The sequence below is a fragment of the Flavobacterium ponti genome, from assembly GCF_042652765.1.
GTDB lineage: Bacteria > Bacteroidota > Bacteroidia > Flavobacteriales > Flavobacteriaceae > Flavobacterium > Flavobacterium ponti.
Genome location: NZ_JBHSGW010000001.1, coordinates 57672 through 115342, shown reverse-complemented (window position 1 = coordinate 115342; position 57671 = coordinate 57672). Strand labels below are relative to the sequence as shown.

Here is a 57671-nt window from a genome sequence, read left to right as displayed (position 1 = left end):
TTCTAATGGCATTTCATATAAAGTTCCTTCGATTGGTCCTTTACCATCGATTGGGTTACCTAATGTATCAACTACACGTCCAACAATACCTTCACCAACTTTTAATGAAGCAATACGTTGTGTTCTTTTTACATTTGAACCTTCACGAATTCCTGTTGATGGTCCTAAAAGTACCACACCAACATTATCTTCTTCTAAGTTAAGAACGATAGCCTCTAAACCGTTATCAAATTGAACTAACTCACCATATTGTGCATTAGACAATCCGTAAACACGTGCGATACCATCTCCTACTTGTAGAACTGTTCCTACTTCTTCTAACGTTGCACCAGATTCAAAACCTGATAATTGTTGCTTTAATATTGCTGAAATTTCAGCTGGATTTATTTCTGCCATTTTATTTATAATTTGTACACTCTTGAAGTGCAATAAATATTAATAACTAAATTCTCTTTTTAAATTTTGCAATCTGCTTGACACAGAAGCGTTGTATTGTTGATCACCCATTGTTAAAATAAATCCACCAATAATAGATTCGTCTACAATGTTTTCTAAAGTGATTGTTTTATTTGAAAACTCTTTGATTTTTGCTAAAACTTTAGTTTCTAAATCTGGAGTGATAGGAAAAGCTGTTGTTACTTTAGCAATTTCAACACCGTTTAATTCATTTACTAATGCTTTAAAATCTGAAGCTATTGTTGGCAATAACTCAAATCTTTTGTTTGTCAAAAGTAATTCAAATAAGCTTTTTGTTTCTTTTTGTGCTTCGGCAAAAATAGCTACTAAAGAAGAATGTTTTACTTCTCCTTTAATAATTGGACTTTGCAAAAAGTTTTTCAACTCTTTACTATCCTTAACAGCATTCACTATCGATGTCATATCGTTAGCAACGTTTGCTGTGTTATTGTTTGCTTGTGCAATATCAAGTATAGCTTTTGCGTATCGAATAGCTGCTCTTGTACCTGCCATAATAATTAGTTTAATTTGGCATCACCTAACATCGTCTCAACTAATTTAGTTTGAGCTTCTTTGTTAGCTAATTCTCCTTTTAATACTTTTTCAGCAATTTCTAAAGAAAGTGTACCTACTTGATTTTTTAAATCAGCAATGGCAGCATTTTTCTCACTTGCAATTGTTGCTTTTGCTTGTTCAATCATTTTTTCTCCTTGAACTTGAGCTTCAGATTTTGCATCGCTAATCATTTTTTCTTTGATTTCACGAGCTTCTTTAATCATGATGTCTCTTTCTGCTCTAGCTTCAGCTAATAATTTTTCATTATCAGCTTTTAAGTTTTGCATGTCTTTCTTAGCATTTTCAGCTGCTAATAAAGCATTAGAAATACCTTCTTCTCTGGAATTTATAGCTTCCATGATAGGCTTCCAAGCAAATTTAACCATTAATAAAATCAAAACAACTAAAATAATTAATTGCCAGAAAAATAGACCAAATGAAAAATCGTTAATTAATTTATCCATCTTAAATATATAATATTAAATTTTGTTTAAACATTAAAACATTACCTGCAACCAACCGTTGCAGGTAATTGTTTTTTTTCTCTTTATTATTTTCCTAAGATTAAAGCAGCGAATGCTAAACCTTCTAATAAAGCAGCGATAATAATCATCGCAGTTTGAATTTTCCCAGCAGCTTCTGGCTGACGAGCGATAGCATCCATTGCAGATCCACCGATTTTACCTAAACCTAAACCTGCTCCGATTACTACTAATCCAGCTCCAATTAAATTGTACATAAAAATTGATTTATATAATTAAACAAAAAATTCTAAAATTAAACTATTGCATTGTCATGCTCACCTAATAAATCTTCAGAGTGGTGCTCATCATGATGATGATCTTGAACTGCCATTCCAATAAATAAAGAAGATAACATTGTGAAAATAAACGCTTGTAAGAACGCAACTAAAACTTCAATAACAGAGATAAACAACGTTAACCCTAGTGATATTGGTAAATCAGCCGCTAAATTTTTTCCAACGAAAATCATTGCAATCAAACTCATGATTACTACGTGACCTGCTGTAATATTTGCGAACAAACGAATTAATAATGCAAATGGTTTTGTTAATGTACCTAATAATTCAATAGGCATTAATATTATTTTCATAGGAACAGGAACTCCTGGCATCCAAAAGATGTGTTTCCAATAATCTTTGTTAGCACTAAATTGTGTAATAATGAAAGTGAAAATTGCTAAACAAACAGTTACTGCAATATTTCCTGTAACATTAATTCCAAGTGGAGTCATTCCTAATAAGTTCAAGATCCAAATAAAGAAAAACACCGTTAATAAGTAACCCATGTATTTTCTATATTTTTTTTCTCCAATATTTGGAATAGCTATTTCGTCTCTAATAAATATGATAAGCGGTTCTAAAACTCTTCCAAAACCTGTAGGAATTGCTCCTTTTTTATACGATTTTGCTAAACCTAAAAACATGAAGAACATTAATGCTGCTGTAAACAACATTGAAACTACATTTTTAGTGATTGAAAAATCTAATGGTCTAACATTCGTTGGGTGATGATGCTCATCATAATTTAATGTTCCTTTAGCATCAGTTTTATAAATTTTACTGTGGTGTAAAACGTAATGATTCCCATTATGTTCAGCTACAGCTTCACCATGGTGTAATTTTGAAGAAGAAAAAACTTGTAAACCATTATCCCATAAAATTACTGGTAAAGAAAAACCATAATGTAATCCTTTTTCTTCATCAGAAAAGAAATTAAAATCGTGACCATCTTGTAAGTGGTGTTGAATGTAAGCATCAACCTTGTCTTTTTTACTTAAAGATTCTTCAGCACCATGTTCATTTGTATGAGCAACATCTTCATTATGAGCAAATACTGTTGAATCTGAAGGATTATTTGCTGTTCCAACTAAAGGTAACATTGCAAATGCAATTGCTACTAGCACATTAAGTGTTTTTCTTGAAATCACCATATTGTTTTAAACTTAAATTCTTAGGTTTCTAAATTTTGTGCAAAAGTACAACTTTTATTAATATGGCAAATGAATTAAAAAAAAAAACATCATAATTATTAAAGAAATTCTGTTTTTAATGCTTTTTATTTAAAATTCTGATGGTTATGAAGGCTTCTATTGCTAAAAAAAGAAACATTATTACAAAAAAATTCCATTTTTCAACAGAATTGTCTCCTGGAGATTCTAAAATTGGTTTAATAATTAGATAGGATAATCCTATTTGTACTGATGTTAAAAATAAAAAAGTGAATCCTACATTCTCAAAACTCTTTTGGGCAATGACATCTAAAATAAACAAAGTCACTTTTGAAAAAATAAAATAAAGCAAATATAAAATAGGTATACTATAATAAAAGGTGCTTTGCTTTTCATTCAAAAAAGGAATTTGAAAAATTAAAAAATGAATTACAAAAGCTGGTACAGCAATAAGCAGTAATGTTTTTAAAAACTTGAAATTTTTAATCATTCTTGTTAAGTTGGTTAACTTGTCTTATTACATTATATAGAGCAAGACCTACTCCTAATAAAACAGAAATTTTTATATATATATTGGAAGTGTTGGGAAATCTTTCATCCAACCATTTACCAAAAAAAGAAAAAAGAAAAATAATTATTCCCATTTGAATAGGAATATTTATTAGCGCTAACCATTTATTAGGCTGTTTTTTCTTGTTGTTTGGATTCATTTTTTTCGTTGATGTTTTTAATTGAACCTTTCATGCTACATGTTGCTGTGAAACTTGCTCCTGGTTCAACTCCTAATTTTCCAACAATAACTTCTCCTTTGATGTTAGATTTAGATTTGATGTTTAATAACTCAATGGCTTCTAGTTTTCCAAGAAATTTACCTTCAACATCTATGTTTTGGCATTTTACATTTCCTTCAACATAACCGTTTGGACCAATAACTAATTTTCCTTTAAGGGTTATGTTTCCAATTAATGTTCCATCAATTCTAACATCAGAATCTGAAACTAAATCTCCATTTAATTGTGTTCCTTCAGCTATTCTATTCATTTTTCCAAATAGACCTTCTGCTGGTTTTGTTTTTTTGTCAAACATGATTTATTTGATTAATGCTATGAATTTATCCCAATTTTTCTTGATTTGGACAATCATATAATTATCTGATGAAATTATATAGGCTTCATCATTTACTTTGTAATCTTTATAGTCTTTTAGTAAAAACAATGTGGATTGTGCTGATTCTTTAGATTGTAAACCATGCACAACAATAAAATTTGTTTTTTCATTGTACACATCATTTGATCTTTTTACCAAAACATCACTTCTGTCTTTTATAAATTTATCTAGTTTTACATATAAAGCTTCAATTTCTGCTGTTGACATATAGTCTTTTGGGAAAACTATTTTCCAAGAACCTGAAGTTTCTTCTTTAAACTCTAGTTTTTCTAAATTAGGAATGTTTTTAGATAAAATACTCTCTGCTTCTTTTCCTTCTTTTGCATTCGGATAATTTAATGCCACGAAGTTTAGCGTTTTTTTGTATTCTTCTAATCCTTTTAAACGAGCTGTAATTTGTGCTTTAAGCAATTCAAATTTTGGAGCAATTTCGTCTCCAGTATATAAGTCAATAAACTCATTCACTTTTACATAAGATTCTCTAATTTCTCCATCTTCAAATTCTTTATATAATTTGGCATAAACAGCTTCTGGAGATTGATTGTCCTCGTTTTCTTGATTTGGATTTTGAATTATTTGAGCGTATCTACTATCTGGATATTCTGCAATAATTTGTTGTTTTATATCATTAGCTTTTGTACTACCAATGATTTCATATATTTTGAACAAATTATATTTTGATGGTAAAATCAAACGCTCTTCTGGTTGATTACCTAAAAGCTTTTCAAATTTTGCTGCTGCTAATTGATATTCTTTAAACTTCTCTTTATAAATGGAACCTAATTGGTAATCTGCAAAATCTCTGTCAATTTTTAAGCTGTCTAATACTTTTTGGTCAGATGGCAATTGGCTAGTATAAAACTCTACTTTATAAGCTGGATTATCTGCAACTTTTTCCTCTTCTTTTTCTGCAATAGCATTTTCCTCTTCCTCTGAATTTGAATTGTTGTTAGATAATTTGCTAAAACGCCAATTGTCTTTCAACTCTCTTTTTCCCCATTTTTTTCTGAATTCTGATTTTCCGAAAGCTAAATTGGTTTGGCTATAAAAATAGAAATTACTTGTTTGATTATCATTTCCTCCAATTGAAGGTGGTGCAAATTTAGATCTGCTTGCCGTGTTGATGTCTTCTCCTGAAATTGAAAGATTATTACCTTTTCCTCCTGAAATTCCACCAGCGTTATTAGCTTTGTTTTCTTCAATTAAAGCCAATCGTTCCATTTCTTTTTGTTTGATTAAATCTTGCTCTTTTAGTTTTTCAATATAATCTGCATAGTATGCATTTCTTTCATCTTCAGAAAGTGAAACAACATATAAAATACTATCATTAGCAGTTACAATTGCTTCATATTTAATTACATCATCAAGATTTAGTCTCTTTTTGGCAATCGCTCTATATTCTCTCGTTCTATCGTTTAACTTTGTTAATGTACTGTCGTAATATTTTCCAGCTTTTAAATATTCTGCATTATAGAAATTGATTTCTGCAATGTTCCTATAATTTGAAGCAGTTAAGTATTTATCTGCCGTTTGTTTTCTTAATGATTTGTTGTAATATTTTATTGCTTGGTTATCGTTTTTTTGTTTGTCATAAAACAAAGCAATTTGATGGTTTATAACATCTAAAAAAGGTCTGTTTTCTCTATCTTCTAAAAGTTTATTGAATTTTTCAAGAAAAACCAAAGTGTCTCCTTTTTCATAATCAAACTGTTGAGCTAATTTTGCATGAGCTTGAATTGTATATTTTCTTGGAGATTTTCGTTTCATTTCAATAACTTCATTGTAAGCCATTGCTGCACTATCAGGATATTTTAAATCTTCATATAATTGTCCTGTGATGAAAGTATATCTTGCTTTTTGATCGTTAATTTTTGTTTTTTCTTTAGCAATTTTTAAAACCGCTAAAGCAGTATCTTTTACTCCCAAATTCATGTAAGCTTGAGCCAACATTGCAGAAGCATTTGCTAAATCTTGCCCTTCTATTTTTTGATCTTTTAAAAGACGTTTTAAATTGTCAGCAGCAACTTGGTCGTTATCTAATCTAATGTTGATTTTTTCTCTCCAAACTTTAGCTTCGTAGATTTTATCGCTATTTGGATATTTATACAAAACATAATTAAAAGCTTCTAAAGCAGGAATAAAACGGTTGTCATAATAACGTGCTTTTCCAAGTAAAATATAAGCTTCGTCCATTTGAGAGTTCTTTTCAGAACCACCAATATTCATGGAGTGTTTTTGTATGGCTTTGATAGCTTTATCTTCAGCACGTTCAAAATTAGGGTTTTTTTCTTCTCCAGGAAGCATATCTTCTTCACTATCTTGAAGATATTCTACTGGCAAAACATCCCAAAAATCATCTTGATAAGTTGTTCCCAAGTCTTTCAGGCCTGTTTCCAAAGCAACGTCACCATTATATAGAATATTATATTTGGCAGTTTTGGCATGAAAGGTTCTGTTTACAAATCTATCTTTCTTGGTTGAACAAGAGATAATTAGAAGTAAAAATGAAATAACACCAATATATTTGTATGTATTAATTTTCAAAGTAAAAATAGTTTATAATTCATAACTGTAAAAATACGTTTTTAGTATATGAACTCGTAAAAATACGTTTTTTTTAGAATTATGAAAATATTTCTTTTTATTTGGGTTAAACCCAATGAAAATTTATGTTTTAGCTTAAGCAGAAAAGAATGCTTCTAGCTCTTTTAAGGTTTCAGTTGTTGGCACTAAATCTTTCACAACATTTCCTTTTTCTAAAACAACAATTCTGTCTGAAACTTCAACCGTGTGTTGCAAATCGTGACTAGAAACCAAAACCGTTGTTTGTTTGTCTTCTGCTAAAGCTTTGATGATTTTCTTTAATCTAATTTGGGTTGTTGGATCAAGGTTAGCAAAAGGTTCATCTAAAATTACAACTTCTGGATTTCCAATTAATGCTCCAACAATTCCTGCTTTTTTTGCATTTCCTTTTGATAAATCTCTTAAGTATTTCTTATTGTTTAGAATTTCTCCATTGAAAAAATCTTCATAATTTTTTAAAAATGCATCAACATCTGCTTTGTTCCAACCTCGAAGTTCTCCTATGAAATAGAAATATTCTTCTGGTGTAAGATATCCGATTAAAAAACTTTCGTCAATAAAAGATGATGTAAAAGTTTTCCATGCTTCACTTACATTGATTTGAATATTATTTGAAGTGATTTTTCCTGTTGTAGGTCTAATTAAATCTAACAATAAACTGAAAAAAGTGGTTTTTCCAGCACCGTTATTTCCCACTAAACCAAAACTTTGTCCTTGTGGAATGTCTAATTGATCTATATGTAAAACGGTAGTTCCGTTGTATGTTTTTTTAAGGTCTGAAACGTGTATCATTTTTTTTATTTTTGGTGAAAGGTAATTGGCGATTGGTTTTGGGTTTATCCTTTTTGTTTGTATGCATGAAGTGTTGCATATTTCTCTTTTTTATAGATGCTTTCTATCATTTGAAATACTTTGTTTTTAAAGGCAAAACCGATAATTCCGGCTAAAACGATAAAAACATATCCATAAATTGGACTTAATAAAAAGTGTCCTAAACTATATAATGCAATGGGTAAAAGCATTTTTGGTAAAGAAATTAAAAAGGTTTTTGCGTTGAATGCTTTTTTATCTCCAAAAGCTCCTTTTGCTGAAGTCAAATCTATTGGTGTTTTTATAAATGCTCCACCTAATAAAATTAAATGTGAATTGATGCCCATATTGAAAATTGCACAAGCTATAATTGCTAAATAAGCTTCCCATCCAAAATATAAATAGAAAGAAGATAATAATGTTGAAACAATTGTTGCAATAATAATCAACCACCATTTTGAATTTAAATAATCTTTATAAGTGATGTTTTGTGTCATCATTAAAGGGTAATATGAACTATCCCAACTTGGTACAAATTGTCCAAATGTGAATAAAAACCCACCCGAAATAAATATTCCAGCAAATACTTTCATGAATGGATTATCGTAAGCTTCAATTCCTCCTGTGAAAAACAAAAGACCATAAAAAAGAAAGATAAAACTCATTAAAACCGAAGTTTTAGCTCTTTTATTTCTTCTAATTAATCGAATATCATTTTTTATAAAAGTTGAAACACTTCCTAACTTATCTAACCAAGTATAATTTTCTGTAGTTGCATCCGTTTGTTTGATTGCCAAACCAGCGTCTAAATATAAGTTAGATTTAAAGAATTGGAATGTAAAATAATACAACGCAATCAAAACTGAAAGAGGAATCAGAATGAAATAATTTAAATTATAGAATCCTTCAAAAAATGAATTGGTGTAATTTGTTATATCAAATACATTGTAATATTGTAACAATCCTAGAGCAGCAAAAATTCCGATTACTGTATAAAATATACTGTCTTTTTTATCAATTAAAATGGCTATGAAATTATTTGCATATACAAACAACAACATACTTAATCCCCAAAAAATAGAACTTAATGGATTAAATCCTTCTTTAATTAATACCAAAGTAAAAGGAATAAAGAAAAACCAATGAATAAAGTTAAAAAAAGAAAGTATGGTTTTACTGAGTGTAAAGTGAACAATATTATTTTTTTTAATGTTTTGATTTAGAAAAGGTCTGATTGCTAATGTTGGCATTTTTTGAAGAAAAAAACGAAATAATAAATCAAACACTAGATAGTAAATTATGAATTTGTTTACTGTTGGAAAGGGCTTTAATCCTGCTTCTTCAAGAATAAAATAAGAACCAATTCCTAATCCAATAAACATAACCATAAAATACAAAGCTCCAAAAGCCATTAAAATTTTTAAAGCCAAGTTGGTTGAAAATGAAGCTGATCTAATAAAAGCTCTCCATTCCAAAAGTAGAAATTGTTTTATCATGGTTTTTAGTTAAATGGTTTGTGGTTGTTGGTTATATGTTGTTAAGAAAGCAAATTTGTTACAAAGTATTTGCAAATTCATATTCCGGATAAGTTTCTTTTAAGTATTCCTCTGCTTTTGATGGAATAATAAATAAGACTATATAGTTAAACAGAAAAACTGATATAACTGTTATACTTATTATCACTGAAGAAATCAAATTTAAAAAATTTATTTTATCATATAATTGAAGAGCTATTTGAATTGGCAAATAACTTAATCCTCCAAAAGTTCCTAAACCATAAATTATATCTTTATACAGCCATCTTTTTCCTGAAATTTTATTTTGCTTTTTGTTTCTTATTGATAATTTTATAATTCCTACAAAGAAAAATATTGTCGAAATCACAAATAAAGAAATGACAACAATGTGTGCAAATTCAAATTTCAGCATTATTAGAACTAAAATTATAAAAACTGATGCTGTACCAATAATTTTTGGAATTGAAAAAAACTCTTTAAAATGACTCCAAACAATTTTATTATACTTTTTGTTTAAAGCTGCTTGTCGTTTTTCCACTACATCCATAAAACCAAAAACACCAAATTTTTTAAACTCAATTTGTAAAGCTTCTTCAAAAGATAATTTTGGGTTTTGTTGCCATTGTTCTTCTATTGCATTAGCCAAATGATCTACTAATTCTGTTTGCAAATCGTACCATTCTACATAGTGTTGTCTTGTGAATTGGTATAAACGTTCTATTTGTTCTTCGTTTAGTTTCATTTTGCTAATAGCATTTTATTAGATTTATTAAACTTAATTATTGTGTTTATGTAATAAATGAAAAAAGAAATACTTAGAAATATTACTAAACCAACGGTATAAATTTTACCATGAAATTCTCCAAAAAAGGAATTTCCAAAGCCATTTAATATCAGATTAATAAAATAAATGAAATTTAATATAAAGCCTGATTTTTCAAGAACAAAATATCTTTTTCTTGAATTAATAAAATAAATTAAAGTTCTAATAATTAAATATAAAAGCATTAAAATCCAAAAAACAGAATTGAGTGCAATTATATTTTCCTTGAAAATAGTACAAAGTAAAATAGTAAAAATAGCAACAAAAAGATTGTAAGAATTTGTCAAAGATTTCAAAAAAGGGCTAGTTCCATCTATTAAAGATTGCTTATTAGCTTTTAATATTTCCGCTTTGTGAACTGGCATATAAATTTTAAAAGCATCATAAAATCCAATGTTTTTTTCTTTCATTTCATTTTCAATTCCATTTAAAATATGATCAAGCATTTCCATGCGAATGTCATAATAAATAACATTATTCCTTTTGAGATAATTATCTATAAATTGTATGTTTTGTTTAGTGATTTTCATCTTAATAACTCAATTTAGGATTCACAATAGTTTGCATGTTTTTTATAAATTCTTCTAATTCAGACAAACGATTAACGGTTTCTTTTGTACCTTTTTCAGTTAATTTATAATATTTTCTTAATCGATTATCTACTTTTTCAACTTCAACATCTAATAAATTTTCAGCTTCTAATTTATGTAAAGCTGGATACAAAGCTCCTTCGGTGATGTTTAATTCTCCTTTAGTAATTTCCTTGACTTTTTGAGTGATTTCATAACCATACATTCTGCCATTTTCTTCTAATAGCTTCATGATTATGGTGTTTAAACTTCCTTTGTACAATTGCGAATTCTTCATGATATTGAAATTTGATACTACAAACATACATAAAATTCTTATACATTAGAATCTTATGTATTAATTTTTCAAATTCTTTTTTCTTTTATCTTTTCTCTATTTTCTTTAGAAGTAGTATTTTTGTAAAAAAGAAACCAACATGTCAGCATTCTATAAATTAGCTATAAAAGAAATCAAACGAGAAACTCCAAATGCAGTTTCAATTTTATTTAATGTTCCCGAAGAATTAAAGTCAAATTACCAATTCATTGCTGGTCAATATGTTACTTTAAAACTAACTTTGGATGGACAAGAAATTCGTAGAGCTTATTCGATTTGCAGTAGTCCAAAAAGTGGTGAACTACGAATTGCTGTAAAAGCTGTTAAAGATGGTTTCTTTTCGAAATTTGCTAATGAAAGTTTGAAAGAAGGTGGTTTACTAGAAGTAGGAACTCCTGAAGGAAAATTTACTTTTGAACCAAAATTTGAGAAACAAAAAAATTATGCTGCATTTGTAGCTGGAAGTGGAATTACTCCAGTTATGTCCATCCTAAAATCGGTTTTAGAAGAAGAGCCAAATAGTACTTTTGTGTTGGTTTATGGCAATAAAAACAATGAAGAAACTATCTTTCACCAACAATTACATGATTTACATTTAAAATATGTAGGTAGATTATTTGTTCATTATGTGTTCAGTAAAATTAATGTTGAAGGAGAACTTTTTGGTAGAATTGACAAAGCTGCTGTTAACTTTATCACTAAAAATAAACATTCTCAAAAAGTGTTTTCAAAATATTATTTGTGTGGTCCAGAAGACATGATCAACTTGGTTTCTGACACTTTAAAAGAAAATAATATTTCCGAAAAAGATATCAAATTTGAATTATTTTCAACTCCAACTACTGAAAATGATGCTGTAATTTCTCATGAAGGTCATACTAAAATTACGGTTTTAGTGGATGATGAAGAAGCTACTTTTGAAATGAGTCAGAAACAAACGTTGTTAGAAGCTGCTTTGAAACAAGGTTTAGATGCTCCATATTCTTGTCAAGGTGGAATTTGTAGCAGTTGTATTGCAAGAGTTTCAAAAGGAACTGCTGAAATGAAGAAAAACACTATTTTAACTGATGGTGAAATTGCTGAAGGATTAATATTAACTTGCCAAGCACATCCAACATCTACTGAGATTTTTGTAGATTATGATGATGTTTAATTAGTGATTAGTGATTAGTGATTAGTGATTAGTGATTAGTGAAAATACTTAACGCTACGTTTTTTTAGTTTTCTTTATCCAAAACATTATAAAAAATATTCCAACAATTGAAGGTAAAATCCAATAGATTAATCCTTCAAAACGTAATCCTGCAACTAAAAAAGCGGTGATAGAAGCTATATAAGCTCCTGCCATTTTTCCAATATGAAAAGGTAGAATTTTTGTTTTATCAATATTCTTGTAAAATTTGAAATCTCTTATTGAAATCAAAAAAGCGCTTAATCCAAAAAACAAATATAAAATTCCACCTGAATTATTTTTTAGAATAAAGTAAGTCCCAAAGAATAACATTAATAAGGAAGCTAAAAACATGATGATTGAAATCAATTTATCAGTAATATTAGCTTCTTTTTTCTTTTTAAAAAGTAAAACTCTGTTTCCTGAAATTACTAAGTAGATTGTAAAAATTCCGATTAAGAATAGAAAGCTATTTTCGTGGTTGGGTAACCAACAAATTGGTAAAGAAATTAAGGAACTAATTACCATTCCATAAGAAAATATTTTTCCTGATTTTTTATGATTTGGACTTCCTTTTACAAATAAAATACTCGCTAAACCAGATAAAAGTGCAATTCCTCCAAAAAAAGCATGAATATAAATGAAGATTTTAATGACTTGTTCCATGATGTTTTAATTTTATAGAACAAACATAAAACTATTAGAATCTATGCAATAATTAATTAGGACGAACTGTAGAATTTAGATTCTGAATTGTCTAATTTACTAATTTAGATTGGACTTTATAAACTATTTCTTCAACCAAAATACTTCGCATCACATCTTCATAACCAGGAACAATTTTATTTCCATAAACAGAAGTTGGTAACAAAGGATATTTGGCTCTATCTGAAACCAAACAATTTTCCATAGGTTGATTAAAAGGTTTAAAACCAGCGTAAGGATGAGTTGCTCCCCAAAGTGTAATGACATTTACTCCAAGCATAGCAGCAATATGTGCATTTCCTGAATCCATGGAAAGCATTACATCTAAGTTTGAAATTAATTGTAATTCTTCTTCAAAAGTTAGCTTTCCTGCAACTACAATTACATTTTGGTGATTGTTTTGTAATTGATTTAGTTTCTGAATTTCTTCTTTTCCACCACCAAAAAGTAAGATTTTTTGAGTTGGATTTTTCGCTAATTCGTCAATCACATTTTGCATTAAATCTAAAGGATAGACTTTACTTTCATATTGTGCGAAAGGTGCAATTCCAATTAATTTCATCCCAGAAATATCTCCTATTTTACTCAAAATAAAATTAGACAAAACTGCTTTTTCAGGAAATTTTGGATTAGATAAATCAACCTGAAATCCTAATTTATTAAAGGTTTGCACATGTCTTTCAAACATAGATTTTGTAGGTTCGAAAATCTTATTTTCAGTTCGAGTTAAGGCTTTTTTATCAGCACGACCTTTGTCAGTTGCAGCCACTTTTTTTCCGCTTAATGCGAATAAATTTCGAACTACTTTTGAACGCAACACATTATGTAAATCAGCAATATGTGTGATTTCTAACTTTTTTAAATCTGAAAATAAACGAAGTAATCCTAAAAATCCTTTGTGTTTTTTCTTTAAATCCACTCCAAAAAAAGAAACATTCGGAATCGTATCAAAAAATGGTTTAAAAAATGGACGAGAAACCACTGTAATTTTTACTTCAGGATTTTGAATAGAAAAAGCTCTCAACACTGGAACTGTCATTGCGACATCACCCATAGCTGAGAGCCTTATTACTAATATGTGTTTGGTTTTAGGCATTTAAAAAAATGCTTATTTCTTATTTTGATATAAAACAGGATTCAATTCATCATCGTTGTACATTTTCATTTGTTTGTACACTTTCATGAATTTGTCTCCGTTTTCAATGTCAACAATTAATTGGTCAATTGAAGAAAACATATCGCTTTTTTGTTCTAAAAGAACGTTTAATTTCTCTTGACATTTTGCTCTGTGTTCAGCTGAAGCTTCAGTTCTTGTAGCTTCTTCATTCATATGATAAATTTTCAACGCTAAAATTGACAAACGATCAATTGCCCAAGCTGGACTTTCTGTATTGATTTTTGCGTCATCTTTTACTTTAACATCACTATATTTTTGAAGAAAATAACTGTCAATATATTCAACCATATCCGTACGAACTTGATTAGAAGCATCAATCTTTCTTTTTAAAGTCAAGGCTGCAACTGGATCAATTTGTGGATCACGGATGATGTCTTCATAATGCCATTGCACTGTATCTACCCAGTTTTTTGCATATAATAAATGCTCAATTTGGTCTTTTGGATAAGGATTGTTAATGGGTTGATCTACACTATCATGCACATGATAATCATTGATACTTTTTTCAAAAATGGTAAATGCAAATTTCGCAAACATAATTATATGGTGTTAATTTGTACAAAAATAGAGATTTTTTATACTTTTAACCTGAAAATCTAAATAATATTCCAATGCACATTCATTATATTTCTGAAGAAAACAGCATTTTAAATCATTTTTTAACGCAATTAAGAGATGTCAATATCCAAAAAGACAGCATGCGTTTTAGAAAAAACATTGAAAGAATTGGTGAAATTATGGCTTATGAATTAAGCAAAACTTTAGAGTATAAAGACATCAATGTGCAAACTCCATTAGGAATTAAAGAAACGACAACTATTGCAGATAATGTTGTTTTATGTTCTATTTTACGTGCTGGTTTGGCTTTGCATCAAGGGTTTATGAATTTTTTTGATGATGCAGAAAATGGTTTTGTTTCTGCTTACAGACATCATTATAACAACGATGATGCTTTTGAAATTTTAGTGGAATATCAAGCTGCTCCTTCATTTCAAGATAAAAATTTGATTTTGATTGACCCAATGTTAGCAACCGGACAATCAATAGTAGCTGTTTTAAATAAATTGCATTTGGAACAAAAACCTAAAGAAATTCACATTGCTGTAGTTATCGCTGCTCCAGAAGGAATTGCTTATTTAGAAGAAAACCTTCCAGAAAATTGTCATTTATGGGTTGCTGCTTGTGATGAAAAGCTTAATGACAAAAATTATATTGTTCCTGGTTTAGGAGATGCAGGTGATTTGGCTTATGGAAACAAATTATAATTGCAAAAGAAACAATGTGATAGAAACAAAAACTAACAAATATATAGTCGTTTCTTTCATCCAATTAGTTTTAATTTTCTCAATAAAATTAGCTCCCAAAATAGAAATTGGTGCTAAACTAAATATCAAATAACTGTTGTTTTTGTGGTTGGATAAAATGTAAATCATTACTCCTAAGATAAACGCAAATAATATCTTTTTGTAAGTAGCTTGTTGATTTAAGGGTTTATTCTGAACTTCCGTAATTTGTGTTGAAAAGAATAATAAAGCAACTGAACTAAAAACAGCTAAAGCAATATTTTGATAGATATTTTCAAAATAACTGAAATTGAAACTCGTTTTTATTTCTCTGTAAATATCTGCTAATAAATTATTGTCTAAAATTAAATCTAATAAAACACTCAACATTGCTACAGCAAAAAATGCTAAAAAAGGAATAATCCAGTTTTTATAATTTCCTGAAACGTGAAAAATTATAGAAATAAAAACTAAAATGATAAAGGAGATACACCAAAAGTGAAATAATGCAGCAACGAAAATCCAAAAAGAAGCATCAAATATTTTCTCCTTTATATTCTTTAAGTTTTGAAGAGCAATTAACCTTCTTAATGCCAATAACAATAAAAAATTAGCAATTATAACATTCGGAGTTTTGAAAATTAAGGGAAAAAAAATCAAAAAAATGGAAAATAAAAGAATGGCATAATTATTTGATTTCGTTAAGTTATTTTTCAACGTCAAAAAATTAAGTAAAAAATAAGAAGCAACCAATAGGAAAAACAAGCCTATTTTTTGAGCAATTAACCAACCATCGTTTGTCCAACTTGTCTCTTTAAATTGGTACAAAACGTATAGAAATAATGAAATTATTCCTAATAAAAGATAATTAATTGGTCTTGTTTTATTAAAAACACTTGCTATCATAAAGATATTTTATACTTTTGTGATGTAAATATAACACTATTAAAAAAATGAAAGCATTTTTTGAAGGAATTCAGAGTCTATTTGTTGATTTTTTGTTTCTACCAATGGACTGGTTAAGAGAATTAGAATTAACAAATTGGTGGTTAGCAAACATATTAAACTGGGTATTCATTATTGTTTGTATAGTTGCAACAGTTTATTGGACTAAGCAATTAAACATCTTCAAAAACAATGGTGAAGACAACGATGATACAACAGCTCACTCGTTTTTAGGTTAAATCGAATCCTATATCTTTTCGATAATTCATCTTATCAAAATGTAATTTATTTATGTTTTGATAAGATTTTTTTATGGCTTCATCGAACGAATTTCCGTAGGATGTTATGGCTAAAACCCTTCCTCCGTTTGAAACTACTTTCCCGTTTTCTAGTTTTGTTCCCGCATGAAATACTAAAGAATCTTCAATAGTTTCTAAACCTGAAATTTCTTTCCCTTTTTCATAATCTTCAGGATAACCACCAGAAACAACCATGATTGTTGTAGCACTTCTTTCGTCAATTTCTAAAGTAATTTTATCCAATTCTTGTTTTGCTATCGCGTCAAAAATTTCAACTAAATCACTTTTTAATCTTGGCATTACAACCTCTGTTTCTGGATCACCCATTCTTACGTTATATTCAATAACCATTGGTTCTCCTTTAACATTTATAAGTCCAATGAATACAAAACCTTTGTAATCAATATTTTCATTTTGCAAACCTTGAATCGTTGGTTTTACAATTCTAGTTTCAATTTTTTCTAACAAAACAGCATCTGCAAATGGTACTGGAGAAACTGCTCCCATTCCACCTGTGTTTAAACCTATATCTCCTTCACCAATTCTTTTATAATCTTTAGCTGTAGGAAGTACTTTGTAGTTTTTTCCATCAGTTAGAACAAAACAACTTAATTCAATTCCGTCTAAAAACTCTTCAATCACAACTTTAGAACTTGCATTTCCGAATTTTGCATCAACTAACATGCTTCTTAATTCAGCTTTAGCTTCTTCTAAATCATTTAAGATTAAAACACCTTTTCCTGCTGCTAAACCATCTGCTTTTAAAACGTAAGGAGATTCAAGCGTTTCTAAAAATTTACAACCGTTTTCAACTGTTTCTGCTGTGAAACTTTCATATCTAGCTGTTGGAATATTATTTTTTACTAAAAATTCTTTGGCAAATTCTTTACTTCCTTCCAATTGAGCACCAACTTTTGAAGGACCAATTACTGGAATTTGATTTAGTTCTTCATCATTTTGAAAAAAATCATAAATTCCGTTTACTAAAGGATCTTCTGGACCAACCACAACCATATTGATTTCTTTTTCAATAACTGCTTTTTTTATAGCTTCAAAATCATTTGGATTTAATTCAATATTTGTTGCTATTTGGCTTGTTCCAGCATTTCCTGGAGCTATATATAAATTTTGACATTTGTTGCTTTGTAACATTTTCCAAGCTAATGCATGCTCTCTTCCACCTGATCCTAAAAGTAAAATATTCATTTTTGTTGTGTTGTAGTTTGTTTTGGCAAAAATACTTTGTTTTGTTTTTAAAATATAATTTTCGTTTAAAAAGTTTTAGAATTATTACTTTTGGTAAAATTTACAAATCGTGTTTAAATTATTTGATTTTTCATTGCGAATAAATGGTTTTCCTATAAAGAAAGCTCAAGCTGAATTTGAAAAAATTATAGCCATTTCTGATGATAAATTTGAAAATTATGTCATGGAAAAACGCAATGAAATTGTAAATTTTCATCTTCAACATAATTTATTTTATAAAAATCTTGTTGGAAAATCTGAAATTGAAATCTGGAATGATTTACCCGTTTTAACCAAAAAAGATTTGCAACAACCTTTGGAAGATAGACTTTCAAATGGGTATTCTACAAAAACAGTTTTTGTCAATAAAACGTCTGGTTCAAGTGGTGATCCTTTTATTTTCGCAAAAGACAAAGCTTGTCATGCCTTAACTTGGGCTTCTATCATTTATCGTTTTGGTTGGTATGGCATTGATATTAATTCCAGTTATCAAGCTCGTTTTTATGGCATTCCTTTGGATTTTATTGGCCATAAAAAAGAACGTTTAAAGGATTTTTTAAGCAACAGATATCGTTTCTCAATTTTTGATTTATCTGATGATGTTTTAGAAAAAGTATTGAGGAAGTTTCAGAAATCAAATTTTGATTACATTAATGGTTATACGAGTTCGATTGTTTTATTTGCGAAATTTCTTCAGTCAAAAAACATTGTTTTAAAAACAATTTGTCCAACATTAAAAGTATGTTTGGTTACTTCTGAAATGCTTTTTGAAGAAGACAAAACATTAATGGAAAAACAATTTGGTATTCCAATTGTGAATGAATATGGTGCTTCTGAATTAGATTTAATTGCTTTTGAAAACACAAAAGGTGAATGGCAAGTTAACAGTGAAACATTATTCGTTGAAATTTTGGACGAAAATAATCAACCTGTTCCAAACGGAAAAGAAGGTAAAATTGTGATTACATCTTTATACAACAAAGCTCATCCTTTTATAAGATATGAGATTGGAGATATTGGAATTTTAGATGAAAAAAGTACGTTTAGAAAACCTATTCTTAAAAAATTAATTGGAAGAACTAATGATGTTGCGATTTTGCCAAGCGGAAAAAAATCTCCAGGTTTAACTTTCTATTATGTTACTAAAAGTATCATTGAAGACGATGGAAATGTAAAAGAGTTTATAATAAAACAGACTAAAATAGATACTTTTTACGTTGAATATGTAAGTGAATTTGATTTAACTTCAACTCAAATTAGGAAAATAGAAGAAGCAATAGAATTATATTTAGAACCTAATTTGAACTTTACTTTTACACGAAAAACATTTTTGGAAAGAAGTAAACGTGGAAAATTGAAGCAATTTCAATCCATGCTTTAATTTCTATACTTCATAAAACCACGATACATCCAATGTAGCATATAATATACAGATTGAAAAAAGTTTAATTTTTCCACTTCTCTATAAAATTGCCATTGGTATTTAATCAAATCTGATTTTTTTCTGGAAAGTGAATTTTCTCTGATGCGATAAATAGCTTTAGGTTCTTGAATGCCATAAGCATAAGGAATTTCTTTTAAATACTGCAACCACAAACCCATATCTTGACGTTTTCTTATCAAAGGCATTGACTTTTTGCCCAAAGTTTCAATATCCAAAAAAGCAGTCAAACAACTAATTGAATTTGATTTTAGAATATCTGTATAAGTTACTTTTTGAGGAACAATAAAATCAGAATAAATGAAATTTAAATTTTCATCAGAACGTTTGTAAGATGAAAACACAAAATGAATTCTTGTTTCTTGAATGGTTTTGATGCTGTTTTCTATAAAATCTTCGAACCAAATATCATCTGCATCTAAAAACGTCATGTATTTTCCGGATACATTTTCAATTCCTTTATTACGAGCTACTGCTGGTCCAGAATTTGAAGTCAATTGATGCAATTGTATTCGGTTGTCTTTTGCAATAAAATCTTTGATTAAATTAACAGTATTGTCTGATGAACAATCGTCAACCAAAATCATTTCCCAATTTTTATAAGTTTGTTTTTGAACCGATTGAATAGTTTCAGCAATGTATTTCGCTGAGTTAAACGTTGGAGTTACTATGGATACTAAGTTATTCATTAGTATGCTTTTTCTTCTCCTTTAAAAATATTTACAACAGTTTGAATAATTATCTTAATATCCATGATGAATGACCAATTTTCGATATAAAAAACATCAAATTTAATTCTATTTATCATATCTTCATCTGTTTCAATTTCTCCTCTGAAACCTTTTACCTGAGCAAGACCAGTGATTCCTGGTTTTACATAATGACGAACCATGTATTTTTTAATCTTATTCCCATAAGCAACATTTTGTGACCATAAGTGAGGTCTAGGGCCAACAACAGACATTTCTCCCTTTAGAACATTCAAAAATTGTGGAATTTCGTCAATACTTGTTTTTCTTATAAATCTACCTATTTTAGTAACTCGAGGATCATTCTTTGATGCTTCTGTTTCAGTTAATCCATTTATTTTCATTGATCTAAACTTGTAACAACTAAATTCTTCTTCATTGATTCCTGGTCTACTTTGTTTGAAAAAAACTGGTCCTTGAGATTCTAGTTTTATTAAAATCGCTAAAATTGGTGCTAACCAAGATAAAACTCCAACAACTATGACAAGTGAAAATAAAATGTCAAATATCCTTTTAATTAATTGAATTGTTGGATGGTGTAAAGGTGTTTTTTGTAATGTTAATACTGGAAATAAATCGTAATAATTTGTTCTGAATTTTTTAGAGAAAATTGCTGTTGTATCAGGAATAAATTTAATTTCGATTCTATTTTCATCTGAAAATTCTATCAATTCTTTCATTTTTTCATTTGAAATTTCGTTTAAAGAACAATAGATTTCGTCAATTTTATTTTCTATACAAAAAAGAGGTATTAGCTCCGTTTTACCTATAATATTTTCATTCTTTTTTTTATCTGAGAAAAAACCTTTAAACCTATAACCATAATCAACTCTTTCTTCAAAGATGTTTTTTAAATTGATAGCTTCTTTTGTAAAACCAACAATAATAGCATTTCTATAGTTATTACCCGTTGATAAACGATATTTTTTTAAATAATAAAAAAGCAATGTTTTTAATAAAATAATTATTAAAAATAACGTGAGAATATATAAAGAAATTGCCTTAACACTGAAGATAGCTTTCCTGTAAAAAGGAAAAAAAGCAATTACTAATAATGTAAAAAAAACAGCTTGCCTTACAATTTTACTTAATATTTCAACAGGAGTTGTAAATCGAAAAACTTCGTAAAACCTTATAAAAAAAGCGACAAGCGACCATGATATAAATAGAAAAAAACCAAAAACAAGATAGTCAATATTTAATCCCTTAAAAAAGTAAGGGAATAATACCAACAAAGCCACTATATCCAATAAGATACTTAGAGGTCTTATATATTTTGAATATCTTCCTTTATTCATGGAATTAGTGAATGTATTTTGTAAAATCTTTATGTTCTTCTTTCGTCAATTCTCCTCTAGACAAAGATTTAAAATATTCATAAGTTATTCTCATACCTTCTTCTCTTGAAACTTTTGCTTCCCAACCTAATATTTCTTTTGCTTTTGTTGTGTCTGGTTGTCTCTGCAAAGGGTCGTTCATTGGTAAAGGATGATACACCACTTTCTGATTAGTTCCAGTTAACTTAATTATTTCATCTGCAAAATCTTTTATAGTAATTTCATCTGGATTTCCTATATTAACTGGTAAATGATAATCTGAAAGTAATAATCTATAAATTCCTTCAACTTGATCGTCTACATAACAAAAAGACCTTGTTTGACTTCCATCACCAAAAATAGTTAAATCTTCTCCACGTAAAGCTTGCCCAATAAAAGCTGGAATTACACGACCGTCATTTAATCTCATTCTCGGCCCATAAGTGTTAAAAATTCTTACAATACGTGTTTCAACTCCATGAAAAGTATGATATGCCATCGTTATTGACTCTTGAAAACGTTTTGCTTCATCATAAACTCCTCTTGGTCCAATGGTATTTACGTTACCATAATACTCTTCCGTTTGTGGATGTACTAAAGGATCTCCATAAATTTCAGAAGTAGATGCTACAAGAATTCTTGCTTTTTTAACTCGAGCTAAACCTAAAAGATTGTGTGTTCCTAAAGAACCTACCTTTAAAGTTTGAATTGGAATTTTTAAATAATCAATTGGACTTGCAGGTGAAGCAAAGTGTAAAATATAATCAAGTTCCCCAGGTATATGAACAAACTTTGTAATATCGTGATGGTAAAATTCGAAATTTTTATCTTTAAATAAGTGCTCTAAATTTTTTAAATCTCCAGTAATTAGATTATCCATTCCGATAACAAAATAACCTTCTTTTATAAATCTGTCACACAAATGAGAGCCCAAAAACCCCGCTGCACCAGTAATTAATATTCTTTTCATCTATTTAATTTTACTCTTTTTGTGTTATTAAATAAACAATAAAATGCAGTGAAAAAGACCACACCTCTTTGTCTCCATAAAAAAGATTCCGTCAAAAATAAACTAATCATTAGAATTGCAAAAGCAATATGTATAAAATCTTTTTGTTTAAGTGCATTTTTAAGATTTATAAATAAAATTATTATTAAAATCACAAATCCAATTACACCTAATTCTGCGAAAACCTGAATATATTGATTGTGAAAATTCTTTTTTTGATAGCCTTCAATTTCATCATTTCCTTGAAAAACATTATAATATATACCTTTTTTTTCAATTTTGTCATAAGATGCATTAAGTCCAAATCCTGTCCAAAATATTTTTTCTTCTTTCAAAAAATCTAAAAACAATCTTGTTTGATATACTCTAAATGAAGATCCTGAGAAATAATCAGTTTGATTAAATTTTTTATTACACCAGGCTTCTTTCATGCTTATAACATTTGAGCCAACATCTTTTTTATTAATTACAGTGTGACCAATATTACTTTCTCCTTTTATTTTAAATTCAAACATTAAACGCTCTTTAATTAATCTGAAAGAAAAAAAGGATAAGAATATAATTCCTGAAATTATTATATTTCTCAATCGCATTTTATTTGCTGATTTTGAATAATAGAAAAAATAAATTCCTGAAAGAAAGATAGTTGAAAATATTATGTTTTTAGAAGAAAGTAAAAAAAGAAATAATAATAAGAAAAGGATAAAAAAATAGTGTTTTATTTTTTTAAATTCTTTAGTCAAAAAATAAAATAAAGCTAAACTAACAAAAACAGAAAAATGAACAGCATTAAGTTCTTTAGTAACTAAATCATGAAAGAAAAAAACATTTATATCATTATTTAATTTAAAATTATAAAAAGCTTTTAAAATAAAATAAAAACTAAATAAAACTATTGAATAACTGTAATATTTGAGTATTTTACTTTTATTAAGTCTAAAAATATCTTTATTTAAAATAAAACAAATTGGAATAATTAATAATGGAATTTCTTTCACTAATGATTTTAATGTTAGACTTTTATCAATAGTCCAAAACCAAGAAAACAGCATCATTAAGTAAAAGATAATTACTAAAATAAGAGTTGCATTTATTTCTTTTATAAAATTAAATCTAAATAGACTAATTAGAAAAAAAAGAGCAATTACTGAACTATTTAAAAAATTAGAAAAAGGAATGCTAATTAAGAGAAAAATGAAAATAACATTTAAAAAATAATTTTTTTTGTCTTGATTGAAATCGTTAATTACTTTTTGAAAAATAGCTTTAAAATGTTTCATTACTTACTAATTTAACTTCTTTTTATGTTAGCAATATAATTAATATTAGCCAATAAAAAAGCGAGTTTAAATTAAACTCGCTTTTTTAATTATTAAATTTGATTTTCAATCCATTTATACGTAGTTCTCATTCCATCTTTTAAAGATTGAGAAGGCTGCCAGTTTAATTTTTCAAATAAAAGTTTATTATCAGAATTTCTTCCCCTAACTCCAGTTGGACCTTCTATATTTTTAATTGACAATTCTTTCCCAGATATTTCAATAGCCATTTTTGCAAAGTCGTTAATTGAAATCATTTCCTCTGAGCCAATATTTACTGGTCCAGAAAAATCAGAATTCATTAATCTCAATACTGCTTCAATGCACTCATCTATATAAAGAAATGATCTTGTCTGTTTACCATCACCCCAAACTTCAATTTGACCCCCTTCCATTGCTTCAGCTGCTTTTCTACACATTGCAGCTGGAGCCTTTTCTTTTCCTCCGTTCCAAGTTCCTTGTGGTCCAAAAATGTTATGAAATCGTGCTATTCTAACTTCTATTCCGTAATTTCTTTGATAAGATAAATATAATCTTTCACTAAAAAGTTTTTCCCAACCATATTCACTGTCTGGAGCTGCAGGATATGCAGAATCTTCAGAACATTTTGGATTATTTGGATCCATTTGATTATATTCTGGATACATACATGCAGAAGAAGAATAAAAAATTTTTTTTACTCCTTCTTTTTGTGATGCTCCAAGTACATTTAAGTTGCATAATGCAGAATTGTTCATTACATCAGCATCATGCTCTCCTGTAAAAATATATCCAGCACCACCCATGTCTGCAGCTAACTGATATACTTCATCAATACCTTTAACGACTTTTTTTGCAATTTCAGGATCTCTTAAGTCTCCAATTATAAATTCGTCTGAATTATTATTACCATATTCATTTTCTTTTAAATCAACCCCTCTCACCCAAAAACCTTCTTTTTTCAAACGGTTAACAAGATGGCCCCCAATAAATCCACCTGCACCACAAACTAATATTTTTTTCATTATAATTTTAATGTAATTTTTTCATCAATCGCCACAAATATAATTTTTTTAATTTATTTTTTAGCAACGATTAAGAGATTTTCATTGGACAGTGTTTGATTTATGGCTTAAAACCATTTTTATCAACTTAAAACCTTTAAGATATCTGGGAATAAATGTTTTAGGGTTTGACATGCATCTGTGTAACCATCCTAAATAAATTTGATCCATCCAATTAGGCATTTTACCTTGTCTACCTGTTTTAAAAGCTAATGCAGCACCAGTACATAAAATAGCAGGCTTGTATGATAGATTATCTTTTAGGTATAAACCTAATTTTTCCTGCGTCCCTCCACCAATGTTAATAAGTATCCATTTTGGCTTATTTTGTTCTATTTTACTTAATAATAATGTATCATTAATATTATCTTTATAAAATGGAGCTGTGTAGTTATCTTTTTCATTAATGTTAAATTTACAATTGTTCAAATATTGTGTGTTAATTTCACTATCAATGTCTGAAGGATTTACCAGAAATAAGTTTCCATTATTTACTTTGGTGCTTTGTGAAAGAAAAAAATTTATAAATTCTAAACCTGATATTTTTTTTAATTTTTTTTTGAAAAAAATATTCCAAATCAAAACCATATAACCACTATCAGGAATTACAATGTCAGACTGCAATAACGATTTATAATACTCTTTGTCTTTATTAATAGTTACTAATGCTGGGGCTGCAGGAACCGTTAACAGCCCTCCTTTATCATTAAGGTAATTAAAAACACCTTTAACGCCTCCGTTATAGAATTTGATTCCTAGTATTTGAACTGATTTATAACTCATTTAATAAGTTTTTTGCAATAATACTTAATTTTTAAAGTACTTTAAATCTTATTTACATTAAATGTTGAATTTAATTGTATTTTTGACTTCTGTAAAAATTTTATCATATATAAATTGAATGAAAAAAATTTTAGAAAACCATTTAATTATGAGTGGGTTATATAAAGCAGCCTCTGGTTTGTCTTTGTTTTTATCTATTCGTGTTTTAGTAGATTTTTTAGGTTTTGAAGAATATGGATTATGGGTACTTATTTTTACCATTTTTCAATGGGTTTTATTAATGGATTTTGGTATTCAAAGTTCTCTTAAAACCAAAATTCCTATATTACTTTATGAAAATAAAATTGAACTTCTAAAAAGTTATGTAAAAACTACTTATAAAATCTCTTTTTATATATCACTTGTTATTTTTTTAGGTTTCTATATATTGACTTTCTTTATTGATTTTAAGGTTCTTTTAAATATAGATTTTCATACCAAACAATTTATAGACAAACTTTTTTTATTAAATGTTCTGTTTTTTTGTTTAAATTTTGTAGTCAATATACAAAAATCATTGTATGTTGCCTTTTTAAAAGGGAAATATGCTGAACAATCAATAGCTTTCAACCAATTGGGCTTTTATATATTGTTGTTAATTATTGTAACTTATTTTAAACAAATTTCTAATGAAGAAAAACTTATCTTAATTACACTAACAAATGGTTTATTTTCATTGTTTACAAATTTTTTATATACTTTTATTTTTTTTAAAAGAGAAAAGTTAAACCTTAAAACAAACGAAAAAACACCAAGTTCATTTGTATATGATTTATTAAAACTAGGTTCAAAATTTATGATTATTCAACTTGGTATAATGTTTATATTTTCCTCTGATAACTATATTATTTCAAATGTGTTTAGTCCAAAAGAAGTTACATTATATGAAGTTGTAAATAAATTATTCCAGTTCCCTTTTTTAATATTGTTTGCAACTCTTTCTCCTTTGTGGTCAATGTTCGCAAAAAATTATATTGAGAAAAATAAAAAATCATTATTAGAATCTTTTAAAAAATTTAATCTTTTTTTTATTATAATTGTTACTGGTGTTATTGGTTTGGCTATGTTAATCCCTTTTTTGTTATCAATTTGGTTAAAAGAAAAAATTGAATATCCAAATCATTTTGTGTTACTACTCACTTTGGTTACGTTAATCAGAATTTATGTGACTTTTTATACTTTTTTTTTAAATGGAATTGGTAAATTGAATCTTTATATTTTATTTATAGTATTAAGTGTATTAATAAAAATTCCATTGTCATATTTTTTTGTAGATTTGGGCTTCGGAATAAACAGTGTCGTTTTGTCCTCATTAGTTATTATGGCGCTTTGGGTCATTTTTATCCCATATAAGTGCTACAAAATTGTAAATTCTATTGCGATAAATGAATAAATTTATATATAAAAACAAAGCTGTACTTTTAAAATTTAAGCGTTTTTTTAATTCTCTAACTGGGATTGAAATTATCAAGTATCCAACACCAGAATTAGACAGAAGGATTAAACTTCTGAAAGACTATAATATTGATGTAGTTATAGATGTAGGGGCTAATATAGGTCAATATGGTTCTGAATTGAGAAATATAGGCTATATTGGACAAATCATTTCTTTTGAACCAACTTCAGAAGCGTTTTCTAAATTAAAGAAAGCTTCTTTAAAAGATAATTTATGGGAAGTTCATAATCTTTCTTTAGGAGAACGAGATGGTCTATCGACTATAAATATTTCTAAAAACTCTGTAAGTAGTTCTATATTAAAAGATTTACCTCAATTAACCAATAGTGCACCCGAAGCAACTTTTGTTACAACCGAGACAATTACTATTAATAAATTAGATACATTATTTTCAAAACTTAACTTAAAAGATAAAAACATATATCTTAAAATTGACACACAAGGTTATGAGAAAATGGTATTAGATGGTGCAAAAGATTCTCTTAATAAAATCGCTGGAATTCAATTAGAAATGGCTCTTATTCCTTCTTATGAAGGAACTTTAACTTTTGAAGAGATGAGTGATTTTCTTAAATCTTTGGGTTTTAAATTAACCACAATTGAAAGTGGACATTACGACAAAAATACAGGAAAACTATTAGAAGTTGATGGTATTTTTTTTAAATAAACTATGCTAATGATAAAAACATTTCAAAAACTATCTATTATAATTCCTGCTTATAATGAGGGTCCAACTATACATTTAATTTTAGACAAACTACAACAAGTAAACTTGTTAAACAATATTGAGAAAGAAATAATAATAGTTAATGATTTTTCAAAGGACAATACAGAAGAGGCTATTAAAAAATACATGAATAGCAACCCTACTCTAAATATTCAATATTTTAAACATGAAGTTAATAAGGGGAAAGGAGCTGCTTTACATACTGGAATTCAAAAAGCAACAGGAGATTATTTAATTATTCAGGATGCTGATTTAGAATATGATCCTCAAGAATATAATTTGCTTTTAAAACCTGTTTTAGATGGTTTTGCTGATGTAGTTTATGGTAGCCGATTTATGGGTGGAAATCCTCATAGAATATTATTTTTTTGGCATACCATTGGAAATCGTTTTTTAACTTTTATTTCAAATATGTTTACCAATTTGAATTTATCAGATATGGAAACTTGTTATAAATTGTTTAATACAAAAGTTATTCAGTCTCTTAAATTAAGAGAAAATCGTTTTGGCTTTGAGCCAGAAATCACTGCTAAAATATCTAGAGTACCTAAAATAAGAATCTATGAAGTTGGTATTTCTTATTACGGTAGAACGTATGAAGAAGGTAAAAAAATAGGCTGGAGAGATGGATTTAGAGCAATTTATTGTATTTTAAAATATGGATTATTAAGAATAAAATAAACATATTAAATAAAATTGCATCTCTCTGATTTATATTAATTTTATAAACATTTATCATGAAAAAATATATTCTTTTTGCATTCTTATTTTTTAGTAAGCCTATTTACTCCCAAGAAAATTTAAATTTTAAATTAAACTCTGGCTCCGTTTCAAACAATAGTATGAATTATCTGATAGGAACAACAGAAGTATTCTTAAAATATGATTCAAAAGAAGAAAAAATTGAGGATTTAAACTTTCAAAATTATTTTTCTTTTTATCCTAATCCTGTTTATAATGAATTATATTTAATATCTAATATTGAAGAGCCCTTTGAAATAGAAATTTATGATCAGTTAGGGAGGAAAATTATTGAAAAATTGATAATCAATTATAAAATTGATTTAACAAATTTAAATGTTGGCGTTTATATTGTTATTCCAAAAATTGAAAATATTAAACCTTTTAAAATATTAAAATTATGAAAAAATTTATTATTCTATTTTTCATTTCTTATTTTTCATTTTCACAATCCCCTCAAGGTATTAATTATCAATCTATAGCATATTCATCTAATGGGAATATAATAATAAATAGTAATGTAGGTGTTAAAGCAAGTATTCTAGACATTAGTCAAACTGGTAGTGTTATATACAGTGAAGAACATACTATATTAACTAACTCTAATGGTGTTTATTCTTTAGTTATAGGTCAAGGTTCAGTATTAACAGGAGTTTTTTCTGATATTCAATGGGGTATTGGATCAAAGTATTTAAAAGTTGAATTAGACCCTACAGGAGGAACAAATTATATTGCTTCTGGTATAAGTCAATTTATGAGCGTACCATATGCATTATATAGCGATAATGTAAACCCTTCTAAATCAATAATTAATATTGCAAATTTTCAAAGCTTACGTGAAACAATTGGAGATTCTAATGGTAATGTTGTTTATGTAAGAGGTTATTCTTCAGATGCTGATGGTGGAGGTGGTCATTTTACATGGAATTCTAACTCATCTGATGTTGATAATGATGGTACAACAATAAAACCAAGTAACTATAATTCAAATGGAAGGTGGATTAGAAATGTTGATTCATCAGAAATTAATGTAAAATGGTTCGGTGCACTTGGTTCAGGTAATGATTATACTGACAATATAAATAAAATAATTGACACATATAAAAACGATTTTTTAAAAGTAAAGGTAATTTTTCCAAAAGGCATTTATAAATTAAAAGAAATAGATATTCCTACAGGATTTACTTTTAGCGCAGAACAAAGAGTGAGTCATAGTTTTACAAATGAAGTAGGTGTTATAATTAAACCTGTAACTGGTTCAAATTATATCTTTAAAATCGGCAACCCTAATTTACCAGCAAATAATACTAATTCTAAAAATTCTTGTATTGAATATTTTACAATTGATGGAGATTATCAAAATGTTCCCACTTTAGAAGCTGCAATAAAAGTTTATGGAGAGGCTCATAGAATTTATAATAACAGTATAAATTTTTGTTATAAACATGCATTAATGGGAAAAATAAGTGTCTCTAGAATTGAAAATAATTTTATTCAAGGTCTTTATGGCTTAAATAATATAAATTTTAATGATTATTATGGTGCCTTTCATTTAACTGATAGTTCAGATAATTGGATACTAAATAATGAAATAGGTGTAAGTAATAATTATATAATTAAAAAAGAAAAAGCAGTTAGTTTTTACGCAAATGAATTTCATAATAACTTTATTTCAAATAATATAATTGAAAATGGTGGTACAGGTGCAATAATTAGTTTTGCAACTCATAATAAGTTTTCTAATAATAGATATGAGTTTTCTGGCACAAATGGTTTGGTTTTAATAAATAACGCTTTAAGCAATTTTGTTTCTGAGTCATTTCTAGGTAATGGCTGGTTTGAAAATGAGATGTACTCAGATTTAGTAATTGGAAAATATGGAAATGTGCCTGAAAATCAAACTAGTACATTAGTTTTTATAAGTCCTGTCTTTTTAACAGCTAATAATGGTGCTAATCCTGTAAATATCTTACCCAAATATCATATTACAAATTATTGTACTAATGTTGGTGATTGGAAAACAAAAATTATATCACCAATGTTTTTACCTGGAGCCGCTCAATATAAATTTGCATTACCTTCCAATGGAGATAATTTAGCAATCAGTCCTTATATATTAGATTAAATAAATTTCAATATTAAAAAGAGTAATGTAAAGAAAGGGAAAGTTTTCATGGTCAAGAAAAGTGTATATAATAATTTTCCATGTAAATGTATATTTGAGAATTCATTTCAAATAAGAAATAATAATTTAAAGATGGTTTTTATATAAAAAATAAATATTCCTCATTTTAAAAAATTAATATGTTATTATATATTTGTTATCTATTATTATTTTTAATTGTCCATAAATCAGATTTGAAAAGTTCTTTAGCTGATTTTATGATTAAATCAACTTTGTTGTTTTCAACAGTTATTGTTTTAAATGTAGAGTTGTTAAGTATTTTTAATTCTTTAAACTTTATAAGTATATTATCTTTTTGGTTAGTCTTTGCTGTAATTTTAACCTATTTTATAATTAAAAACAAGAGCTTCCTAATAATAAAAACAAAATTATTTAGTTTAAACAATAATATTTCTGTTGTAGATAAAATATTATTATTTTTAATAATTATATTTCTTTTTGCAATACTTTTTCAAGGAATTGCTTATCCTCCTAACAACTGGGATTCTTTAACTTATCACATGTCTAGAATAATGTATTGGTTGTCTAATGAATCCGTAGATCATTTTCAAACACATATATTAAGACATTTATATCAACCTCCTTTTGCAGAATACTTCATACTTAATATTAATGTACTAAATGGAAATGATTATCTATCTAATAGTGTTGAATTATTCTTTTTAGTAAACATATTAATAGTTATATATGAAATATTAACTAAGCTTAAAATTAACCTCACAAATAAGTTAATCTCAATTTTATTTGTTTTAACAATACCGTCTGTTTTATTACAAGCAAGTACAACAAAAAATGATATTGTTGTTGCTTTTTTTATATTAACTAGTTTATTATACTGCTATAATTGTTATAAAAATGTAACATTAAAAAATTTTCTGATTTTAGGCATAGCTATTGGACTAGCTATTTTCACTAAAGGAACTTCTTACGTTTTTTTATTACCTATATTAATAATTTTTAGTGTTTTTATGCTAAAAAAATTAATTAAAACAAAAAACTTAAAAATAATAAATTTTGGTTTTTTACTCATTTCAGTAATTCTTTTAATAAATATTTCTCATTATTATAGAAATTATAAAATAAATCATTCTATTTTAAATATTGATGATTTTGAAGCTTCATCATATATGAATGAAGAAATGAATTTAAAAAACTTTATTTCAAATTCGATTAAAAACATAGGATTACATTTAGGTTATCCAATAAATGAAAAGTCTGATTACATAATTAGAGATTTACACAAAAAAATAAATGTTGATATAGATGATAAAAAATTAAACTATTTAGGTGCAAAATATTCTGCTCCTTTAGAATTAACTACTCATGAAGATTATGTTCCTAATACATTAGCTCTTGTAATGATTATTTTATCAATAGCAATTATTATATTTCAATATATTTTTAAAAATAAAAGTTATAATAAATTATACATTATTTTGACTTGTATTTTGATTTTTCAAGCTTTTTTATTTATTAGTATTTTTAAATGGCAGCCTTGGCATACTAGGTTACATATTACTTTGTTTATAGTTGGCTCATTACACTTAGGAATTGCATTGCAGTTATCAAGTTATTTTAAGAAAATAACTTATTTATTAGTACCTGTTCTAATTTATTCATTTGGTTTTTATTATATATTTAATAATTTAAGACCAATTGTTCAAAATAGAAAATATACAAAATCCATATCAATTTCTGATAACCGATTTAAAAAATATTTTTCTAACCAGCCTTATTTGTATCAAGAATATGTATTAATAAACAATTTATTATATGATTCAAATTCTAAAAAAACTGGTTTACATTTAAGTGATTGGGAATATCCTATATTTAATTCATATTATTATGAAAAAATTGAATTAATTGCTATAAATGTTACTAATGTTACTTCAAAAATTTACCAAAATGAAGAAGATGTTGACTCAATTATAGCAAATATTAATAAACCATATTTCCTTTATAAAGGGAAAACATATATAAATCAATCACCTAATAATACTTATATTTGGTTCTACAAACTAAATAAATGAAAATAAACCTAAATAAATATCTTTTATATTCTTCTATATTTGCCATATTTACAGAAGCTTTTTTCTTTAATTTTATTATTGATTGGAAGTTATTGTACTTAATAATATTTGTAAATTATATACTACTGCTTAAATATAAAAAAATAACGTTCAATATTTATTTTGTAGCTATTCTTACGTTTTTTTTTATTCATGCTTTTCTTTGTTATACCATAATAAAAATACCCTATAACTATATGCTTTCACAAATACTTGGGATTGCCGTTGTTGGTACTTATTATTATAATTTTGTAAGAATAAATGATGTAAATAATTTAATAAAAACGTATGTAAATATTGCTTTATTTATTGCAATAATTGGTTTTCCACTATATTTCTTAGGTATTAATTTTAACACCTATAATGATCCTCGTTTCTATAGTATTTTAAAAGAACCTGCCCATTATGTTATTTTAGTTTTACCTGCTTGTTATTATTATTTTAAAACAAAAAAGTATATTTCTTTTTTTATAATTTTTATCACCCTTATTATATCTAATTCTTCTCTGGGTTATATTGGTTGTGGTTTAATTTTTATTTTGCCTAATTTAAACCGTAAAAGGTTAATATATCTTTCTGCAACAGTTCCTTTTGTTATTATTTCATTTATTTATACTTATAATAACTTTGAGTTTTTTAAATTACGTGTAGATGATACAGTTGAAAATTTAAAAGTAATAAAAACAGGTAAGTTCAAAGAAGACACAAATTTAAGTTCATATGTAATGTTGGCAAATATATATATAATGAAAGAGAACATAAAAGAACATCCTTTTGGAAGTGGTATTGGGAGTCACCATTATATGCATACTAAAAAATATTTAAAAACAATGAGACCTCCTCAATACTTAAGATCTCAAAAAAGGCATACTGACAATTCATTTGATGCAAATTCTTTATTTAACAGAATGCTTTCAGAATTTGGTGTTATTGGTTTAATATTTATAATTATTAGCTTTATTTTGTTCTATAATTGTTTTACTAGCTCTGATTATATTTTTTCACAAGGATTGGTTATTTATTTTATTTTGAAGTTATTTAGAGATGGACATTATTTTCCCCCTGAGTTATTTTTCTTTATTTGGATATTTTATTTTTCATTTATCAAATCAAAAAGCAATTTAAATGCCTAAAAAAATTATACATATTGCTGAAGATGTATCATTAACTAGTGGTGGATTAAGAAGCATGATTACTGATTTAAATAATCAATTGAACCTTTCTGATCTTTCGTCTAAAATAATTACATTAAAAAAAGAAGAAAATGATGTTTTTGATTTAGTAGAAAGCAAACAGAATTTTTGGAATTACTCTTCTGATTACCAAAAAAAAGTTGAAATTGATTTAAACCCTACTTCTATACTTCATTTACATGGTGTATGGATGTATCCGCAATATATTGCAGCTAAAATTTCCGAAAAAAATAACATTCCTTCTATTTTAACCTGTCACGGAATGCTAGAACCTTATTTACTAAATGATAAAAAACTTAAAAAATACTTATACTTAAATATAATATTAAAATCTATTTTAAAAAAAACTAAAATCATACATGCTATCACCGAAAAGGAAAAAAACAATATTTTTAACTTAACCAAGCATCCAAAAATAATTGAAATTCCAAATTTAATTAACATAGACAAAACAAACAGTTTAAAATATGACCCTAAAGAAGAATATATATTGTTTTTAGGCAGATTTCATGCTGTTAAAGGTATTGAGTTGTTAGTTGAGGCATTTGAAAAAATTGATAATAAAAATATAAAGCTTTATTTAGTTGGTTTTAAAAATGACTATTGTATGTCTATTTTAGAATTAATAAATAAAAAAGGATTAAACAAAAGGATTCGTTATTATGGTGAAGCAAAAGGAATAGAAAAAAATATTCTTTATGCAAACGCAAAAGCTTTTGTAGCTCCATCTTTTTCTGAAGTTATTGGAATGGTTAATTTAGAGGCTGCTTCATTTAAAACTCCAGTTATAACAACCTACAATACTGGGTTATCTAAACAATGGAATAAAAACGGTGGTTTTTTAATAAACCCTGTTTTAGAAGAGTTAGTAAAAACTTTAAATATAGTTTGCACAATGCATACTAACGAAAGAATTGAAAGAGGAATTTGTCTTTACGACTTTGTTCTTAAAAATTATTCCTGGAATGAAAAAGGATATTTGTGGAATGAATTATACAAATCTTTATAAAAAAAAGGAGATTTTCTTCAAAACCTCCTTTTTTTATTATTGATTTAATACAGCTTCAAGTTGCTCATTTCCAGAAAAACCTGGAGGATATTCACCGTCAAAGTTTAATTCTAATGATTTATTAATATCATTCCATTTAATACCTGAGTTTGCATTAAAATAACCAGAATGTTTTTGATTACTTCCATCAAACATTAATTTATCATTATATAAAACGGAAACATCTTGGTATTTTATTTCTTTTTGTTCCTTATTTGTACTAATTGTCAACTGAAAGTTTTCTAAATAATCTCCTTCTGGAATATCTATTCTTAATTTTTGGGCTAATTCTTGTCCTGTAACTTTTAAAGAAATTGGATGGTCGTAATCCCAATATCCATTTTTCTTGTAAACTAAAACAATACTGTCGTTTTTTGGATATATTACTTCAAGTGCTATTGAAAAGTTATCTTTTTCTTCTACAGTTGTAGGTAACTCTTCTTTTTTTTCTTTACCACATGAAACTAGTGTTAAAACACTAATTAACAATAAAATAATTTTTTTCATTTATTTGAATATTTTTTGCAAATGTAAATTATTTTTTGATTTGTAAATATAAATAACAAATTATTTTTTAATTTATCTTTGTCTAAATAATAAGTAATATTTTTGTTTTGAATAAAATTAAAAAAAGCCTACAGATGACTATTAATGCCGAAAAAAATTTCTCCTATTTAATTCCTTTGTTATTTCTTTTTCCTTTTTTTAAAGAAAATATTTCTACCTTTTTTTTTATTTTAATAACGCTAAATACAGTTGTTTTTTCTCTACAAAAAAAAACTTTTAATTTTAACATAAATAGTCTTTTTCTTATTTTACCATTTTGTATTATTTTAATACATTCTTTGCTATGGTATTCTAGTCCTGAAGACTTAAAGCCTATTAAAAACGGATTATATTTTATATTGTTTCCATTGGTCTTTTTAAATATTCCCAGAACTCTTTTTTCAAAGGAAAAACTTAATTTTTATTTTGAAATTTTAAAGTATGTTGTCTTAATAATTTGTTTTGGTTATTTTCTAGCCTTTTTTTATTTTTATGATTACGAACATTTATTTCAATATAGATATAACATACCTAAGTTCAGAGATTTTGTTTATTATGAAATTCCTTTTTTTAAAATTCACCCTACTTATTTTACAACAATTATAATCCTAACCACAACAAATTCATTATTGAAGATTATCAATGAAAAAAAATGGAGAGAAGTTTTTTTTATTCTAGTTAGTATAATAACATCTGTTGCTTTATTGGCTAAGTTTAATATGATTTTTTTGTTTTTATTAATAGTTTTTATTATTTTATTTAAGACTAAAGTTAAAAAAATATACAAATCTATTTTAGTTCTTTTTTTAGCCTTAAGTTCTTTTCTTATGGTTAAATATGTACCAGGTGTAAAAAGCAGATTTGTAGAAATTGCTGCTAGCTACAATAAACCTCCTCAAGGTATGTCTTTTGATTCAACAAATATAAGAATTGCAATTATAAACTGTAGTAAGCAAATTGCGGAAAATAATTTTTTTACAGGTGTTGGCTTTAATAATACTAAAGATGAGCTTTTGAATTGTTTTAAGTCAAATTATGATTCTAGTTTTTATAAAAACAAAAGATATATGACACATAATTATTTTATGTATATATTAATTTCAAGTGGAATTTTTGGCCTATTATTCTTTTTATTTTACATCTATACTATCATAAAATTAACTTTAAAAATTAATTCATTCTTATTAAATGTTGTAATCTTAAATGTTTTGTGTGTATGCTTAATAGAAGATTTTTTTTATAGACAATTTGGTTTGTTTTATTTTAGCCTAATCTTCTATTGTTTCTTAAATAATAAGAGGGAATTAATTTTTAAGAAATAACCCTATCAGCCCAATTATTAATCTCAATTCCAAAAACAATTTTAATCTTGCTCTTATCCAAAACACTATAAGCTGGCCTTTTGGCTGGTGTAGGATAATCTTTCGTCGGAATTGGATGTAAATCTATAGTAATATTATTAATTTCAAATATTTTTTTGGCAAAATCATACCAAGAACATTCTCCTTCGTTGCTGAAATTGTAAATTCCATAATTAGATGCTGAAACAAGTTCAGCATGACAAGATTCAACGATTTTAATTAAAGCTTCAGCTAAATCAACTGCATTTGTGGGTGTTCCTATTTGATCATTAACTACTGATAATTCTTCTCTTTCTGCACCAAGACGCAACATGGTTTTCATAAAGTTATTTCCAAATTGTGAATAGACCCATGAAGTTCTAATGATAAAATGCTTTTCCCAAAGTTCTTTGATTGCTTCTTCTCCATCCAGTTTGGTTTGCCCATAAACTCCTGTTGGATTGGGTTCATCTAATTCTGTGTAAGGAGTTTTTTTTGTACCATCAAAAACAAAATCTGTTGAAACATGTAATAAAATCGTACCATTCATTTTACAAATTTTTGCCAAATTCTGTGCTCCTAAAACATTGATAGAATAAGCTTTATCAGGTTCAGATTCAGCTTTATCAACGGCCGTATATGCTGCTGCATTGATACAATATTTAGGAATGAATTCATTAAAAACAGCATTTACATTATCGTAGTCAGTAATGTCTAACTTTTCTGAATCACAAAACTCAAATTCAATATCTGGAAATTTTTCCGCGATTGATTCAATAGCTTGTCCTAATTGTCCACTGGCACCTGTAACTAATACTACCATACTTTCTTTGCGTTTTTTAACTCTGGTAAAACTTGATCTTTCTCTGAAATAATACAGTTCTCTAAAGGAAATTGCCAATCAATATTCAAACTTGAATCGTTATAAATCAATCCTCCTTCACTTTCTTTGTTGTAAAAATTATCACATTTATAGAAAAAAGTTGCAGTTTCGCTTAAAACAATGAAACCATGAGCAAAACCTCTTGGTACAAAAAATTGTTTTTGATTTTCTGCTGAAAGTAACACTGATTCATATTGTCCATATGTTTCAGATTCTGGTCTTATATCTACAGCAACATCTAAAACTTCTCCTTGAAGTACTCTTACCAATTTAGCTTGAGCATGTTTACCAGTTTGATAATGTAATCCTCTTAGAACTCCTTTCAAAGAATATGATTGGTTATCTTGAACAAAATGAACTTTATTACCTATAGTTTTTGCAAAAGTATTTTCATTAAAGCTTTCCATGAAATAACCTCTTTCGTCTTGAATTATTTTGGGTTCTATAATAAAACAACCTTCTAATTTAGTTTCTATAAAATTCATTTTCAAGTTCAATTTCGAGAGCTAAAATAAATCTTTGCTCAATTCTCTTTTTTCTTTGTTCTATTGTTCTAATAAGCTCATTAAATGTATTCCATAACCACTTTTTAGTAAGGGTTGAGCTAATTCTTTTAATTTGTTGGCATCGATGAATCCCATTTTGTAGGCTGCTTCTTCTATGGCTCCAATTTTAAGACCTTGTCTTTCTTCAATTACTTGAACGAATTGTCCAGCTTGCATTAAAGATTGAAATGTTCCAGTATCTAACCAAGCAGTTCCTCTATCTAAAATACTTACTTTTAAATTCCCTCTTTTTAGATATTCTTTATTAACATCCGTAATTTCTAATTCACCTCTATGGCTTGGCTTTATATTAGCTGCAACCTCAACCACAGAATTATCATAAAAATAAATTCCTGGAACAGCATAATGTGATTTTGGATGCTCTGGTTTTTCTTCAATCGAAAGTACATTTCCTTCTTTGTCAAAATCAACTACACCATAGCGTTCTGGGTCATGTACATGATATGCATAGATAATTCCACCATCTGGATTGTTATTGGCTTGAAGTAATTCGGCTAAACCTGTTCCATAGAAAATATTATCTCCTAAAATTAAGGCTACTTTATCGTTTCCAATAAATTCTTTTCCAATTATAAAAGCTTCTGCTAAACCGTTTGGATTTTCTTGAATAGCATATTCAAATCGGCAACCTAATTTTTTACCATCTCCTAACAATTGTTGAAATAAAGGTAAATCATGAGGTGTTGAAATAATTAGTATTTCATTAATTCCAGCCCACATTAATGTTGACAATGGATAATAAATCATAGGCTTGTCATAAATAGGCATTAATTGCTTACTTACGGCTAATGTTAAAGGATGAAGTCTTGTTCCAGTTCCTCCTGCTAGAATTATTCCTTTCATTCTTTATCTTTTATTTCTAATTTATATTTTTTGATTTTTTTATTAAATATATAGCATAAAAGATACAATATAATTAAAATTATTGGAAATACTATTTTAGAGTTTAATATTAATGGGACATAAACTCTTACGTTCATTATACTACTTTCTTCTTTAACTATATTACTATAAATTAATTTTACCGATTTTAAATTTTGTGATTCAGAAATTAAAAAGTCTTTTTTATCTATTAAATCACGAATACTATTATTTTTAGATATAGAAATACTACTGACACCATTAGAATCAGTAGATAATAGGGAAATAATATGATCAATTTGCTTAATAAGAGAGTCATTTGCTATTATTTTATCTTCTACATTTTTAAGATTAATTTTTTGCTGATCTTTAAAATATTCGTTATCGTTCAAATATCTAAGAATTGGATCTATTAAACTCTTTCTATTCCAAGTTCCTTTAGTTTTTATTGAAATTTTATGATGATAATAGTTTTTACTTGTTATATCATCTATTAAAATTTTATTTATATCTCCATCCTCAGCCATTAATTTAATTAATTCAAAATTATTCTCTTGATCAGAATAATTTATAAAATTATAAATGGTCGGCAAAGCCTCTATTTTAATACTTAATACATCTTCAAAGTTATTAATTCCTAAATTTTTAAAAAAAGTTGAATCTTGCTCTCTAATTTTAAAGTTTATCTCTTCAATTCTTTCATATAAAAAATCATTACTTTTAAAATTTGGAATTACTGAAATTTCATGTTTATATTTTTTCTTCCCATCAGCTAAATATGCCAAAGCAACACCTACAGCAAATAATAGAATTAAAATAAAAAGTTTTCTTTTTATAAAGAAAATAAATTCAAAAAAACTATTGCTTAAATTATTAAAAAAACCACCAATTTTTTTTGATAATTGACCTAAATCTATTTCTTGGTCTTGAGAATTTGTACTCATGTGATTTATTTTGCGTTAAATATTTGCTCTAAAATTTTTATTGTAATTAAATACGTTGGTTTTACTCCTGTTGTTCCTAAACCTCCAGAAGCTAATGTACTTCCTGTTTCTAATGGATTATCTGAAGCATAATAAGCATATCTTACCTTTACATTTGGATTAATACTTTTTCTAATTTTTGATGCTGATTGAATCGCTTTTTGGTAATAAGAACCTTCCATTTCTAGTCCAATTGCTTCCCAAGTTGATTCGTGAAAGAATTTTAATAAATCTCTATTTTGAAGAGATGTTCCTAAAACAGTAACCATTGGTCCAGCAAAAACAGGAATATCATTTCCTTCAAACATTGCTGCTGTTAATTCATTTTCAAACGGATAATTATCAGCTGTTCCTTCATTTAAATGAGCATTTGGAATCATAATATCTCCTTTTCCTCCTTCAAGAATTCCTGCTTTACCCATTATTGAAACTGATTCAACATTTAAAAATATTTTAACTTTATCAATTTTATAGGGTTTTAATAATTCGTCAATGGTTTCATATGCTTGTTCTCCAAAAGCATAATCCATAACAATTAAGACAGGTTGGTTTTCACCTAATTTTGCTGTTGGAAATGCTGATTTTTTGAAATCAATTTGAGCTGTATCAAAAATTTGAACATCAATGTTAGTTCCTGAAGTATCTGGTAAAGAAATCATTCCGTTTTTAAGAGCAAAATCTTCCACTTTTTTACGTAAATCCTTGTTTCCAGAACTACTTAAATCTTCAAAAATTTGAAATTCATTAGCATCTTTATATTTTTTACCAAGAACTGGTTCTGCAAAAATAGAATTCATTACACTATGCATATTAGCACTAATAATGTGAATTGGTCTTTCAATTAAATTGTTTTTTTTCAAAACTTCTTTAATATTATTTGCCCAAATTTCTCCATAAATATGATGTCCTAATCGTTCTCTTAAAATTGGACTGAAAGTAATGGTCCTTTTGTTGTTTAAAACCACCTCTTCAATAGCTAATTTTCCTAACCAATAGACAATATGTAAAAAACGTTCTGGTGCTTCTGGTGTAGCAAAATCAGGATAAATGGCTTGTACTTCTGCAAATGTTCTTCCTAAAACACTTGAAATGTGAGAAATTACTGTTTCTCTTTCAACTAATGTCAATTTTTTATTGTGTTGAACAAATTGCTCTAGTTTTTGCCAATCGCGAGTTAACTCTCCAGATTCATCGACTAAAACTCTATCCTTTATTTTGTGTGATTCTATGAAAATAAATGTCAAGTGTGTCAAAATATCATAAATATCCGAACGACCACGTGTAATTTCCACATTCATCTGTTCGTCATCAATTCTATAGCAATTTCTTCTTCTTTTTGGAGGAACAATAGGTTTAAAATGCGAATTTGCATAACCTTCATCTGACGTTAAATTAATAAATCGACATTGTTCTATTCCTACAGGAAGTCTTTCAATTACATACAATAACCCGTTTAACTCTACTTTTTCTTCAGCAATACTTCCATAAATTTCTGGTCGCAAAGAAAATAAAGCTTCCCGCAAAGTTTCTCCCGAAACTCCCATGGGTTTATAGAAACCTCTATTAAAAAGGTGTCTCATACTTATATATAAACGCTCAATAGCAGCTGAAGATTCTTGTGCTCTTGAACGTGATATGTTTTTAATTTCTTTCATGTATTGTATTTCTAACCCACAAATATAGGGTTTTTAGTTTTTAGTTGGTTAATGTAATATTTATTGCTGGTGCTAATATTTTGTTGTCCCAAGCTTTATCATTATCTAACTTATACTTTTTACTTCTTGACCATTTTCCACCTGAGAATCTAAAAGTATTTTCCGTTTCAGAATAATTAACAACAAGTGAAGGTTCATATGTAATTGCTTTTTTAATTTTATTCTCTTTATCCTTATAAATATATTCACGCTTATTTTCATCAATGATTAGCCATTCTAAGCCTATTAATAAACCTTTTCTTGGAAATTCAATATTGTATTTTGAAATATCGACTGTGTTTTTTCTCATCCCTTTTTTTACTGTAACTATAATATCTTCATTTAATAAATCAAAATCAGGTAAAGAATCATTAATTTCAAAAACTCTAATTTTGATTTTTGCATTTTTGATTTTGCTATCTGAATAAAAGTGGATTTTTTTTAAAAAAGGTGTTTCACTATAATTTTCATCAAAATAAAATAATTTTGCATAAATCCAAGGTTTATCTCCTGAAAAATGAGTATGATTCATTTTTTTAGAATCTCCTACTTCTAGCTCATTTGTTAATTTTGGAATTTCTATTACAACTTGAGGCATTTCATAAACTTTCGGGTAAAGGTTAACCTTTTCTATTTCAGTTGATTTTAAAATTTTAGTTTCATAACCTAAAGCGGAAAAAATAATATTTTTTTCTTCATTTATATCTAATGAAAATGTGCCGTTTTCTTCTGAAGTTGTGCCAATGTTTTCATTATCAACCCAAATGTTTACATAAGGAATCGGTTTACCTGAAATACTATCTAAAACAACACCTTTTACTTGTGCTGAAAAAGAAAAAGTTGTTAAAAATATAAGTAAACTTAAAAGTCTTTTTTCTTTCATCTTTTGTCTATTCTCTTCCTAACTTATCTGCAATATCTCTATTATCACTCAACCTTGGTAATTTATTTTGTCCTCCTAGTTTTCCAATGGATTTCATATAGTCTTGAAAACCGTTTTTAGGTACTTTTGATATGACTATTGTTCTCAATACTTTACCTACAATTAAATCATCATAATAGACATTTTGCTTTCTCATAGCGTTGTCAATTTTTAACGCGAATTCTTCTAAATTATTGGGTTCGTTTTCAAATTCTATCAACCATTCGTGATAAGGTAATCCTGATGTTGGATTGATTTGTGGTGCAACGGTGAATTCGTTTACGCGAACTTCTGTGTTTTCTGTAGCTTCTTGCAAAGCACTTTCGACTTCTTTGGCAATAACATGTTCTCCAAAAGCTGAAATAAAATGTTTAATTCTACCTGAAACAATAACACGATAGGGTTTTAAACTGGTAAACTGAACAGTATCTCCAATATTGTATGCCCAAAGTCCAGCATTTGTAGAAATGATTAAAACATAATTTATGCCTAATTCGACTTCTCCAATGGTATATCTTTTTGGGTTTTCTGTGTGAAATTCGTTGGCTTTTATAAACTCATAGAAAATACCTGAATTTAATAACAAAAGCATTCCTTTTTCTGATTGTGAATCTTGATATGCAAAAAAACCTTCTGAAGCTGGAAATAGCTCTATTGAATCTACTTTTCGACCAATTAAATTTTCGAATTTGGCTCTATAAGGTTCATAATTAACTCCACCATAAATAAACAAATTGAAGTTTTTGAAAATTTCTCCAACAGGTTTGTTTGCCTTCTCTTTAAGTTTTTCAAAATACATTTGCACCCAAGAAGGAATTCCTGAAATGACAGCCATGTCTTCATTTATGGTTTCTTCTACAATAGCATTTACTTTGGTTTCCCAATCTTCTATGCAATTGGTTTCCCAGCTTGGCATTCTATTTTTTTGCAAATAAGCTGGCACAAAATGAGCTACAATTCCAGATAAGCGACCTAATTTGATTCCGTTTTTGTCTTCTAAAAGTGGACTTCCTTGTAAGAAAATCATTTTTCCGTCAACAAAATCAGCTTTTCCTGTTTCGTGAATGTAACTTAGAATGGCATTTCGAGCGGCTTGAATGTGAAAAGGCATCGACTCTTTTGTGAGTGGAATATATTTGGCTCCAGAAGTTGTGCCTGATGTTTTGGCAAAATATAAAGGTTTTCCTTTCCAAAGAATATCTGATTCTCCTTTTACGACTTTTTCTACGTAAGGTTTTAAAGCTTCGTAATCTCGAACTGGAACTTGGTTTACAAAGTCTTGATGTGATTTTATTTGAGAAAAATTGTGGTCTTTTCCAAATTGTGTTTGAGAAGCTTGTTGGATTAATTCTAAAAATACTTTTTGTTGGGTTTCAATAGGTTTTGAAGCCCATTTTTGAGTTTTTTGATGAATGCTTTTTGCGAATATTTTTGCAGCGAAACTTTTTATACTCATAGTTTGTAAATTAGCCCAGACAGTAATGAAAAGCTTTTTTGCGAAAAAATATAGTTTTTGTGGTTGTAAAAAAGCGACCAAAGGAAGCTCTTTTTATGACTTACAAAAACATGTTTTTTGCAAAAAACTTGTAATGGATGGCTGGAAATAGCTCCTAAGAACATTACTGAAAATTAATAAATTGGGTTGGATTAATTGGAAAACCTTCTTTCCAAAGTTCGAAATAAAAATTTCCATTATTACTTTGAAAATCTGCACTTCCGGCTTGACCAATTACTTCACCTGATTTGACATTATCTCTAATAGATTTTGTTAAAAACGATATGTTTTTATATACTGAAATTAACTCGTCTTTGTGTTTTATAATTACCACATATCCTGAAGTTGGTGTCCAATCGGCAAAGAGAATCGTTCCTGAAGCTACAGCTTTAATAGGTGTGTCTTTGGCAACAGCAATTTCGATTCCGTAATTTTTTGTAACTGCATTATAATTTTTGATGATTTTTCCGTTTGTAGGAGGAAATAAAACGAAATTTACTTTTGGTTTTGCATTATCAAAAACGTTGTATTTGTCTTCTATCGCTACTTGGTCTTTTAATTCTTGTTCTTCTTTAGTGGTTTTTACATCAAAATCTTCTGACTTAGCAATAGTTGTGTTTTGAAGTGAATCTTTGTTGAGTTTTGCATATTCTAATTCTCCAATTAAGACTTTTTTAATAGATGCAATGTATTTATTATTTAATTCAACGTTGTTTTGAAGTGAGTCTGATTTAATGGCTAAAACAATAGCATCTTGTTTTAATTTAGTGGAAGCATACCCTGGAATATATTCGCGAAGTGGTGTAAATGCTATGATGTATGTTGTTATGGAAATTAAAAAAATAGCTGAAAGTGTGACTACCACAAAGACATTCATTAAGTTTAGTTTTAACGAGAAAGTTTCTTCAAAAGTATCCTCATTAAGAATTACTAATCTTCTTTTATTGAATAATTTATTCTTTAAAACTTGTCTTTTTATTTTTTTTTGTGGCATTCTTCCAAAGATTTGTTTTACAAATATAATAATTATGCTTTGTTAAGGGTTTAGCTAATCAATAATTATTCGTTAAAAAAGTAGCATTTGTTATTTTCTTTTTATCTTTGCACTATTAAATTTTATAAAAATGAATGCATTAGCTATATTTTTAGGTATGATTGGAACTCCACAAGTAATTTTAATTGTGGTTATTGTTTTATTACTTTTTGGTGGTAAAAAGATTCCTGAAATGATGAAAGGCCTTGGTGGTGGTGTTAAAGAATTTAAAAACGCTATGAAGGAAGAAGAAAATAAAGATTCTAAAAAAGACGAAACGACTACAAAAGAATAAATTATGACTTTAAACTTTATTTTTCTTGGTGTAATTGGAGCTCCCCAAATATTACTAGTTTTAATAATTCCTGTTGGAATATTTTTGTTAGGTTATTATTTAGGAAAAAAATCAGGTTACATTAAAAGAGTAAAAGAAGAAAAAAAGTAACTTTATTCTTAAGAAAAATTAAAATCCCAAATTTCAATAAAAATGAAATTTGGGATTTTTTATGTTTTATAAAATCATCGTCAATTGAATTCTTTTTCGAGCTTCATCAACCTCAACGACTTTTACTTGAACGTGTTGGTGGAGTTTTACAACTTCGTTGACATCAGAAACAAAACCTTCTTTGAGTTGCGAAATGTGTACCAAGCCACTTTCTTTGATTCCAATATCTACAAAACAACCAAAAGCGGTGATGTTATTCACAATTCCTGGTAAAATCATTCCTGTTCTTAAATCTTTTATGGTTTTTACATTTGGGTCAAATTCGAAAACTTTGGCTGATTTTCTTGGATCTAGTCCTGGTTTTTCTAGCTCTTTTACAATGTCTTTCAATCCTAAAATTCCTATTTCTTCGGTGATATAGTTTTCTAATTTTATTTGGCTGATTTTTTCTTTATTTCCGATTAAATCTTCTACTGAAATTTTCAAATCTTTGGCCATTTTTTCGACAATTTTATAAGCTTCTGGATGCACAGCTGAATTGTCTAATGGATTTTTTCCATCTTTAATTCGAATAAAAGCTGCTGCTTGTTGATAGGCTTTTTCACCTAATCTAGGTACTTTTTTGATTTGTTTTCTGTCTTCAAAAGGACCATTTTCTGAACGATAAGCTACAATATTTTCGGCCATTTTTTCTCCAATTCCTGAAACGTAACTTAATAACGATTTACTAGCTGTGTTGATGTTGATTCCGACTGAGTTTACACAACGGACAACAGTATTATCTAGTTCTTCTTTTAATTTGGTTTGGTCTACATCATGTTGGTATTGTCCGACTCCAATGGATTTAGCATCAATTTTTACCAATTCTGCTAAAGGATCAGAAAGTCTTCTTCCAATAGAAACTGAACCACGAACTGTGACATCATAAGTTGGAAATTCATCTCGTGCAATTTTACTTGCTGAATAAACAGATGCTCCAGCTTCTGAAACTACAAATACTTGAACCGGTTTGTCAAATGCAATTTTTTTGATGAAAAATTCGGTTTCACGACTAGCTGTTCCGTTTCCGATAGAAATAGCTTCAATGTTGTAAGCATTTACCATCGAACGGATTTTTTTCATGGCCATTCCGCTTTCGTTTTGTGGTGCGTGTGGATAAATGGTTTCATTATATAACAAATCTCCTTTTTCGTCTAAACAAACGACTTTGCAACCGCTTCTATAACCTGGGTCGATAGCCATTATTCTTTTTTCTCCTAATGGTGGTGCTAATAAAAGTTGCCCTAAATTTCCAGCAAAAACTTCAATGGCTTTTTCATCGGCTTTGGCTTTGGCTTCTTGTAAGGTTTCGTTTGAAATCGCTGGTTCTAATAATCTTTTGTAACTGTCTTTTATCGCAATTTTGACTTGTTCTGAAGATTCGTTTCTGCCTTTTAAGATGTTTTCTTCGATAAAATCTATAGCTTCATCATTATCAACCTCTACTTTTAGTTTGATAAAACCTTCTTTTTCGGCACGAAGCATAGCTAGTAATCTATGTGATGGTGCTTTTGAAATGGGTTCTGACCAATCAAAATATTGTTTGAATTTTTGAGCGTCTTCATCTTCAGCTTTCTTTTTAACCACTTTTGTTGTTACTGTAGCTTTTCTTTGAAATAATCTTCTAAGATTTTTTCTGACGTAAATATTTTCGTTAATCCATTCAGCAATAATGTCTCTTGCTCCTTGTAAAGCTTCGTCTTCATTCACCACATTTTTAGAAATATACTTGGAAGCTTCAAATTCAATTTCATCATTATTTTGAGCCATGATGATTTTTGCCAAAGGTTCTAAACCGTTTTCTCGAGCTACATCAGCTTTGGTTTTTTTCTTCTTTTTATAAGGCAAATACAAATCTTCAATTTCTTGTAAATCGAAACTGTTTTGAATTTTTGATTTTAATTCAGAAGTTAATTGGCCTTGTTCTTCAATGGTTTTTAAAATCGATTCTTTTCGTTTTACGATTTCATCATATTGTTTGGAAAGTTTGGCAATATTTTCGATTTCTACCTCATCTAAATTTCCAGTTGAATCTTTTCGGTAACGTGAAATGAAAGGAATTGTACAATCTTCTGAAAGTAATTTTAAAGTGGCTTCTATGTTTTTATCAGCTGTATTTACAACTGATTTTATGAATTGAATTTGGTTCATTAGTTAGTTATTTAACGCAAAGATGCAAAGGTTTTCGCAAAGAACAGTATTGAATTTAAAGAAAATTTATTCTTGGATTTTTTGAAAAGCTAAACCTATATTTTCAATAACATCGGTTATTAACATGCTTTCTTTACTTTGTGTTTTTAAAGTAATATCTGCCGCTAACCCATGAAGGTAAACTCCTAAAATACTTGCTTCTAAACAAGTATATTTTTGAGCTAAAAAAGAAGTTATCATTCCTGTTAAAGCATCACCAGAACCTCCTTTTGCTAAACCTGAATTTCCTGTTGTGTTTTCAAAAGAATCAATTCCATTTGTAATGAATGTTTTGTGTCCTTTTAAAACAATAACACAATTGAATTCTTTTGCTTTTTTAATAGCTGTGAGTCTTCTTTCTTGTTCAGAATTATGTTCTCCAAATAATCGATCAAATTCTTTTGGATGTGGAGTTAAAATAGAATTTTCAGGTAAATCATTAAACCAATCTTGATTTTGTGCTAAAATATTTAAAGCATCTGCATCAATGACTAGAGATTTCGCTATTAAGAAAACGGAAAAAACTAACTTTTGAGCCGCTTCATTTTGTTCTAAACCTGGACCAATTGCAATTGCATTGTAAGTAGAAAAATCAATTAAATCTTCTCTAAAATGTAACATTGCTTCTGGTAAATAAATATTTACCGTTTGCTTTTCTGATTTCGGTACTAATACTGTTAATAAACCTGTTCCAGAACGCAAACAAGCTTTTGCACTAATTAAAGAAGCTCCCATTTTATTATAACTTCCTGCAATTATTAAAGAATGTCCATGACTTCCTTTATGGGAAATTTCATTTCTCTCTTTGTAAATTGTTTGAACTAAAGCTTTATCAATGATTTTCATAATACATAAATTAATCACATTTCCACTTGAAATTAGAAACATTGGATTGAATTTCAGGACGATATTCGTAATGCCACCATTCGTTGTAAATACTTTTGAAGTTATATTTGGCTAAGGTTTCTTTTAATAATTTTCGGTTTTGTAAAACTTCAGGTGAATGTTTTGAGTACGAATGATGTGCTTCTGGTCCGAAAAAATCGAATTTTGTTCCCATGTTTAATTCATTTCCTAATGAGTCTACTAAAGTTAAATCAACAGCTGCTCCACGATTGTGTTTGGAACCTTTTTTTGGATTGGCAACATAATTGGTTCCTGGAAGAATTTTCCACATCTTTTTTTGGACATCTAAAGGTCTGTAACAATCAAATAGTTTAATTCTAAAACCTTTTTTAATTAATTCTTGATTCGCTTTCATTAAAGCTATTGCTGTGTTTTTTCGCAAATAACAATCAGGACAATCGTATACTTTTTGTTTTAAAAAATTGTCTTCTGTTGCGTATTTTAAATCTAAAATAAAATCTGAACTTAAAGTTAGAATATTAACAAATGAGGTGTCTTTTATAGTATTTGTTTCAAAGTTGTTGTTGTTTGTTTTAGTAGTTTCAGGTTGTTTTACAAAGGTGTCTTTTTGAATTTCGTTTGGTAGTTCTTTTACTTCAACAGGTTCTTTTACTTCTTTTTTACAAGAAATAAACAGCGTTAAAAATAATATGAATACTGTTTTTTTCAAATTAAGTAAAATCTTCAAATTTATAATTGCGTTTCATAAAATCTAAAGCTGCTTGCACTATTTCTCCCATTGAATTGGCATTCTTAAAGTTCATATCCAAAGTAACTTCATAAATTTCATCTTGCAATTGTTGAATGTGTTCGTCTGGAGCCAATTTTGTAGATTTCATAGCTTCAATCAAGCGTTTTAGTCTGGTTTTAGTATCAATCAAACGTTTTACAATAATGGAACGTTCTTCAATTTGATATTGTGTAATTGATTTAGGTTTGAGTTTATTTTGCACCAATTCTGATAACTTAAAGTTTTCTTTAAACAGATGTGGTTTATACAACTTAAAACTGCCTTCATAACTTTGTTGGTCAAAATCAATCGCTCTAATTCTAAAGATTCTTTGGTCAAAATCATAAATCGGAATCACCACAAAATTATAAGATCGCATATCTCCTAAAAGTCCTATCATGCAACGCTCGTTGAATTTTACAAACTCTTTGGCTATTTGGGTTTTTTCATGTTCGTTACATTCTTTTAGATTCTCTTCTAAAAAAACATCTCCTGGAATTCCTACAATATGTTCTTCAATAAGTGTGTCTTCAAAAACTAAAAAGTTTATACTGTTTGGGGAAATAATATGCTCAATTTCTAACCCAAAAATTCGAGATGCATCAGCTTTTTTAATATAAAAATGGGTGTAATTATCGTTTAAAATATTTCGAATCTTAACTCTAAAAGGTTTTGAATTTCCAAAGGTGCAAAAATCAATATAATCAACATTTAAGTATTCAATACTGCTTTCATCACCATCAGAATGTAATAGTGTATATATTTTTTTTAGGCTTCTATCTAATTCCTCTTTTTCAAATTCATTGTGGTAGACTCTAATCCATAAAGTATCTTTTCCTTCCTTATCAAAAACAGCTATACTTCCTTGAAAACGTAATAAATCTTCATAATAAACTCTAGTTTTTGTTACTCTTTTATATTTTTCGAGGTAACTTCTTAAATTTGAATTTATAGGATAATATTGCTTTTTTAACTGTGGTTTTTCTTGACTCATTTTTTAATTTAATTGTAAAGAAATGTAGCCTTTTTTATTTAAAAACAAAAACTAATCCTGCACAATTATTTCTTTTGGGTCTTCTTTTTGGAATTCAGGTTGGATATTAACATGATTAATTTGAAATTTTTCTAATAAAACACTTTCTATTTTATGTAATAAATCATTGAATTCACTCAATTTAATATCTTCTGAACAATCTAAATGGGCTTCTAAATGCAATTCTTCTTCATTCAAATGCCAAACGTGTACATGATGTAACAATTTTACACCTTGTATTTGATTAACCGCTTCAACAATTTCTTTGATATTAATTTCTTCTGGAGTGAAAAGCATTAGCATTTTTGTGGCTTTTATCAATAAATCAGCTCCAACAACAATTAAATAAATCGCTATGATTAAAGTTAAAATACTATCTATCCAATAGATTTGATAATAATACATTAAAATTCCACCTACTAAAACGGCAACGGAAGCCAACATATCTGTTAATAAATGTAAATAAGCTGATTTCATGTTTAGGTTATGATCAGCATCTTTTTTAAGTAATAAAACTGAAAAACCATTCACTAAAATCCCAAGTGCAGCTAACCAAATTACTAAACCAGGTTGAATTTCATGTGGATGAAAAAATCTACCTATTGCTTCGTAAATTAAATAAATAGCCACCACAATTAAGGATAAAGCATTTACAAATGCTGCAATTAGTTCTGCTCTTTTTAATCCAAAAGTTTGCTCAAAAGAGGCTTCTCTTCTGGATAATTTATGAGCTACATAACTTATTATTAAAGATAAAACATCCGAAAAATTATGTAATGCATCTGAAATTAAAGCTAAGCTTCCTGAAAGTATACCACCAACAACTTGAGCAACCGTTATAACGACATTCAATAAAATGGAATACATTAAATTTTTTCCTTGTACTTGATGTTTATGAATGTGGTTGTGATTGTGACTCATTTTTTTGGGTAATTAGATTTTTAGACTTTTGGAAAATTAGATTTTTAATTTCTTAGTATTTTCTAATCATCTAAAAATCTAGTTATCTAAAAATCTTATTTACAAGCTATTTTATTTACTCTATTGGCATGTCTTCCACCTTCAAATGCTGTGGTTAAAAAAGTGTCAACCATGGCAACAGCTTGTGGAATTGAAGTAAATCTTGCTGGAATACTTATAACATTTGCATCATTATGTTGACGTGCTAATTCTGCAATTTCTTTTGTCCAACAAAGTGCTGCACGAACATCTTGGTGTTTATTGGCAGTCATGGCAATTCCATTTCCTGAACCACAAATTACAATACCGAAATCTGCTTTTTTCATTTGCACATCATATGCTACTTCGTGACCAAAATCTGGATAATCTACACTATCAAATGTGTCAGTTCCATGGTTTAAAATTGTATATCCTTTTTCTTCTAAAAACTGAACAATTGCTTTTTTATAATCTGGACCAGCATGGTCATTTCCAATAGATATTTTCATTTATAATTGATTTATGTTGTGTTTGTTTGATACAAAGTTAGTTAAAGCAAAAGACATGCTAAACCTTAAAAAGACTTTTTGAAAAAAATTTAACTAAAATACTAAAAATCATAACTATTCTTACATTAAATAGGGTTTTAATAGTAATTGTTAATTGAATTTTACAACTACTTGATAATCAGTTAATGTTAATTTAACATCAATTGTTAATAAATAAAGATAGATTTTTAGAAGTTTTTTATCATTGTATTGAAAAATTATCTAATCAAAAACTGCAATCAAAAATCCTAATAAAGTTTCGATTATTTTCTTAAAAATTATCAGCACAAAATCTTTACTTATCAACACAAAATTTATAAAAACTTATCAAAGAAAATTGCAATTTTTTGGTTGTTAACATCTGTTAATAAAAACTTAAATTCTATTCAATTTTAGGACTTTACAATTTCATAACATTGTTAATTGTTGTGTATAAATTACAGAAACTAAAAATCCAATATCTTTTTAAAAATTTTATAGTAACTATTAACACCCAATCATAACCATCATAAATTTAAATTTAATTAAAAATATTTTTGTTGTTTTTAATATATGTTGAAAACTCTTGAATTTTGAATTAATTTATTATTTACTTTAGCTTAATCAAATTATAATTTATAAAGTATGAAATTAAATTACAAACTAAAAATAATTTTATTTTTATTAGTTTTAGTATATGATTATACATACTCTCAAGCTCCAGCAATTCAATGGCAAAAAAATTTTGGAGGATCTGATGTTGATGGTAGTACAAAAATACAACAAACCACTGATGGAGGTTATATCTTAGGTGGACTTTCTTTTTCAAATGACTTAGATGTTGTTGGAAATCATGGAGGTAGCGATTTTTGGGTAGTAAAAACATCAATAAATGGAACTTTAGAATGGAAAAAATCATTTGGTGGAACAGGAAATGAGTATTTATATAGTTTACAGCAAACAACAGATGGTGGTTATATTTTAGCTGGTTATACTACTTCTAATAATGGTGATGTAACTATAAATCATGGAGGATCAGATTTTTGGATTGTAAAGATATCCTCTTTAGGTATTATTGAATGGGAGAAGTCTTATGGAGGTTCAAGTGATGATTTAGCAAGAAGTATACAGCAAACTACAGATGGTGGTTATATTGTTGTCGGAATTACAGGTTCAAATAACGGAGATGTAGTTGGACATTTAGGTTACAATGATTTTTGGGTTATTAAAATATCTTCTGTAGGTATTTTAGAATGGCAAAAAACATTAGGAGGTTCTTTTTATGATGATGCATATTTTATTAGACAAACAACCGATGGTGGTTATATTGTTATTGGTAATACAGGTTCTGTAGATGGAAATGTAACTACTAGTTATGGGAGTGATGATATTTTAATTGTTAAATTATCCTCTTTAGGTTTACTTGAATGGAATAAATCAATAGGTGGTTCTGGAGTAGATTTATCAACTTGTATTATACAGACTACTGATGGTGGTTACATAATTGCGGGTCAAACAAATTCTATTAATATCCCAGGTGTTTTAAATTATGGTAATTATGATTGTTTAGTTATTAAATTGTCATCTACCGGAGTAATCGAATGGAATAAAAATTATGGAGGAAGTAATTCGGATTTATTTGATACAGTACAAAAAACAATAGATGGTGGTTATATTTTAGTAGGAGTTACTTATTCTAATAATAATGATGTTACTGGTTACTATGGAGATAGAGATAGTTGGGTTGTAAAAATAAATTCAACTGGAATTATACAATGGCAAAAAGTTATTGGTGGTACTGGATTTGATTCAGGAACAGATGTTATACAAACTACAGATAGTGGTTATATTGTTTTTAACTCAACAAGTTCTTTGGATGGTGATTTTACTTTAAATAATGGAAATTTAGATTATGGAATTGTAAAATTAGGTCCAGATAATCTTTCAACTAAATCTTTTAAAGAAGATAATAGCATATCCATTTTTCCTAATCCAACAAAAGATAATCTTTCTATAAAAATTGATTATTTTACACCTTCTCAAGAAATTATAATTACTGATATTTTAGGTAAAATAATTTACACTCAAATATTAGAAGGATTAACAACTACAATAAATACTAGTAATTTAGAAAAAGGAATTTATATATTAAACTTAAAAAATGAAGCTCAATTAATAAGTCAAAAATTTATAAAGGAGTAATATTTATAGAAATTTATTTTTTAAAAAGGTTTACAGTTTGTAGACCTTTTTTTATTTGTAACAGTTATTATTTTATTAAATCTATGCACTAATTACTAATTACTAATTACTTCTTCGTACTTTTAAACTTTATTAAGAAAAGAATATGACAAAGAAGATTAAAAAGTATGGCAGCAAAGAAAAAGATTTCACTGCTCAAATTTTAAAAATTATTTCAAAAGATGCTAACAAGACTTTTAACTACAAGCAAATTGCTGCTGCGTTAAATGTGAATGATACCAAAAGTAGAAACGAAATTATTAAAGAATTAAATCGTTTAAAACAAAAAGGAAAAATCGAAGAAGCCGAAAGAGGAAAGTTCAAAATCATTGCAAAATCTGAATATTACGAAGGAACCGTTGACATGACTTCTCGTAAAACAGGTTACTTTATTTGCGATGAATTAGAACACGATGTTTTCATTCCTTTTCAAAATTTGAATCATGCTTTAGATAAAGATAAAGTAAAAGTTTATGTATATAATCGAAGAAGTTCTCGCAAACCTGAAGCGGAAGTTTTAGAAATTTTAGAAAGAGATAAAACGGAATTTGTTGGAGTTATTGACATTCAAAAAAACTTTGCTTTTGTAACTACTGCCAACAATAAAATGTACACCGATATTTTTATTCCAAAAGATAAAATTGGTGAAGCACAAAATGGTGATGTAGTTTTAGTCACTATGGAAGATTGGCCAAAGAAAGCCGATTCACCTTTTGGAAGTGTAACTAAAGTTTTAGGAAAACCTGGAGAACACAATACTGAGATTCATGCCATTTTAGCTGAATATGGTTTGCCTTATGATTTTCCAATTGAAGTAGAAGCTTTCGCAAAAAAAATTGATACTTCCATAACACAAGAAGAGATTGATAAAAGAAGAGATATGCGAAAAACGCTAACTTTTACTATTGATCCAAAAGATGCTAAAGATTTTGACGATGCTTTATCGTTTGAAGTTTTAGACAATGGAAATTATGAAATAGGAATTCACATTGCAGATGTTTCGCATTATTTGAAAGAAGGAACTATTTTAGATGATGAAGCTTATAACAGAGCAACTTCAGTTTATTTAGTAGATAGAGTGGTTCCAATGTTACCTGAAGTTTTATCAAATTTTGCTTGTTCACTTCGACCTCATGAAGAAAAATATACTTTTTCGGCTGTTTTTCAACTGAATAATAAAGCTGAAATTGTAGATTCTTGGTTTGGTAGAACTGTAATATATTCAGATCAACGATTTGCTTATGAAGAAGCTCAAAGTATTATAGAAACAAAATCTGATATAATTCCAGCTGAAATTTCTTTAACTGGAGAAGCTTATCAAGTGCCAAAACCAATTGTTGATGCGACTTTAAAATTAGATGAATTAGCCAAAATTCTTCGTAAAAAAAGAATGCAAGCTGGTGCCATTTCTTTTGATAAAGTAGAAGTAAAATTCAATTTGAATGAAGAAGTTGAACCAGTTGGAGTTTTCTTCAAAGTTTCAAAAGATGCCAATCATTTGATTGAAGAATTCATGCTTTTAGCGAATAGAAAAGTAGCTGAATTTATTGGAAAACAAAAGAAAACATTCGTTTATAGAATTCACGATGAACCTAATGAAGATAAATTATTTAATCTTCAAGCTTTGATTTCAAAATTTGGATATAAGTTAGATTTAAGAGATTCTAAAAATATTTCAAAATCATTGAACCAATTGATGCAAGAGGTTAATGGTAAAAAAGAACAAAATTTAATTGACACTTTAGCGATTAGAACCATGAGTAAAGCTAAATATTCAACTGAGAATATTGGTCATTATGGTTTAGCATTTGATTATTATAGTCATTTTACATCACCTATTAGACGTTATCCTGATGTAATGGTTCATAGATTATTGCAATATTATTTAGATGGTGGAAAAAGTGCTTCAGCAGAAGAATTTGAAGAAAAATGCGAACATTCTAGTAATATGGAATATTTAGCCACACAAGCCGAAAGAGATTCTATCAAATACATGCAAGTGAAATACATGCAAGATCATAAAGATGAAGAATTTTTAGGTGTTGTTTCTGGTGTTACTGAATGGGGAATTTACGTTGAAATCATTGAAAATAAATGTGAAGGAATGTGTAGAATTCGTGAAATTAAAGATGATTATTACACCTTTGATGATAAACAATATGCATTAGTTGGTGAAGTTTCTAAAAATATCATACAATTAGGAGACGAAGTTTACGTTAAAGTTAAAAACGCAGATTTAGTTAAAAAGCAATTAGATTTTACTTATTTAAGGAAGAAGGAGTAAGTTTTTAGTAATTAGTGAAGAGTGATTAGTAATTAGCTTTATATAACTTTTGATTAAGAAAGAAACTCACACAATCTTGTCAAGCTGAATTTATTTCAGCTTCTACAATAATGAGATTCTGAATCAAGTTCAGAATGACAAAAATCACGTTTAATTAGTAAAAGGAACAGTTTTTGATTTGTTTATGAACAAATATCTAAATTCAAGAAAAATAATTAAATATCTTTTTTTTACAGATTTAATTTTACTTTTTTTATCTGAATTAATTGTTATTTGTTTTTGTTATTTATGGATATATAAATTTAGGATACTTACCAAAATATGGAGATACTGAATTAATATCTAATAATAATTTTGATAGACAATTAATCACTTTTGGTATAATTACAATGATTTATTGTTTTATAATTTCGATAGTTTTATTTATTGTAAATATCTTAATTAATAGATTTAGTAGAAAAGAAATTATTTTATTTAGCATTGTTATAATTATTTATTTATTAGTAACATTTAGTCCTTCTTTTGAATGGATTTTAGATTAAATTTTAAATTATGAAAAAATTAGCATTTACATTTCTATTAATAACAACAGCAGCTTTTTCACAAGTAGAAAGAACCTTAGGAGATTTTACTAAAGTAACTTCTTTTGATAAAATTGATGTTTTATTAATAAAATCAACCGAAAATAAGATTACAATTAATGGCAATGAAGCTGAAAGTGTTGAAACCGTTAATAAAAATGGTGAATTAAAAATCAGAATGCCTTTTTCACAAACTATGGGTGGAGAAGATATTTCGGTAACTTTATATTACAAAAATATTGAAGCTGTGGAAGCTAATGAAGGTTCAAGAATTTCTTCTTCTGAAACTTTTAAAGCTACCATTTTTGAAATAATTACTAAAGAAGGAGCTGAAGTTAAAATTAATTTAGATGTTGATAAATTAAATGTAAAAGGAACTTCTGGTGGAATTATAAATGTAACAGGGAAAGCCAAAAATCAAGATTTATTAATCAATTCAGGTGCAATTTATAATGCAGAAAAATTAGAGACAGAACAATCTACAATCACAGTAAATGCTGGTGGTGAAGCTGATATTTATGCTACAAATTTGGTAGATGCCAAAGTAAGAGCTGGTGGAAACATTAACATTTATGGAAAACCAAGACAAATTAATCAAAAAGTAATTGCTGGTGGAACAATTCGTGAAGCTAAATAAAAAAGTGACTAGTAAATAGTGATTAGTAACTAGTTTTTCAAAATAACTTAATGATTTTCCTTCAT

Annotated in this window: 58 protein-coding genes (1 of these 58 only partly in view); 18 read left to right on the top strand and 40 right to left on the bottom strand. The window is 27.6% G+C overall.

The annotated features are described in order from the left end of the window. The 14 genes from atpA to ACFO3U_RS00410 all read right to left on the bottom strand — a co-directional run. Window positions 1-396 carry the start of a F0F1 ATP synthase subunit alpha gene (gene atpA, locus ACFO3U_RS00475; protein ID WP_379737382.1) on the bottom strand. 1179 nt of this gene lie to the left of the window's left edge, so 396 of the gene's 1575 nt are visible here — the first part of the coding sequence; its start codon is at window positions 394-396; the stop codon falls past the left edge of the window. A gap of 39 nt (window positions 397-435) precedes the next feature. Next, on the bottom strand, window positions 436-969 hold the full coding sequence (gene atpH / locus ACFO3U_RS00470; protein WP_379737381.1) for an ATP synthase F1 subunit delta: 534 nt from the start codon (window positions 967-969) through the stop codon (window positions 436-438). A gap of 5 nt (window positions 970-974) precedes the next feature. After that, on the bottom strand, window positions 975-1475 hold the full coding sequence (locus ACFO3U_RS00465) for a F0F1 ATP synthase subunit B (RefSeq protein WP_379737380.1): 501 nt from the start codon (window positions 1473-1475) through the stop codon (window positions 975-977). Between the two features lie 86 nt (window positions 1476-1561). Continuing rightward, window positions 1562-1750 (bottom strand): ATP synthase F0 subunit C, encoded by a 189-nt coding sequence (atpE, locus tag ACFO3U_RS00460; protein ID WP_111566383.1) that lies wholly within the window; start codon window positions 1748-1750, stop codon window positions 1562-1564. Window positions 1751-1788: 38 nt separating this feature from the next. Continuing rightward, window positions 1789-2964, bottom strand: coding sequence for a F0F1 ATP synthase subunit A (gene atpB, locus ACFO3U_RS00455; protein WP_379737378.1), 1176 nt, complete (start codon window positions 2962-2964; stop codon window positions 1789-1791). 115 nt (window positions 2965-3079) lie between these two features. Further along, window positions 3080-3472 (bottom strand): hypothetical protein, encoded by a 393-nt coding sequence (locus ACFO3U_RS00450; RefSeq protein WP_379737376.1) that lies wholly within the window; start codon window positions 3470-3472, stop codon window positions 3080-3082. Next, window positions 3465-3692: an AtpZ/AtpI family protein gene (locus tag ACFO3U_RS00445; protein WP_379737374.1), complete on the bottom strand. Its 228-nt coding sequence runs from the start codon at window positions 3690-3692 to the stop codon at window positions 3465-3467. The genes ACFO3U_RS00450 and ACFO3U_RS00445 overlap by 8 nt, the downstream gene beginning before the upstream one ends. Further along, complete coding sequence (locus tag ACFO3U_RS00440; protein ID WP_379737372.1) at window positions 3661-4068, bottom strand: bactofilin family protein; 408 nt, start codon at window positions 4066-4068, stop codon at window positions 3661-3663. The genes ACFO3U_RS00445 and ACFO3U_RS00440 overlap by 32 nt, the downstream gene beginning before the upstream one ends. Before the next feature lie 3 nt (window positions 4069-4071). Then, a complete protein-coding gene (gene porW / locus ACFO3U_RS00435) occupies window positions 4072-6693 on the bottom strand; it encodes a type IX secretion system periplasmic lipoprotein PorW/SprE (RefSeq protein ID WP_379737370.1) in 2622 nt (873 codons plus the stop codon). 135 nt (window positions 6694-6828) lie between these two features. Continuing rightward, window positions 6829-7524, bottom strand: a complete 696-nt coding sequence (locus ACFO3U_RS00430; protein ID WP_379737369.1) for an ABC transporter ATP-binding protein — start codon at window positions 7522-7524, stop codon at window positions 6829-6831. Window positions 7525-7568: 44 nt separating this feature from the next. Further along, complete coding sequence (locus ACFO3U_RS00425; protein ID WP_379737367.1) at window positions 7569-9038, bottom strand: DUF5687 family protein; 1470 nt, start codon at window positions 9036-9038, stop codon at window positions 7569-7571. A 58-nt stretch (window positions 9039-9096) separates the two neighbouring features. After that, entirely contained in the window at window positions 9097-9801 is a 705-nt protein-coding gene (locus ACFO3U_RS00420; protein ID WP_379737366.1) for a hypothetical protein, read from the bottom strand. Then, a complete protein-coding gene (locus ACFO3U_RS00415; protein ID WP_379737364.1) occupies window positions 9798-10412 on the bottom strand; it encodes a hypothetical protein in 615 nt (204 codons plus the stop codon). The genes ACFO3U_RS00420 and ACFO3U_RS00415 overlap by 4 nt, the downstream gene beginning before the upstream one ends. Before the next feature lies 1 nt (window position 10413). Beyond that, window positions 10414-10749 carry a PadR family transcriptional regulator gene (locus tag ACFO3U_RS00410; protein ID WP_379737363.1) on the bottom strand — a complete coding sequence of 112 codons (336 nt, stop codon included), beginning with the start codon at window positions 10747-10749 and terminating at the stop codon, window positions 10414-10416. Between the two features lie 139 nt (window positions 10750-10888). Here ACFO3U_RS00410 and ACFO3U_RS00405 point away from each other — a divergent pair, with 139 nt between their 5' ends. After that, window positions 10889-11941, top strand: a complete 1053-nt coding sequence (locus ACFO3U_RS00405) for a 2Fe-2S iron-sulfur cluster-binding protein (protein WP_379737361.1) — start codon at window positions 10889-10891, stop codon at window positions 11939-11941. A 54-nt stretch (window positions 11942-11995) separates the two neighbouring features. On the opposite strand, the gene ACFO3U_RS00400 is transcribed toward ACFO3U_RS00405, so the two are convergent. The 3 genes from ACFO3U_RS00400 to ACFO3U_RS00390 all read right to left on the bottom strand — a co-directional run bounded on the left by ACFO3U_RS00400 (window position 11996) and on the right by ACFO3U_RS00390 (window position 14378). Next, window positions 11996-12625 carry a DUF2306 domain-containing protein gene (locus tag ACFO3U_RS00400; protein ID WP_379737359.1) on the bottom strand — a complete coding sequence of 210 codons (630 nt, stop codon included), beginning with the start codon at window positions 12623-12625 and terminating at the stop codon, window positions 11996-11998. A 91-nt stretch (window positions 12626-12716) separates the two neighbouring features. After that, a complete protein-coding gene (locus ACFO3U_RS00395) occupies window positions 12717-13760 on the bottom strand; it encodes a glycosyltransferase family 9 protein (protein ID WP_379737358.1) in 1044 nt (347 codons plus the stop codon). A 12-nt stretch (window positions 13761-13772) separates the two neighbouring features. Then, window positions 13773-14378, bottom strand: a complete 606-nt coding sequence (locus ACFO3U_RS00390; RefSeq protein ID WP_379737356.1) for a DUF4254 domain-containing protein — start codon at window positions 14376-14378, stop codon at window positions 13773-13775. A 74-nt stretch (window positions 14379-14452) separates the two neighbouring features. Here ACFO3U_RS00390 and upp point away from each other — a divergent pair, with 74 nt between their 5' ends. Next, window positions 14453-15106, top strand: a complete 654-nt coding sequence (upp, locus tag ACFO3U_RS00385; RefSeq protein WP_379737354.1) for a uracil phosphoribosyltransferase — start codon at window positions 14453-14455, stop codon at window positions 15104-15106. Here the strand turns inward: upp and ACFO3U_RS00380 are convergent. Continuing rightward, window positions 15101-16030, bottom strand: a complete 930-nt coding sequence (locus ACFO3U_RS00380) for a DUF6427 family protein (protein ID WP_379737353.1) — start codon at window positions 16028-16030, stop codon at window positions 15101-15103. The genes upp and ACFO3U_RS00380 overlap by 6 nt on opposite strands. A gap of 47 nt (window positions 16031-16077) precedes the next feature. Here ACFO3U_RS00380 and ACFO3U_RS00375 point away from each other — a divergent pair, with 47 nt between their 5' ends. Further along, window positions 16078-16308 (top strand): DUF6341 family protein, encoded by a 231-nt coding sequence (locus tag ACFO3U_RS00375; RefSeq protein ID WP_379737352.1) that lies wholly within the window; start codon window positions 16078-16080, stop codon window positions 16306-16308. On the opposite strand, the gene purD is transcribed toward ACFO3U_RS00375, so the two are convergent. Continuing rightward, entirely contained in the window at window positions 16300-17574 is a 1275-nt protein-coding gene (gene purD / locus ACFO3U_RS00370) for a phosphoribosylamine--glycine ligase (RefSeq protein ID WP_379737350.1), read from the bottom strand. The two genes, ACFO3U_RS00375 and purD, sit on opposite strands and share 9 nt — an antisense overlap. A 109-nt stretch (window positions 17575-17683) precedes the next feature. On the opposite strand from purD, the gene ACFO3U_RS00365 reads away from it, so the two are divergent. Then, window positions 17684-18994 carry a phenylacetate--CoA ligase family protein gene (locus ACFO3U_RS00365; RefSeq protein WP_379737349.1) on the top strand — a complete coding sequence of 437 codons (1311 nt, stop codon included), beginning with the start codon at window positions 17684-17686 and terminating at the stop codon, window positions 18992-18994. On the opposite strand, the gene ACFO3U_RS00360 is transcribed toward ACFO3U_RS00365, so the two are convergent. From ACFO3U_RS00360 to ACFO3U_RS00335, 6 genes are all read right to left on the bottom strand, one after another. Next, complete coding sequence (locus ACFO3U_RS00360; RefSeq protein WP_379737347.1) at window positions 18991-19743, bottom strand: glycosyltransferase family 2 protein; 753 nt, start codon at window positions 19741-19743, stop codon at window positions 18991-18993. The two genes, ACFO3U_RS00365 and ACFO3U_RS00360, sit on opposite strands and share 4 nt — an antisense overlap. Continuing rightward, window positions 19743-21101 carry an undecaprenyl-phosphate glucose phosphotransferase gene (locus ACFO3U_RS00355; protein WP_379737345.1) on the bottom strand — a complete coding sequence of 453 codons (1359 nt, stop codon included), beginning with the start codon at window positions 21099-21101 and terminating at the stop codon, window positions 19743-19745. The genes ACFO3U_RS00360 and ACFO3U_RS00355 overlap by 1 nt, the downstream gene beginning before the upstream one ends. A gap of 4 nt (window positions 21102-21105) precedes the next feature. Continuing rightward, window positions 21106-22089, bottom strand: a complete 984-nt coding sequence (locus ACFO3U_RS00350) for a UDP-glucuronic acid decarboxylase family protein (protein ID WP_379737344.1) — start codon at window positions 22087-22089, stop codon at window positions 21106-21108. Beyond that, window positions 22086-23408 (bottom strand): O-antigen ligase family protein, encoded by a 1323-nt coding sequence (locus ACFO3U_RS00345; protein ID WP_379737342.1) that lies wholly within the window; start codon window positions 23406-23408, stop codon window positions 22086-22088. The genes ACFO3U_RS00350 and ACFO3U_RS00345 overlap by 4 nt, the downstream gene beginning before the upstream one ends. Window positions 23409-23500: 92 nt before the next feature. Continuing rightward, entirely contained in the window at window positions 23501-24451 is a 951-nt protein-coding gene (locus ACFO3U_RS00340) for an NAD-dependent epimerase/dehydratase family protein (protein ID WP_379737341.1), read from the bottom strand. 81 nt (window positions 24452-24532) lie between these two features. Continuing rightward, window positions 24533-25273, bottom strand: coding sequence for a WecB/TagA/CpsF family glycosyltransferase (locus ACFO3U_RS00335; protein WP_379737339.1), 741 nt, complete (start codon window positions 25271-25273; stop codon window positions 24533-24535). A 118-nt stretch (window positions 25274-25391) separates the two neighbouring features. On the opposite strand from ACFO3U_RS00335, the gene ACFO3U_RS00330 reads away from it, so the two are divergent. The 8 genes from ACFO3U_RS00330 (at window position 25392) to ACFO3U_RS00295 (ending at window position 34692) form a co-directional block, all read left to right on the top strand. Further along, window positions 25392-26705: a lipopolysaccharide biosynthesis protein gene (locus ACFO3U_RS00330; RefSeq protein ID WP_379737338.1), complete on the top strand. Its 1314-nt coding sequence runs from the start codon at window positions 25392-25394 to the stop codon at window positions 26703-26705. Next, window positions 26698-27435: an FkbM family methyltransferase gene (locus ACFO3U_RS00325; RefSeq protein WP_379737336.1), complete on the top strand. Its 738-nt coding sequence runs from the start codon at window positions 26698-26700 to the stop codon at window positions 27433-27435. The genes ACFO3U_RS00330 and ACFO3U_RS00325 overlap by 8 nt, the downstream gene beginning before the upstream one ends. Before the next feature lie 9 nt (window positions 27436-27444). Beyond that, on the top strand, window positions 27445-28176 hold the full coding sequence (locus ACFO3U_RS00320; protein ID WP_379737335.1) for a glycosyltransferase family 2 protein: 732 nt from the start codon (window positions 27445-27447) through the stop codon (window positions 28174-28176). Between the two features lie 161 nt (window positions 28177-28337). Beyond that, window positions 28338-28640 carry a T9SS type A sorting domain-containing protein gene (locus tag ACFO3U_RS00315; RefSeq protein ID WP_379737333.1) on the top strand — a complete coding sequence of 101 codons (303 nt, stop codon included), beginning with the start codon at window positions 28338-28340 and terminating at the stop codon, window positions 28638-28640. After that, the gene (locus tag ACFO3U_RS00310) at window positions 28637-30361 is read left to right on the top strand and encodes a right-handed parallel beta-helix repeat-containing protein (RefSeq protein WP_379737331.1); all 1725 of its coding nucleotides are present in this window, start codon (window positions 28637-28639) and stop codon (window positions 30359-30361) included. The genes ACFO3U_RS00315 and ACFO3U_RS00310 overlap by 4 nt, the downstream gene beginning before the upstream one ends. Before the next feature lie 179 nt (window positions 30362-30540). Beyond that, the gene (locus ACFO3U_RS00305; RefSeq protein ID WP_379737330.1) at window positions 30541-32451 is read left to right on the top strand and encodes an ArnT family glycosyltransferase; all 1911 of its coding nucleotides are present in this window, start codon (window positions 30541-30543) and stop codon (window positions 32449-32451) included. A gap of 236 nt (window positions 32452-32687) precedes the next feature. Next, window positions 32688-33623, top strand: a complete 936-nt coding sequence (locus tag ACFO3U_RS00300; protein ID WP_379737328.1) for an O-antigen ligase family protein — start codon at window positions 32688-32690, stop codon at window positions 33621-33623. After that, window positions 33616-34692 carry a glycosyltransferase gene (locus ACFO3U_RS00295; protein ID WP_379737326.1) on the top strand — a complete coding sequence of 359 codons (1077 nt, stop codon included), beginning with the start codon at window positions 33616-33618 and terminating at the stop codon, window positions 34690-34692. Before ACFO3U_RS00300 ends, ACFO3U_RS00295 begins: the two co-directional genes overlap by 8 nt. A 36-nt stretch (window positions 34693-34728) precedes the next feature. On the opposite strand, the gene ACFO3U_RS00290 is transcribed toward ACFO3U_RS00295, so the two are convergent. Next, window positions 34729-35238: a hypothetical protein gene (locus tag ACFO3U_RS00290; RefSeq protein WP_379737324.1), complete on the bottom strand. Its 510-nt coding sequence runs from the start codon at window positions 35236-35238 to the stop codon at window positions 34729-34731. Window positions 35239-35345: 107 nt separating this feature from the next. Here ACFO3U_RS00290 and ACFO3U_RS00285 point away from each other — a divergent pair, with 107 nt between their 5' ends. After that, complete coding sequence (locus ACFO3U_RS00285) at window positions 35346-36599, top strand: O-antigen ligase family protein (RefSeq protein WP_379737322.1); 1254 nt, start codon at window positions 35346-35348, stop codon at window positions 36597-36599. Here the strand turns inward: ACFO3U_RS00285 and rfbD are convergent. The 8 genes from rfbD to ACFO3U_RS00245 form a co-directional block, all read right to left on the bottom strand. Further along, a complete protein-coding gene (gene rfbD / locus ACFO3U_RS00280; RefSeq protein WP_379737320.1) occupies window positions 36589-37440 on the bottom strand; it encodes a dTDP-4-dehydrorhamnose reductase in 852 nt (283 codons plus the stop codon). The genes ACFO3U_RS00285 and rfbD overlap by 11 nt on opposite strands. Next, a complete protein-coding gene (gene rfbC, locus ACFO3U_RS00275) occupies window positions 37434-37985 on the bottom strand; it encodes a dTDP-4-dehydrorhamnose 3,5-epimerase (RefSeq protein ID WP_379737318.1) in 552 nt (183 codons plus the stop codon). The genes rfbD and rfbC overlap by 7 nt, the downstream gene beginning before the upstream one ends. Window positions 37986-38045: 60 nt before the next feature. After that, the gene (gene rfbA, locus ACFO3U_RS00270) at window positions 38046-38909 is read right to left on the bottom strand and encodes a glucose-1-phosphate thymidylyltransferase RfbA (RefSeq protein WP_379737316.1); all 864 of its coding nucleotides are present in this window, start codon (window positions 38907-38909) and stop codon (window positions 38046-38048) included. Further along, window positions 38906-39871, bottom strand: a complete 966-nt coding sequence (locus ACFO3U_RS00265) for a hypothetical protein (protein WP_379737315.1) — start codon at window positions 39869-39871, stop codon at window positions 38906-38908. The genes rfbA and ACFO3U_RS00265 overlap by 4 nt, the downstream gene beginning before the upstream one ends. A gap of 5 nt (window positions 39872-39876) precedes the next feature. After that, window positions 39877-41565: a DUF6909 family protein gene (locus ACFO3U_RS00260; protein ID WP_379737313.1), complete on the bottom strand. Its 1689-nt coding sequence runs from the start codon at window positions 41563-41565 to the stop codon at window positions 39877-39879. A 40-nt stretch (window positions 41566-41605) separates the two neighbouring features. Then, window positions 41606-42487 (bottom strand): carboxypeptidase-like regulatory domain-containing protein, encoded by an 882-nt coding sequence (locus tag ACFO3U_RS00255; protein WP_379737311.1) that lies wholly within the window; start codon window positions 42485-42487, stop codon window positions 41606-41608. Window positions 42488-42494: 7 nt separating this feature from the next. Continuing rightward, window positions 42495-43982 carry a GH3 auxin-responsive promoter family protein gene (locus tag ACFO3U_RS00250; RefSeq protein WP_379737310.1) on the bottom strand — a complete coding sequence of 496 codons (1488 nt, stop codon included), beginning with the start codon at window positions 43980-43982 and terminating at the stop codon, window positions 42495-42497. Between the two features lie 163 nt (window positions 43983-44145). Continuing rightward, window positions 44146-45015: a murein hydrolase activator EnvC family protein gene (locus ACFO3U_RS00245; RefSeq protein WP_379737308.1), complete on the bottom strand. Its 870-nt coding sequence runs from the start codon at window positions 45013-45015 to the stop codon at window positions 44146-44148. Window positions 45016-45145: 130 nt separating this feature from the next. Here ACFO3U_RS00245 and ACFO3U_RS00240 point away from each other — a divergent pair, with 130 nt between their 5' ends. Together ACFO3U_RS00240 and ACFO3U_RS00235 are read left to right on the top strand one after the other, a co-directional pair. Further along, the gene (locus tag ACFO3U_RS00240; RefSeq protein WP_379737306.1) at window positions 45146-45349 is read left to right on the top strand and encodes a twin-arginine translocase TatA/TatE family subunit; all 204 of its coding nucleotides are present in this window, start codon (window positions 45146-45148) and stop codon (window positions 45347-45349) included. 3 nt (window positions 45350-45352) lie between these two features. Then, complete coding sequence (locus tag ACFO3U_RS00235; RefSeq protein ID WP_379737304.1) at window positions 45353-45499, top strand: hypothetical protein; 147 nt, start codon at window positions 45353-45355, stop codon at window positions 45497-45499. A 66-nt stretch (window positions 45500-45565) separates the two neighbouring features. Here ACFO3U_RS00235 and ACFO3U_RS00230 read toward each other — a convergent pair whose 3' ends face one another. The 6 genes from ACFO3U_RS00230 to rpiB all read right to left on the bottom strand — a co-directional run bounded on the left by ACFO3U_RS00230 (window position 45566) and on the right by rpiB (window position 51845). Beyond that, window positions 45566-47689: a Tex family protein gene (locus tag ACFO3U_RS00230; protein WP_379737302.1), complete on the bottom strand. Its 2124-nt coding sequence runs from the start codon at window positions 47687-47689 to the stop codon at window positions 45566-45568. A 66-nt stretch (window positions 47690-47755) separates the two neighbouring features. Beyond that, window positions 47756-48616 (bottom strand): NAD(P)H-hydrate dehydratase, encoded by an 861-nt coding sequence (locus ACFO3U_RS00225; RefSeq protein WP_379737300.1) that lies wholly within the window; start codon window positions 48614-48616, stop codon window positions 47756-47758. Continuing rightward, window positions 48585-49136, bottom strand: a complete 552-nt coding sequence (locus ACFO3U_RS00220) for a M15 family metallopeptidase (protein ID WP_379738145.1) — start codon at window positions 49134-49136, stop codon at window positions 48585-48587. The genes ACFO3U_RS00225 and ACFO3U_RS00220 overlap by 32 nt, the downstream gene beginning before the upstream one ends. Before the next feature lie 169 nt (window positions 49137-49305). Continuing rightward, window positions 49306-50358, bottom strand: a complete 1053-nt coding sequence (locus ACFO3U_RS00215) for a hypothetical protein (protein ID WP_379737298.1) — start codon at window positions 50356-50358, stop codon at window positions 49306-49308. A 51-nt stretch (window positions 50359-50409) separates the two neighbouring features. Beyond that, complete coding sequence (locus ACFO3U_RS00210) at window positions 50410-51318, bottom strand: cation diffusion facilitator family transporter (RefSeq protein WP_379737296.1); 909 nt, start codon at window positions 51316-51318, stop codon at window positions 50410-50412. 95 nt (window positions 51319-51413) lie between these two features. Continuing rightward, window positions 51414-51845 carry a ribose 5-phosphate isomerase B gene (gene rpiB, locus ACFO3U_RS00205; RefSeq protein ID WP_379737294.1) on the bottom strand — a complete coding sequence of 144 codons (432 nt, stop codon included), beginning with the start codon at window positions 51843-51845 and terminating at the stop codon, window positions 51414-51416. A 663-nt stretch (window positions 51846-52508) separates the two neighbouring features. Between rpiB and ACFO3U_RS00200 the strand changes: the two genes are divergently transcribed. From ACFO3U_RS00200 to ACFO3U_RS00190, 3 genes are all read left to right on the top strand, one after another. Further along, a complete protein-coding gene (locus ACFO3U_RS00200) occupies window positions 52509-54065 on the top strand; it encodes a T9SS type A sorting domain-containing protein (protein WP_379737292.1) in 1557 nt (518 codons plus the stop codon). A 145-nt stretch (window positions 54066-54210) separates the two neighbouring features. Continuing rightward, window positions 54211-56388: a ribonuclease R gene (rnr, locus tag ACFO3U_RS00195; protein WP_379737291.1), complete on the top strand. Its 2178-nt coding sequence runs from the start codon at window positions 54211-54213 to the stop codon at window positions 56386-56388. Window positions 56389-56940: 552 nt separating this feature from the next. Continuing rightward, window positions 56941-57606: a head GIN domain-containing protein gene (locus ACFO3U_RS00190; RefSeq protein ID WP_379737289.1), complete on the top strand. Its 666-nt coding sequence runs from the start codon at window positions 56941-56943 to the stop codon at window positions 57604-57606. Window positions 57607-57671: the final 65 nt, after the last annotated feature.

Excerpts from the sequence above, each read along its gene's own strand:
- ACFO3U_RS00310 (WP_379737331.1), top strand. The coding sequence starts at position 28,637 with ATGAAAAAATTTATTATTCTATTTTTCATTTCTTATTTTTCATTTTCA.
- ACFO3U_RS00245 (WP_379737308.1), bottom strand. The coding sequence starts at position 45,015 with ATGCCACAAAAAAAAATAAAAAGACAAGTTTTAAAGAATAAATTATTC.
- rfbC (WP_379737318.1), bottom strand. The coding sequence starts at position 37,985 with ATGAATTTTATAGAAACTAAATTAGAAGGTTGTTTTATTATAGAACCC.
- atpH (WP_379737381.1), bottom strand. The coding sequence starts at position 969 with ATGGCAGGTACAAGAGCAGCTATTCGATACGCAAAAGCTATACTTGAT.
- ACFO3U_RS00260 (WP_379737313.1), bottom strand. The coding sequence starts at position 41,565 with ATGAAAGAAATTAAAAACATATCACGTTCAAGAGCACAAGAATCTTCA.
- ACFO3U_RS00390 (WP_379737356.1), bottom strand. The coding sequence starts at position 14,378 with ATGTTTGCGAAATTTGCATTTACCATTTTTGAAAAAAGTATCAATGAT.
- ACFO3U_RS00250 (WP_379737310.1), bottom strand. The coding sequence starts at position 43,982 with ATGAGTATAAAAAGTTTCGCTGCAAAAATATTCGCAAAAAGCATTCAT.
- ACFO3U_RS00210 (WP_379737296.1), bottom strand. The coding sequence starts at position 51,318 with ATGAGTCACAATCACAACCACATTCATAAACATCAAGTACAAGGAAAA.
- ACFO3U_RS00420 (WP_379737366.1), bottom strand. The coding sequence starts at position 9,801 with ATGAAACTAAACGAAGAACAAATAGAACGTTTATACCAATTCACAAGA.
- ACFO3U_RS00295 (WP_379737326.1), top strand. The coding sequence starts at position 33,616 with ATGCCTAAAAAAATTATACATATTGCTGAAGATGTATCATTAACTAGT.
- ACFO3U_RS00305 (WP_379737330.1), top strand. The coding sequence starts at position 30,541 with ATGTTATTATATATTTGTTATCTATTATTATTTTTAATTGTCCATAAA.
- ACFO3U_RS00235 (WP_379737304.1), top strand. The coding sequence starts at position 45,353 with ATGACTTTAAACTTTATTTTTCTTGGTGTAATTGGAGCTCCCCAAATA.
- ACFO3U_RS00425 (WP_379737367.1), bottom strand. The coding sequence starts at position 9,038 with ATGATAAAACAATTTCTACTTTTGGAATGGAGAGCTTTTATTAGATCA.
- ACFO3U_RS00230 (WP_379737302.1), bottom strand. The coding sequence starts at position 47,689 with ATGAACCAAATTCAATTCATAAAATCAGTTGTAAATACAGCTGATAAA.
- ACFO3U_RS00225 (WP_379737300.1), bottom strand. The coding sequence starts at position 48,616 with ATGTTTCTAATTTCAAGTGGAAATGTGATTAATTTATGTATTATGAAA.
- ACFO3U_RS00330 (WP_379737338.1), top strand. The coding sequence starts at position 25,392 with ATGAAAAAAATTTTAGAAAACCATTTAATTATGAGTGGGTTATATAAA.
- ACFO3U_RS00380 (WP_379737353.1), bottom strand. The coding sequence starts at position 16,030 with ATGATAGCAAGTGTTTTTAATAAAACAAGACCAATTAATTATCTTTTA.
- ACFO3U_RS00200 (WP_379737292.1), top strand. The coding sequence starts at position 52,509 with ATGAAATTAAATTACAAACTAAAAATAATTTTATTTTTATTAGTTTTA.
- ACFO3U_RS00325 (WP_379737336.1), top strand. The coding sequence starts at position 26,698 with ATGAATAAATTTATATATAAAAACAAAGCTGTACTTTTAAAATTTAAG.
- ACFO3U_RS00190 (WP_379737289.1), top strand. The coding sequence starts at position 56,941 with ATGAAAAAATTAGCATTTACATTTCTATTAATAACAACAGCAGCTTTT.
- purD (WP_379737350.1), bottom strand. The coding sequence starts at position 17,574 with ATGAATATTTTACTTTTAGGATCAGGTGGAAGAGAGCATGCATTAGCT.
- ACFO3U_RS00320 (WP_379737335.1), top strand. The coding sequence starts at position 27,445 with ATGATAAAAACATTTCAAAAACTATCTATTATAATTCCTGCTTATAAT.
- ACFO3U_RS00290 (WP_379737324.1), bottom strand. The coding sequence starts at position 35,238 with ATGAAAAAAATTATTTTATTGTTAATTAGTGTTTTAACACTAGTTTCA.
- ACFO3U_RS00350 (WP_379737344.1), bottom strand. The coding sequence starts at position 22,089 with ATGAAAAGAATATTAATTACTGGTGCAGCGGGGTTTTTGGGCTCTCAT.
- upp (WP_379737354.1), top strand. The coding sequence starts at position 14,453 with ATGCACATTCATTATATTTCTGAAGAAAACAGCATTTTAAATCATTTT.
- ACFO3U_RS00265 (WP_379737315.1), bottom strand. The coding sequence starts at position 39,871 with ATGAGTACAAATTCTCAAGACCAAGAAATAGATTTAGGTCAATTATCA.
- ACFO3U_RS00450 (WP_379737376.1), bottom strand. The coding sequence starts at position 3,472 with ATGATTAAAAATTTCAAGTTTTTAAAAACATTACTGCTTATTGCTGTA.
- ACFO3U_RS00240 (WP_379737306.1), top strand. The coding sequence starts at position 45,146 with ATGAATGCATTAGCTATATTTTTAGGTATGATTGGAACTCCACAAGTA.
- ACFO3U_RS00430 (WP_379737369.1), bottom strand. The coding sequence starts at position 7,524 with ATGATACACGTTTCAGACCTTAAAAAAACATACAACGGAACTACCGTT.
- ACFO3U_RS00375 (WP_379737352.1), top strand. The coding sequence starts at position 16,078 with ATGAAAGCATTTTTTGAAGGAATTCAGAGTCTATTTGTTGATTTTTTG.
- rpiB (WP_379737294.1), bottom strand. The coding sequence starts at position 51,845 with ATGAAAATATCTATTGGAAATGACCATGCTGGTCCAGATTATAAAAAA.
- ACFO3U_RS00355 (WP_379737345.1), bottom strand. The coding sequence starts at position 21,101 with ATGAATAAAGGAAGATATTCAAAATATATAAGACCTCTAAGTATCTTA.
- ACFO3U_RS00335 (WP_379737339.1), bottom strand. The coding sequence starts at position 25,273 with ATGAGTTATAAATCAGTTCAAATACTAGGAATCAAATTCTATAACGGA.
- ACFO3U_RS00340 (WP_379737341.1), bottom strand. The coding sequence starts at position 24,451 with ATGAAAAAAATATTAGTTTGTGGTGCAGGTGGATTTATTGGGGGCCAT.
- ACFO3U_RS00465 (WP_379737380.1), bottom strand. The coding sequence starts at position 1,475 with ATGGATAAATTAATTAACGATTTTTCATTTGGTCTATTTTTCTGGCAA.
- rfbD (WP_379737320.1), bottom strand. The coding sequence starts at position 37,440 with ATGGTAGTATTAGTTACAGGTGCCAGTGGACAATTAGGACAAGCTATT.
- atpE (WP_111566383.1), bottom strand. The coding sequence starts at position 1,750 with ATGTACAATTTAATTGGAGCTGGATTAGTAGTAATCGGAGCAGGTTTA.
- ACFO3U_RS00315 (WP_379737333.1), top strand. The coding sequence starts at position 28,338 with ATGAATTATCTGATAGGAACAACAGAAGTATTCTTAAAATATGATTCA.
- rnr (WP_379737291.1), top strand. The coding sequence starts at position 54,211 with ATGACAAAGAAGATTAAAAAGTATGGCAGCAAAGAAAAAGATTTCACT.
- ACFO3U_RS00215 (WP_379737298.1), bottom strand. The coding sequence starts at position 50,358 with ATGAGTCAAGAAAAACCACAGTTAAAAAAGCAATATTATCCTATAAAT.
- ACFO3U_RS00445 (WP_379737374.1), bottom strand. The coding sequence starts at position 3,692 with ATGAATCCAAACAACAAGAAAAAACAGCCTAATAAATGGTTAGCGCTA.
- ACFO3U_RS00345 (WP_379737342.1), bottom strand. The coding sequence starts at position 23,408 with ATGAAACATTTTAAAGCTATTTTTCAAAAAGTAATTAACGATTTCAAT.
- ACFO3U_RS00415 (WP_379737364.1), bottom strand. The coding sequence starts at position 10,412 with ATGAAAATCACTAAACAAAACATACAATTTATAGATAATTATCTCAAA.
- rfbA (WP_379737316.1), bottom strand. The coding sequence starts at position 38,909 with ATGAAAGGAATAATTCTAGCAGGAGGAACTGGAACAAGACTTCATCCT.
- ACFO3U_RS00360 (WP_379737347.1), bottom strand. The coding sequence starts at position 19,743 with ATGAATAACTTAGTATCCATAGTAACTCCAACGTTTAACTCAGCGAAA.
- ACFO3U_RS00440 (WP_379737372.1), bottom strand. The coding sequence starts at position 4,068 with ATGTTTGACAAAAAAACAAAACCAGCAGAAGGTCTATTTGGAAAAATG.
- atpB (WP_379737378.1), bottom strand. The coding sequence starts at position 2,964 with ATGGTGATTTCAAGAAAAACACTTAATGTGCTAGTAGCAATTGCATTT.
- ACFO3U_RS00255 (WP_379737311.1), bottom strand. The coding sequence starts at position 42,487 with ATGAAAGAAAAAAGACTTTTAAGTTTACTTATATTTTTAACAACTTTT.
- ACFO3U_RS00300 (WP_379737328.1), top strand. The coding sequence starts at position 32,688 with ATGCTTTCACAAATACTTGGGATTGCCGTTGTTGGTACTTATTATTAT.
- ACFO3U_RS00400 (WP_379737359.1), bottom strand. The coding sequence starts at position 12,625 with ATGGAACAAGTCATTAAAATCTTCATTTATATTCATGCTTTTTTTGGA.
- ACFO3U_RS00410 (WP_379737363.1), bottom strand. The coding sequence starts at position 10,749 with ATGAAGAATTCGCAATTGTACAAAGGAAGTTTAAACACCATAATCATG.
- ACFO3U_RS00405 (WP_379737361.1), top strand. The coding sequence starts at position 10,889 with ATGTCAGCATTCTATAAATTAGCTATAAAAGAAATCAAACGAGAAACT.
- ACFO3U_RS00395 (WP_379737358.1), bottom strand. The coding sequence starts at position 13,760 with ATGCCTAAAACCAAACACATATTAGTAATAAGGCTCTCAGCTATGGGT.